Below are 41300 nucleotides of genomic sequence, written 5' to 3' on the forward strand. Positions count from 1 at the left end.
CTGATGCCCCATGGAAATTTTAAGAACACCGGATTCCGCCTTTGACAACCTTCCAGGTTACAAGTTTCAACCGAACTATATTCAAATTCAAAATCTGAGAATGCACTACGTCGACGAAGGAAAAAAGGACGCTAGCGAAACCGTGCTTTTACTCCACGGAGAACCGTCTTGGTCTTTTCTCTATCGCAAGATGATTCCACCTTTGGCGGCCGCAGGCTATCGAGTGATCGCACCCGATCTCATCGGTTTTGGAAAATCCGATAAACCGAACGATCCTGAATTCTTTTCCTATCAAAGCCACATGGATTGGTTAAAAGAATTTCTCATTGGACTCGATCTCAAAAACGTAACCCTCTTCTGTCAGGATTGGGGAGGACTTTTGGGACTTCGTTTGGCGGCGGAGAATCAGGAACGTTTTTCAAGAATCGTTGCCGGAAATACTTTTTTACCGACCGGAGACATTCCACCCAAAGAAGACTTTTTAAAGTGGAGACATTTTTCTCAAAACGTAAAACGACTTTCGATCGGAACGATCGTAAAAAACGGATGTGTTTCCGAACTCTCAAAAGAAATCGTCGCGGCGTATGACGCGCCCTATCCGGAAGAATCATTCAAAGCGGCGGCCCGCAAATTTCCTGCCTTGGTTCCGATCACACCGGACGACCCGGCTTCTGAACCGAATCGTAAAGCCTGGGAAATTTTGAAAACCTGGAAAAAACCGTTTCTTGTCGCGTTTAGCGACAGTGATCCGATCACAAAGGGCGGAGATATTTTCTTTCGAAGAATCGTACCGGGAACCAAAGGTCAAAAACACGTCACCATTGCAAATGCTGGACATTTTCTACAAGAGGACAAGGGAGAAGAATTGGCCGAAGTGATCAAAGGATTTATTACGAACAATCCTTGATCCTTAAATATCGTCTTCGGCGGAAGAATTTGGAATTTTACTACGCCGCGTCCGCAGGACGCGGCGAAACATTCTAGTTTTAGAATATTATGATTTTGGAAAGTTCTCTAAAAGTTCTTTGTTTTTTAGTTTTTGATCTTTGAGCATCTGATAATTCTCTGCCTTGATCGTTTTGAAGGTCTGAATGATTTTCATCTTCTCTTTCATAAATTCTTTCAGAGGTTCGATCAGCAATTCTTTGCCGTTCCAAGAAGCCTGTTCTCCGGCTTTCAAATCCAATTCGCTTCCGGAAGAAGAATTCACTGCAACCGCTCCTTCATTTACAAAAACGCCGTCAGGTATGGAAGAATCGTCATTTTTCGGAGCATTCTCCTTATCCTCGCTGATTACAAACTGAGTCCCGCGAACGCCCGCAGTATAAGAAACGGAACTTACTTCTAAGTCTTCTTTTTTATTCGATTTTTGAACGTTGGCGAAAAGTTTACCGGAAACCAAATTGACCTTGGTTTTGTTTTTGGTTCCATCCGAGTAGAGTTCCGAAATTTCAATTTTGGTAAAAGGTGCGAGACGAATCACGGCGCTCGATCCTAGTTGAAGATCCGCTTTCCCGTCTCCGGTTTCTACCTTCGCGGTTTTTGTTAATACGACATTCTTTTTGAGGGCTTCGGTTTTTCCACTTAAAGTATATTGAACCTTTCCGGAAACGAAGAGTGCAATTGCAACTTCTTCATCCGCGAAAAGAATCTGCGGAAAAAATAAAAAGAAAGAAGTTAGTAATAAAACATTTCGAATCATACCGAAAATGTTTGCATAGGTTCGGAAAAAAATCCACAATTAATTTCCTAAAGAACCGTGCATCCGATAAAGAGAAATCATATCGGAAGCATAAGTTCGTTAACCTCGCCGGGGAGAAAATCTAACTCTTAGAGTTGTTGATTCTTTTTTCGATGACCTGATTCAGAAGATCCGCAAGTTCCTGGAACTCATCCCCTTTCCGAATCTTGATCTTCTTAACGGTTTCCCCGTCGGCCAATCTTTTGAGATGATTTTTGATATTGTAAACGGGGCCGGCCATCTTATGAGAATAGATCACGGTAAAAATCGCGGTCAATCCTAAGAACAAACCGGACAAAAGAAGAATTCCATTTACCTGGATCGTAAACATATCCAGTCTGTGATCGTAGTCAGGAAGAAAGATTTCTCTCTCAACGAACTTTTCCTTTTCTACTCCGTTTTGTTCTTCAAAACCTTTTTGATACACTTTGACCGGATCGTTTCTCAAACGGAAAACGACACCTTTGTCAAACTTTGTAAAATTCAACCAATAAAGAAAACCGACCGTTAAAAGAAGTCCGAATAGAATGAGTAAGGAATAATTTAGTAAGAACTTGAGTTGGAAATCCCGGTCTATGAGGTAATTGCTAAAAATCCTTTTTTTACCGGGGTCGTCTTGTGTCATGCGGGGTCCTCGAGGACTAAATTTCCCGATTTACCAACACTCTGTCAAAGAGAATTTCGTTTAGTGGACTTGAATCACTTCGGATACGGACTCTCGAGGAATGGTAATTTCCTTTTCCAGAGTTTGAACATACATCGCTTTTTCGTCCATGTCCACGATGACGCCTTCGATCGTCTTTCCGTCCACGAGAACGACTCTTTCCATTCTCTGAAACTCCGTTAGGAGTTCTTGTTTGCTGGAATAGGCCTTGTTCTTGTCGCGAGGAACGCTCTCGATCGGCAGTTTCTCAAATTCGCTATTGAGTAGATCTTTTTCGGAATCTTTCAGACGGCTTCGAACAAAGCCCTTTTGGTTTGCAAAGATTGTTTGATTCGGCTCTAAAACCTGCTCGCCTTCCGGCGCGGTTTTTTGAGATTCCGCTCGGGCGCTGACGGCAACACGGCCTTCTAAAACTTGAATTTTGGTTCCTTCTCCTGGAAGGTTTTGAAAGCTAAAACTGGTTCCACGGACTTCCGCGCTGACGGTTTCCGAACGAACTGTAAATTCTTCTTTCTTTAAATTCTTATGAATATGGGCAAGAAGTTCGCCTTTTTCCAGGTCGATTCCAATTTTGTAATGAGTTGAAAGATCGATTTTTCGAAAGGACACTTGGGAATCTCCAAGAACACGAACCGCGATTCCGTCGGCGACTTTGAGATTTAAGAACGCGCTCGGGGCGGTGACTACCCTCTGTCCCTCTTGGATCCGAACTCCCGGTTTGAGAAGAATTTTGTCCTTCGGATCGGAGGAAGTCAGATACGCTTCCCCTTCGACTTGTGAGATTTCAACTCCGCCCTTTTCGACGGTCGGCGGGGAATTGTTTTTAAGGATAGAATAATATCCTAATGTGATCGCCATTAAAAATATGGCAGCGGCAGAAAGGGATATAACGATTTTGTTTTTTGTAAAATTGGAGAAAGAAACAACATTCGAGGTTTGAGCACGGGTATAGAGCGACTCAAAATCCGACTGTTTGGGCGAATATTCAACCCAAGAACTGCTCAAACCTTTGCCGAGCCATTCTACAGAAGGACTAAGTTCGTTCTGCTTGCCTTCCAGCAGAATTTCTTTTATCTTCTCTTCCCTTTCCATTCCCGATGCTTCCAACTTTTTTTCTTTTATAATCAATCAGGGCTTCAAATTCTTTTTTTCAGCGATCTCAGTCACTTTCGCGGTCGCTTTTACGATCAAGCGAGAAGCGGTTGAAACTGAAATGTCCATAATCTCAGCGATGGTAGACAAATTGTAGTCTTCCATAAAGCGAAGGATCAAAGCATACCTCTCGTCTTCTTCTAGTTCATCCAAACAAACCAGAAGACGTTCTTCCAGATCTTTGAGTTCGGCTTTTCTAACGAAGGAAAGTTTCTTTTCCTGAAAGTCCTGCATTTCGGAATTTCCACTTTCCTTTACGGTCGAGAATTTCCGCGAATGATTGATGGAACGGTTTCGCGCAATCGTGTAGAGCAAGCGAATCGCTTGTTCCTTATCCAGATCCGAATCCGAATACTTCCTGAAAAAATTCAGGAATGTATCCTGCATTAAGTCCATCGCTACTTCAGGATTCCCGGAGGAATATTTATAGAGGAAATCAAAAATCTTTCCACTGTACTCTCGATAGAGAGCATCCATAAAATCTTTCCGGGAGGTCATTGGAACTAAGTTGAAGATGGGAAACCCGATTTCAAGTAAATTCCTTTGCCGCTCCAGCCTTCTATCATGAGTTAACAGAGTGAATCCGGCTTTTTTTCAAATTTACAGTTTTTTTTCCGAACCGACCGGATTATTTCCTCTGATTCAGATTCCAATCGTAATCCAGATGTTGGATCTCCGCGGAGGCCGGAACCGACGAAAGTCCGGAATTTGCGTTGAAGAAGGAAACTAGGTTCCCACTTTTACGAGTGAAGTCCGTCTGAAACCATTGGAAGATTTTGGAAAGATAAAGAATTTTTGCGGAAGAATCGTATCGATTGTATTTAGAATCGGAGAGAAATTTTTTAGCAACGGAACTCAGTTGTTCTTCGATTCTCGCCGCTTGATAAGATTCGTTTAAAATCGGGGGACATCCTTTGGACGCGCAGTTGATCGCGAAGTGGATTCTCGGTTCCTGAAAATCTTTTCGGAGCTTCTCGTGTTCGATCCAATCCAGATTCTTCTTAGTTCCAAAAAGAGTAAAAAATTCAATTTTCCAGGGTCCGGAAAAAAGTCCGCCGATATCTTTGATACTTTTGAGAGGATAATGGTCGAGGATCAATCGAATCGTAAACGCGTTATACGCGTTGATAAGAAAACTCAACTTCTCCGAGTTGGAAAAGGAAGAATATTCTTTTTCTTCCACCGCGCTCAGGGTTTGAAGATAAGAATCCAAAGCGGAACGATTTGTCTTCCAGGATGCGTAATCGACCAGGCCGTTTTGAACGTATTTTTTGAGTTCGTTTGAAAACTTGGAATGAGTGTGATCAAAAGCCGATAAGGATCCCGCAAAGAAGAACGAGATGAGAAAGACAACGAAGAAAAAATAAATCGAATGATTTCGTCTGTGCATATTTGTTTTTCCTATTTTGTTCTTGGACTCAAATTTAGAATCCATCGGATCTTTTATTTGAGAAAAAGTCAATGGAGGTTTTTGGGAATCGTCGGTCCTTCTCTTTCGTCGTAGAAAGAGAAAAGTTGGAATGGAAATTGGGATTCCGAGAATTTTAGTAATACTGGATACGATCTTTTGCGTAGATCGGGTTCGGATCGAAGATAAATTCTCTCGAAATTCGATTCGATCTCAGATCGAGGGTCAGAATATTGCAGTAAAAGTCGTGAAATGAGGGAGTTCCCACATTTAAAGTTTTACTGATAGATTCTCCAACTCCAATGTCTTCTAACCAAAGCATATAGTTTACGAGAAAACACCGGGAAACTCCGTGAGCGTTCGCGTAAGAACTCAAGATCGCCCAGGTTCCAAAGTCCATTCTTACATTGATTCGGATCAAAGGCCCTTGATTTTTTTGATACATCGTTTTACCGACTTCCGGATTGATTCTTCGTATCGAAAGAAGATACTTTCCGTATTTCCTCATCAAAACCGGGATTTTCTTTCTCAGAAAAATTCTCTCGCCGGCGTTCAATCGATTCCAATATTCTTCCGGAATCAGAAAGGTTTCCACGTTTGTCTTTCCATCGACGGCGAGACGATCTTCAACTTTTTGAACCGGAGCAATCAATATGTTTCCCATACAGAAGACGGTTCCAGTGACTTCCATTACGGGGCGCTTCAAAAGACAAAATTCCATTTTTTTATAAGAAGAACACGCGCTCTTTACTCAAAGATCGGATCCATTCGAAAACAACGCTTTTGAATCAGCGCCATTTTTTACGAATAAAAAGGAAGACCGTTTGTTGATGAAACGAGGCGTTTCATGACAATCGTTTATAACGGAACCGGCGGAGTATTGGGAATTTTTGCCGTACTTGTTTCTATCATTTTAAGTTTTTACGACGTAACTTGGAATCCTTGGGGCTTATTGATTTTTTGTTCCATACTAAGTCTTGCGGGCGGAATCTTAGAACTCACTTTGGATCAAAGGATTCGTCCACGTTACTTTTATTTGATCCCAGCTTGGCTCGTCGGGGTCTGCGGAATCGGACTTATCATCCGAGAGATGCACACGTTTTGGGGAAATGTGATCTTTGCGGGAATCTTAATTCCCCTTTCGTTTTGGATTCGATCCGAATCTAAAAAACCAGGTGGGAAATGGGTGTTCAGCCTGATAGGAAGTTTAGTCTTGATATTGACCACGCAAATTCTGATGCAAGGAGAACACGGACCTGCCCCTTCGATTTGGAGTCATATCGCAAACGGAATTTCTATCCTCCTCTTCGGGTTTTCCCTATTCAAGATTTGGCATGCAAGAAAAAGAGAAGAAAAACTTTTTCCTTCTTAAAATCATTTTGAATCTAAAAATCGAATCGGAGAAAATTTCTCTCCTTGTAGGAATCGATTCTTTCGATACAAATCTTAGATGTCCTCACTTTTTCAAAACGATTTCGAACCGGAGAAAAGAATCCACGATTACGGAAATCCGATCCTGATTTCTAAACTTTGCATTGTCGGATTGTTTTGTTTTGGACTTTTGCTCGACTTCCCCTCTCCGATCTTTTCTCAAAACGAACCCAATCAGAAATCTCAAGAACAACCGGAATCCAAACCCCTTCTTCGGGTCTTTCCCTCTTTTCGAAAGGAAGAATGTGACTGGGCGATTCGCTGGGATATTTGTCTCAATTGTTTAAGAATCGGAAGGAGATACGCACAGAAGATTCATTTTTATCCTTCGGGGCCGTATCGAGAACACGGATGTTATTCGGAAGAGGAAGGTTTTTTTCTTTTAGAAGAATGAAGAGAGAACGAGGGTTGGACAAAAAACAAAAGCAGAGAAGAAGAATTCCTTCCCTGCTTTATCGATTGGAAAAATCTTATTTCTTACAAGCCTGAATTGCGGGAATGCTTTTCGCGGACTTGAGACAAGTCAGATCAAATTTTCCAGACATACATTCTTTTTGTAAAACAGGAACTAATGTCGCTTTCATAGTTGCGATGTTTGCGGTATCGTCTGCTTTTTGTCCGGCAGTCAGATTCGTTAACATTTCTTCAACGATAGGAGCACATTCTTCCGCAGAATGTTTTGGTCCACCGCACATAACAGTCAGAGATAGAACCGCTACTGCGCTTAGGGTAATCATGAGAACTTTTTTCATCTAATCTTCCTCTTTTGAGTATTCGGAACCACTTTAGTCCGATCTTGTTCCCTGAAAAGTGATTTTTTCGACGGTAAAATAGTTATTCCATAATGTAGAATTCCCTTTTCTCCCTTAAACTTGAGAGTTCTGGCACGGGCGTCGTACTGATACGAACCTGCATTCACCAAAACTTCAAAGCCATTCTTATAATGAATGTCCGGAATGAAGATTTCAGTTTCCGGAAATAAATCTCCTTCTTGTCGAAAAGAAAACTTAAATAGAGAACGTTCCATATCAAAAGACAAGGCCACGGGTAAACCCTTCGTTCGAACGGGATAAGGTCGGCTGAAGGCCTTCACGGCCCGTCCCCCGTCTTCGTCGTAAGCCGCGGGCGTATCCAATGAATAAATAGAAAGATCTTCTTCGTTCCAACGATCTCCTAAACTGTGAGTATGATCCGGAGTATAATTCCAGAGTGCAAGGTTTACGAAATTTTTTTCGATCGCCTTCATGATTCGATCCAAAGCTTTTTCTAAAACTCCGTAATCTTTTTTGAGATACGCGATTCTCTGATTCAAATCCATCGGAAGTCCCGTTTCTCCGATTACGGTCGGACAATTTCCCATATTTCTTTCGGACATATCTCGGATCATACGAATCGTTTCTTCGTAAGCCTTATCGATATTCTCGCTTCCAAAAACAGGCTTTGCTTTGAAGACGTGAACTCCGAACCAAGGAAAATAACGTTTGAGCATAAGCACCGAGACGTCATACCAATGTGTCGCGTTCACAACGGAACCGTGATTCTTTTTGGGAGTTTCTTTCCATTCCAATTCGAGTTTAGAAGGATCGCTTTCTATAAAAATATGAAATCTACTTTCTACTTTTTGAACTCTTTCCTTGAACTTCTTGATAAAGGGCTGCATAAAATCGGAATAGAATTCGTATTTTCTTCCATTCTTCTTGTAGAAGTATTCCGGTTTGAGAAGCATCGGAGCGCCGTTCGGATCGTAATCCCAAACTCCGTGATTTCTCCAGATACATTGATGTCCTCGTTTCCAAAGCGGAACTCCTCCCGCATTCAATCGAACCTTTCCCCAGGGAAGACTCCAGAATCCGAGCATATAAGCCTGTTCCGCAGAAACCGCACGTCCTTCGGATAAATACATTTCTTTGAATGGAGGAGTTTTGATCACCTTTCCAAAACCGAAGGCTTCGAATTCTCCCAGATTCTTTTTACCGATCCATCCGGGAGAAGGCTCGTTCATGGAATCAAAGCCGACTACGTGTTTGTACTTTTTTAATTTTCGTACGATCTTGAGTACGGAATCGATATAATGATCTTGTAAAAAATCCTGAACGTTCTTGCCTCCGATCTTTGTATCCGGCGCAAATTCTTTTCCTCCGAAGAATAAAGAAAACATCGTTCCACACGCATACTTCTGATAATTGAGAGGCCAGGACATTCTTCTATAATTTCTTCCCTGGTGATGATGTACGATTGCGGTTTCGGAATCTCGTATCTTTCCGATGTCCATTCCCAATTCTTCCAAGGTCCATCCGGGCGCCCCGTCTCCTCCCGTAAAACGAGACCAAACGTCTTGATGAGGATCGATAAAAAGATAAAGTCCTTTTTGTCCCGCGAGAGCGACCATTCTTTCTATGTAGTCAATGTATTCCGTATCGTATTTTCCGGGGCCCTTGTGTTCGATCGCTTCCCAAGTGATGATGAATCGTAGAAAATTGAATCCCCATTTTCGAAGACGATCAAAGTGTTCGGCGGCCTGGCTTTCTTCCAAAGGCCTTCCGACAAAGGAAACGTTTCTATGATTGTAGAATGTAAGAGTCTGATCGAAGTGTGTGGTTCCGTCCGGCTTCGAAGGGACTTTCGCCGATCCGGAAAGATTGACCCCTCTTAGCTGATAGATCGTCCCGTCCTTTCCCGCAAAATGTCCGTTCTTTACGAATAATTCTTCCATATATATTTCCTAAGTTGAATTCTTCTGATATTTTTTTCAACAACACAAGCGACGAGTCGGTGATCGTCGTTCTATTCATTAAATTGAATTCTTGCGTCTTCGTAACCTCTGCTGATCAAATAGTCCGCCTGTACTTGCGAAAAATTTAATATACTACTAAAGCCGAGCGAGGTTCTCGGGCCGATCGTTCTAATTTTTAATTCCGGGCGATCCGCGCTCGGAATGGATAAAAGAGAAGAGAGTTTTGATTTTTTGCCTTTTCTCTTTTTCTTTTCAAAATTCATATTGGACATCACGGTTTGAAACGAACCGATGAGAGAAAGTTCAAAAACCCTTTCCAATCCTTCTCTTCTTGTTCTCGGAAGTCCCATGTCGATCCCGCCGACCGGTGAAAGTAAAACGACTACGATGTCGGTCGCCCCTCTTTCCACTGCGGGAAGAATCGGAGTGTTGGCCATCACACCACCGTCCCAGTGCGGAGCTCCGTCCACATACTGCCAGGGAAAAAACATAGGAATCGCTGACGAGGCCATGACGTGTTCGATATCGATTTCCTTGTTTCGAAAGAATACGAGTTCGGCCGTGAGAATGTTTACGGCGGTGATAATCACTTCCGTAGGATTCTTTCTCAGGTTTCGAAAGTCCAAATAGGAATAGAGAAGATTTTTGAGAGGCGTCGTATCGGTCAAAGGAGAATAACTTTTTACAAAGATATCTACGAGATCGTTCCAAATCGAATAACGCATCACCTTCTTGGCTTCGATCGACTTCCAGAGTTTGGTGATTTCGGCGGCGTTCATTCCGCAGCCCATCGCAGTCGCCGTAATAGCTCCTACAGAAGTTCCACAGATGACATCCGGTTTGAATTGAATCTCTTCTAAATATCGGAGAACCCCGGCTTGATAAGCGCCTCGGGCTCCTCCTCCGGATAGTATCAGGGCACGTTTCATTCTACCTGAATCTCAAAGGGTTCTAAAAAAGAGAAGAATTTTCGGTTGATCGGGAAGAACACTGGAAGATTAGAAAGGGGATTTGAGGGAAACCTTCTGAGCGACTGCAACGTTTCTCCGGCATCAAACTGCCGGGATCGGAAGCTCGAGAATGACCAGTTCGCGAAACTCAGAAAGGTCAGTGGTCTGATTGTATTGCAATGCCCCGACTACGGCTGTATTGCAAGTGAAACCCGGGCTATTGCTCAGCCACCTCACAGGTCAATTGTTTACAACAACTTTCATTCACTAGACCACCTCCTTTTCGTGTGGCTGCAAAATATTCTGTCTCATTAAAATGTCAAGAATTTAGAGCAAATTTTTTCGGGAATTTTCTTTCCTAAGAAACTGCCTTCACTCTGGAAATTAGAATCAGAGCGATCACGTTAAACCCTATCGCGAGGTATCCGGCTATATCATAGTTTTCGTATGGAGCCGTCGGACTCGCCGCATAAAGAATACTTCCCCCTATCGTCGCACCCAAACCGGAAGCCAAGTTTTGAAACGAAGATATGACTGTCATAAAACGTCCACGGTCTCTCGGCTCCGTGCTCGAAGTAATCAGGGCCAGCGCAGGAATCCATCTTCCGGAAACAAGAACCATAAAGAACGTAGTCAAAATCACAACGTTGACCAAGGAGGTTTTTACCAAATGGGTCATGATAAAAATGGGAACAAAGGATAAGGGAACCAGAATATAGAATACTTTGTGTTTCCCGATCTTATCCGATAAAATTCCGATCAATCTCGAAGAGAAAAGAGTCACTAAGCCGCCGAAAAAATAAATCCAAGGAATTTCATCTTTCGGAATTCCTACGTTTCTTTCCATATAAGGAGCGATAAACGGAATTACGGTAAAACCTCCCAAAATCACAAACATCATCAGCATATAAGAGGCAGTATATTTTTTGTAAGTGAGAATGCGGAAGAAGTTTAGAACCGGGTTATCACCCGCGGATTGAAACGGAGGAATATGAGGAAGGTGATAATACATCAAAACCAAAATCGGAAGACTTACGATCGCGATTCCCGCAAAAGACATGTTCCATCCGTAGTAGGAAGCGATTTTCAATCCTAAAGGAATTCCGATTACAGACGCGACGGAGAAAGCCCCCATAATCGCCCCTGTTGCCCTTCCCCTTCTTTCCATCGCAATGGCGTCTCCTACGATCGCGAAGGTCACGGAACTGAGAACTCCCCCGAAAGCGCCTGACAAAATTCTCGCGGACAAAAGAAAAAGATAAGAATCCGCAACCGCACACAACGCAGTCCCGATTATAAAACCGAAATACAAAAAGATAGCTGCCGTCTTTCGGTTGAAGCGATCGATAAAAAGAGCTCCTACGATTCCCGCCGCAAAAGCGCTGTAGGTGTAAGCGGAAATTAAGAATGAGAATTCTCTCGGATTGATATGAAACGCCTCTTGAAAATAACTTCCCAAGGGCATCATGATCACGAAGTCGAGTATGTGGGTGAATTGAATCGACGCTAAAACGAAGATCAGCATTCCTTCGGATTTGACGTATATGTTACGTGTATGTTGTGAAGACATTATATGCATAGCTTGAGAAATATCATTTTCCTGTAGATAGAAAAATGAAAAAAATGGGTTGAAGACCTTCGATTCCGAACGAGAATTCCTTTTAAAAAGGCTTCGAAAAATTGAATGAAAGTTAAATTTATTTCCGCAAATTCGGCTCTTTCCTCCGTCCAGTCGGGTCAGAGAGTTTTCGTACACAGCGTCGCGGCCGCGCCCACACTTTTGATCGACGCGTTAACCGCGCGAGCGCCCGAGCTGACTAACGTGGAAATGATTCACCTTCATACCGAAGGGACGGCGCCTTATGCCGAACCCGGAATGGAAGGACATTTTTTTGTAAATTCACTTTTCGTCTGCGCCAACACAAGAAAGGCCGTGGAAGAAGGAAGAGCGGACTATATTCCAATGTTCTTAAGTGAATGCCCTCTCCTTTTTAGAAATAAAATTCTTCCGTTAGACGTCGCTCTCGTCCAAGTATCCCCTCCCGATAAACACGGCTTTTGTTCTCTGGGGGTTTCCATCGATATCAGCAAGGCCGCGGTAGAAACGGCGAGGATCGTGATCGCGCAGGTCAACGAGAACATGCCTCGGACCCACGGGGACGGAATCGTTCACATCGATCGTATCCATTCTTTTGTGGAAGGAAATCTTCCTTTGCACGAACACAAATCGGCGCCTCTTACGGCGGTCGAAATCGCGATCGGAAAAAACGTAGCCTCTCTCGTGGAAGACGGCGCGACTCTTCAGATGGGAATCGGCGCGATTCCGGACGCGGTCCTCACCTGTCTTACTTCTCACAAAGACTTGGGAATTCATACCGAAATGTTTTCGGACGGAGTGATGGATCTCGTTCAAAAAGGAATCATCACCGGAATTCATAAAAAGAAACATCCCGGAAAAATCGTTTCCGGTTTTGTGATGGGAACAAAAAAACTCTACGACTTCATAGACGACAATCCTCAAGTTGCGATGCTCGACATCGGATATATCAACGATCCTCATGTGATCCGAAAAAATCCAAAAGTCACCGCGATCAATTCCGCAGTCGAAGTAGATCTCACGGGACAGGTTTGCTCGGACACGATCGGAACTAGACAATTCTCCGGAGTGGGTGGACAGATGGATTTTATCCGAGGAGCTTCCTTATCGGAAGGCGGCAAACCGATCATCGCACTTCCTTCCGTAACCGCAAAGGGAGAATCCAGAATTGTTTCGATTCTCAAACCCGGCGCCGACGTGGTTACAACCCGCGCCCACGTTCATTACATCGTGACCGAATACGGAATCGCAAATTTGTATGGGAAGAATCTGAGACAAAGAGCGAAGGCCTTGATTGAAATCGCACATCCCGATCATAGAGAAAGACTGGAAAAAGAAGCGAAAGAAAGATTCAAAGTACTTTGAAAAGAAGAATCTTGTAATCTAATTTTATTCTTCTCGTTTGAGAATTTGAACGGAATCGTTTGACAGAGGCCTATCCTTTCGTCAGATTGAACTTGAAATCGGAATTCAATGAAATTTGAGCGGGATAAAGTCTATGAAGGAATTTTTCTTTCGGACGTTCACTACCTTCTCAACAAAAAGATAAAGTCCCACAAACACAAAGAACTCTTTCAATTCTTAGATCATCTGGAAAAAAAGAACGTTCGATTTCAGACGATCTATCTCGTGGGAGATATCATAGAGAACTGGTTTTTCAGCGCTTCTCGAAGATTGAAACGAAGCAAAAAAAGATTCAACAAACTCTTTGATCGATTGGACGCACTTTCCGCGCGCGGCGGTGATAAAATCTACATCGTAGGTAATCACGATTCTACATCGTATCTAATGAATCTTCCTCCGAAGATCGAAAAGTATCTCAAAGAAAGAAACTGGGAAATCTGTGAAAAGGCCGAAACGGAAACTCTGATCGCCGTACACGGACACCAAGGACAATACAATCGATTTACTTGGATCGGCTCCATCTTTTTATTACGCTTTTTGCATATGATTGCGCTCTTGTTGCCGAATCTGTTTCGTTTTTCGGAAGCGTTCTATCAAAAACATCTCAATAGACAAGACCCCACTACGACGGAAGAAATTTTAAGATACTACGAACGTCTTTCCAGAATTTCCCATCAAGGTCAAAAAGTTTTGATTTCGGGTCATACTCACGATTTTCTCTGCATTCCCAATCTAAAAATCATCAATACAGGAGATTGGGTGAAGAGCAATAGTTTTGTTCTTCAGGATGGAACGAATTTTATCGGCGCCCGCATGGACAAACGCGGAGAATTCTCGAAAGAATTTGTTTACAAGCACAGGGAAGAATCCTCGAGTTAGTAAAAATATTTCTTGCGGAACCCTATCAAAAGGTACAGAATTGCCGGATGCAAATTCCGGATTATCAAATTCTAATTCAGTTTGTTTTGGAAAACCCTTGGTCTTCCTTGTTCTCAACCATCGGGATTTATACTCTCTTCGCACTCCTTCACGACATCTTCCAGAGAAGACACGCTATCAAACATAACTTTCCGTTGGTGGGAAGAATCCGATATCTTTTTGAAATGATCGGACCCGAACTCAGACAATACTGGGTTGCAAACGACAAAGAAGAGATGCCGTTCAACAGAGCGGAGCGTTCCTGGGTTTACGCGACCGCAAAAAAACAAAACAACAACTTCGGCTTTGGAACCACGGAACTTTTGTATGAAGCCGGATATCCGATCATCAAACACAGCACGTTTCCATTTCCGGAATCCAAAGTAAAACATCTCAAGAACGATTCTTCTATGATCCCTTGTCTCAAAGTGATCGGAGAATTTCACAATCGTAAAAAACCGTTTCGTCCTCCGTCCGTCGTAAACATATCGGCGATGTCTTACGGTTCCTTGGGTAAGAATGCGGTTTCCGCTTTGAACAAAGGCGCGATGATGGCCCACTGTTATCAGAACACTGGCGAAGGCGGGATTAGCCCCTTTCACAAGTTAGGCGGAGATATCGTCTGGCAGATCGGAACCGGATATTTTGGAACCCGAGATACGAAGGGGAATTTTTCCTTGGATATGTTTGCACAAAAGATTCAAGAGAATCCGCAAATCCGAATGATCGAAATCAAACTTTCACAAGGTGCAAAACCGGGGAAAGGAGGGATTCTTCCCGGAAAAAAAGTTACCGAACAGATCGCAAAGATCCGTGGAGTTCCCGTGGGACAAGATTGTATTTCGCCTAACGCGCATTCCGAGTTTAGTACCGTAAGCGAACTCATCGACTTCATCGAAAGACTTCATTCCGCGAGCGGACTTCCGATCGGAATCAAAAGTGCGATCGGAGAAATCGAATTCTGGAACGAACTCGCTGAGAGAATGAAACAAACAAACAAAGGACCCGATTTTATCACGATCGACGGAGGAGAAGGTGGAACCGGAGCCGCTCCCCTTGCGTTTGCGGATCACGTCTCCCTTCCGTTTAAAGTGGGTTTTGCGAGAGTCTATCAGATCTTTCAGAACGAAAATCTTTCGGAAAGGATGGCCTGGATCGGAAGTGGTAAATTAGGTTTTCCTGATAGAGCCATCGTAGCGTTCGCGATGGGCTGCGATCTGATCAACGTCGCAAGAGAAGCCATGATCTCGATCGGATGCATTCAAGCCCAGAGATGTCATACCGACCACTGCCCCGCGGGAGTCGCGACGCAGAATCGTTGGCTACAGGCCGGCTTGGATATCGATCTCAAGGCGGAAAGAAACGCAAACTATATCAAGGGACTACGGAAAGAAGTTCTCTCGGTGACACACGCCGCGGGTTACGAACATCCTCTTCAGTTTCGAGGAACCGATATCGAAATCAGCGCCGGTCTCAATATTTTTAAAACCTTAGAATCTATTCTAGGATATCAGAGAGATCACGTTCACTTTACAAAGATGTTGGATTATACGGATCACACATATTTAGAAGAATATATGAATGGAGTCACCAAAGAAGAACCTTCTTCTCACGGACATAAAATCTAAATTCTTTTCCTCTTGCCATCCCGCTTTCACGGAAAATTCTGTTCGAAAGCGGAGATCTCATGTTTCAGTTTTCTTATTCATTTCAAACCATTGTCGCGGAAGTGCGCGACATTCTATTCAAACCGATTTCTTTTTTTAAAAAACTCCCGAAAACTCAGGAATCGATTCTTACCATCTACTTTCGTTTTTTGACCTTCCTCGGATTTCTGTATTTGGGCGCGATCTTGAGTATGACACTTTTCACTCCTCTTGATACTCCTACTCCTCCGGTTTCATTCTTATTTTTAGAAATGCCACTCGCATATTTTTTAGCGAGTTTTATCGCCTTCCCTATATTAGGATTACTTTATATGTTTGTCTCGTGGATCTGCGGGGGAGTCACAAATTGGAGTCGAAATTTCAGGGCGAGCACGGCGGTGTTCAGCACATTCTGGCTTGCGATCATTCTCCAGAGCTTCGCAGGATTGATTCACGTTTACGCCGGAATCGGGATCGGAGTCGCGTTTACGGCTTATATTCCTTTTTTATTTTACATTGCTCTGACTTCGTATCTGGAAGCTCCGATCAAAAGAACCGCAATTTTGCTTGCGTTATTCACTTCGATTCTATTTTACATTCAGTATTCGAGAATGGCTTCTTATATCAGCGATTATAGAATGATCGAAAATATGAACTCGCACAAACCTCTTTCGAGAGAAGAGGAAGAAGAAGGCGAACAAGAAGCTGCCGAAATCATTCGTAAAGCCATGGAAAAAGCGAAATCGGAAGGAAAACAATTCGGGGAATAATATGCCAAGAATTCAACTAGAACTCCCTAATAAATTTGTCTGGTCGGTCGATCTGGACGTTCGAATTTACGACATCAACTTTGCGGATCATCTCGCACACGACAGAGTGATTTCACTTCTTCACGAAGCAAGAGCTCGTTTCTTTTTAGAACACAATTACAACGAGCTCAACGTGGAAGGACTTGGTATCATCATTACGGACATCGCCGTAGTTTATAAAGCGGAAGCTTTTTTTCGAGACAAGATTCGAGTCGAGATCACAGCGGGAGATTTTAATCCAAGAGGATGCGACATCTTTTATAGAATGTCCCACGCGGACGGCCCCGCCAACGGAAAGGTGATTTGCGAAGCGAAGACTGGAGTCGTTTTTATGAATTATTCCACTCGAAAGTTAGGAAATCTTCCCGAAGGTTTTCGTAAGATTTTTCCTTAAGAAGGAAAGACACGGGCTGGCAAACGGATCCAAACGCCCGTGGATTCTTCTTAATTTCTCTTCCTTCCACATTTCTATAGGCCATAACGTTTGTTCGGTGCGTCTAAATCATAGAGAGAATGGATTTTATAACAAGCGTTTGCACAACCGGTCCTGGGGGCCTCCCGGGAATCTCCTATACACGAAAAGCCCCCGTAAAAAACTGGCTTATCAGCTAAATCGAGGGTTTTTCTATGAAACGCACTGAACTGGAAAGAAGAGAAAGGGACCTCCGCAAGGCAGAAAAAAAGACACAGCTTCAAGACAAGAGGCTCGCCTCCGGAAAAGGAAGTAGCGTAGGTGAATACATTGAGGAGTTATCCGCACTCTTTCGTTACGATGCAACGGAAATCTTCAACACGGGAGACGATATTGCAGTTTTGGAACTCTTAGAAGACATCCAAGCGAACCTACCCGAAAAGCAGTGGGAGAATGTTCTTCGAAAAGCGATCAAAAAAACCGGAGTTCAGGAAAAGGACAAAGCCTACAACGAACTCAAGGAATTGATGAGCGAAGGTGAAGAAGAATCCGAAACTGAGGAAGAAGAAGTCGGGGTTTAAACCCGGCTTTTTTCTTTTCCACTTAAAGCGACACTCCCCCGTAGAAATTCTACAAACAAAGAATTCTCCTTCCTCAAAAAAATCGTTCCTCTGTGGGAACTCTTACATCTAAAAACTTTTTCACAGAAAAATTCCAAATCCAAATATCTCTTTCGATCTTCGAGATTCGACATTTTACGTCCGTTCTTCCTTGAGTAATTTGTCCATTTTGATTTTTAAGAAGACAGAATCTTTCTCCTACGAACAATCTGTCCGGAAACTTTTTTCGGGAGAATCGACAAAGATGGACATCAAAGAAAAACACTACGATCTCATTCTGATCGGATCCGGAATCGGAGCCTTGACCGTGGCTTCTTTGATGGCACAGTATAGGAACAAAAAAGTTCTGATTCTCGAGCAACACTTTAAGGCCGGCGGTTTTACACACGTCTTCAAAAGAGAAGGTAAATTTCTTTGGGATGTGGGAATTCATTACATCGGAGATATGGATGAGAATTCGATGCTCCGAAAAATCTTCGATCTTATTACAAGAGGTGAAGTTCAATGGTTTAAAATGCCTCAAATCTTTGAAAAGTTCGTCTATCCCGGAATCACTTTTGGGGAAAACAGCGATCCGGAAGAATATAAGAAAGATCTAATATCTTTATTCCCGGAAGAAGCAAAGGCGATCGGACATTATTTCGAAGACGTTCAGAAAGTCGCAGGATGGCACGGAAGACACATGATGCTCAAAGCCCTTCCCCCATTCTTAGATAAATTCGGACACGCGATCGACCTCATCGGCGCAGACTCCGCTTTGATCACAACCAAAGAATATATGGATCGGAATTTCAAATCTCCAAAACTCAAAGCGATCTTGGTTTCACAGTGGGGAGACTACGGACTTCCACCTTCTATGAGCGCGTTTGCGATCCACGCGTTGATCGTCGCGCACTATCTCAAAGGCGGTTATTATCCGATCGGCGGTTCTGGAGTGATCTCCCAGTCGATCCAAAAAATCGTCCAAGAAAAAGGAGGAAGAATTCTTCTCTCCAGAGAAGTTCAGGAAATTCTAATCGAAGACGGAAAGGCAGTCGGCGTAAAAGTTAAAAATCGAAAAAAATCCGAAGAAGCCAAAGAGGACGTCATCGAAGAATATACCGCAGGCGCAATCGTTTCCAACGCGGGAGCTTACAACACTTATACGAAGCTGATTCCTTCCAAATATCAAATCCCGTTTTTAGACAAACTCAAATCGTTTACGGATCGCTTTCCTTTGACCACAAACGTCACCTTGTATCTCGGTCTAAAAGATGATCCTAAAAAGATGGGATTCTTAGGAGAAAATTATTGGATCTATAGTTCCTTTGATCACGATCAAAATTTTAAGGAAGGAATCAACTGGATCGAAGGAAACAACAAGGTTCCCGGAGCCTATTTGTCCTTTCCTTCTCTCAAAGATCCCCACGCACACGGACATACCGCCGAAGTCATCGCATTCAGCGACTACTCACCTTTTGCAAAGTGGAAGGATCAGCCTTGGAAAGAAAGGGACGAGGATTATAAAAAACTAAAAGATTCCATTCGAGATCGACTCTTGGATTATTTAGAAGAACGTTTTCCCGGCTTTAAAGCCAATATAGAATACAGTGAAGTCTCCACTCCCCTTACCACGGAGCACTTCACACAGCACAAACGAGGAACTATTTACGGCCTTCCCTGTGTTCCCGATCGTTTCCGCGAAAAAGAAGCCCCTTGGTTCTCTCCGGTCACCCCTATCAAAAATTTATTTCTTACCGGAGCCGACGCGGCCTCTCCCGGAATGAGCGGGGCGATGATGGGTGGAATCAGCGCCGTAGCCCATCTCACCGATGGTTTGAAAATGATTCAGATCTTTCGAGAAGCGGGTAAAAAAAGATAAGCGCGCTCGAAGACGTGAGTCATTACTCACGTCACGATCGAAAATTCTCTTTGAGATTCTGCTGTTTTGTAAATTAGCAAAATTTGCTTGATCTATCTGCCAGATAGTATCTAACAGATATAAGACTCTTTTTTAGGAATTTTGCTTTTATAAGACAGAGATGAAGTTTTTCAGCGGCTCTCCAATCCAATCTTTCCGTCCAATTCGTTTTTATCAGAACCATTTCTCTGCTTTTCGGATAATTCTTTAAATGGCGAGAGTAAACAAGACACGTTATGCGCTCTTAGGAATCCTCGGAGAAAACCCGATGAACGCCTATGAAATCAAGAAGACGATAGAACAGAGTATCGGTTTTTTTTGGCAGGAGAGTTTTGGACAGATTTACCCGATTCTCAAACAACTGGAAAAGGAAGCCTGCCTAAAGTCGTCCAAAGAAAAAAAAGGAAGCGGTTCCGAAACCACGATCTACAAGATAACTCCTAAGGGAAAAAAAGAACTCAGAGACTGGCTCGAAAAACCGGTGGAAAAATCCCCATATCGAAACGAACTCCTCTTAAAACTTTTTTTTGGGAATCACGTGAAGAAGGAAGTTCTGATCAAACATCTCCAAGACACAAAAGAAGAAGTCCTTCGCCTAATGGACATTTATGAAAATATTCGTAAATTCGTGAGCGAAATGGAAAATCCTGAAACAAACAAGACACTGAGTTTGATCACTCTCGATTTTGGAATCACAACTGCGAAAGGTTTTTTAGATTGGGCCGAAGAATCCCGCGATAAGATAAAAAAGTCAGATTTTTAATCCGAACTTGTTTTTCTACTTCCCAGTCGGATCTCTTTTCCTTACGCTACTACTAGTTCCGAGAGAAAAAACAACCTCTTGCAACTTTTCACGTAGAGTCCCTCATTATGAACTTCCCACCTCTGCAAGAAACAATGGACCTCACATGGTCTCCATTTGCGTTTTACTCAGGGCTTTCTTTTTCCATCTTCACGATCAATTTTTATATCACTTATAGGAATCTAAGAGTTCGGGGAAGTAAGGAATTTTTATTTGTTCTTTTGGGTTTTGCTATCTATGCCTTCGGAAGTTTTTTCGAACTTCTTTCCCGAAATGAAAGATGGATTTTATTCTGGGACGACTTTCAATTCATCGGAAACGATATCATCGTAATCGCCATTTCTTTTTTTATTCCCAGAATCACTTCTCTTACGTTCGTTTATAAATTTCCTCTTGTGATTTTTTTAGTCTTGGTTCCGCTTTGTAACGAAATTCTAATCTGGTCCGGTTGGCATCCGGAATGGATCCGAACTCATATTCTTTATCTTACGGATTCTCCTTGGAAGGCCCTGACTTACGACTACGGCCCTTGGATGAAACTTTTCGTCGTCTATTATCTTTCGGCTCAATTGTTAATCGTCGCCATCTTGATTTGGAAGTTCGTAACGCTCAAGGGCTTTCGTAAGGCACAGATGTTCCTTCTTCTGATCGGAATTCTTTTTCCTTTTTTGGGGGCTTTGATGACCGTCGCGGGTCTCTTTCCCTTTCTCAATCCACATTTGGACGTTTTCCCAATCACGGGTTCCATCACGGCTTTGGTTTGGGCGTACGGACTCTTTTACTTTCGGATGATGGATCTGATTCCGGTGGCAAGAGACAAAGTTTTCAACTTGATTCAGGACGGAATTCTTATATTAGATAAAAATAATATAATCCTCGATTATAACGAGGAAGCCTTAAAACTTTTTCTGAATCGGCTCGATACAGCCGGAATCACCCTCAAGGAAATTTATCCCGACTTGGACCAACTCATTCAAAGATTTAAGAATGAAAAAATCGATTCGATTCCGGATTTGCGTCTTTTTGTAAATGGAGAATTGAGATACTACGAAGTCGCTCTGAGAAATTTTTCAAGCCAGTCGGACCAAAGCGATTTTTGGATTCTTACGTTGAGAAATATTACCGAAAGAAAACTGGGAGAAGAAAGAGCGATCGAAGAAAAGAACTTCTTAAATATGATTTTGGATTCGACCAGGGTCCTTTTCGTCGCACTGGATAAGGAAGGAAAGATTCTTCGATTCAACAAAGCCTGCGAAAACGCTTTCGGTTATTTATCCGAAGAGGTCCGCGGTTATCCGTTCTGGGATATTTTCGCGGAAGCTCACAAGAAGGATCAAATCAAAAAGATCTATCTAAGAATGATTCGAGGAAAGTTTCTTCCCAAGACCCAGGAACAATGGATCGGAAAACACAAGGAAAGAAAACTCATCCAATGGGAAAACAGAGAGATCAAGGACAGAAACGGAAAAACGGATTATATCATTTCCGCCGGAGCCGATCTCACGGATGTGTATAACGCGGAAAATGAAATTGCAAATTTAAGATCCGCGTATGCTGAGATCACGAGAAAAAATCAATTGATCGAAGATCAAAAAAAAGAACTCGAAGAGATCATCGACACTCTTACAAAAACCCAAGCTCAACTCGTTCAAACCGCCAAACTCGCCGATCTGGGACAATTGGTTTCCGGGATCGCACACGAAATCAACAATCCGTTAGGCGCCATTCAAGCTTCGAATCAGAACATTCAGCACTATACAAGATCCTTCAGGGAAAAATCAAAAGACTACTTTCTACTCTTAAACAAACTTCCGGAGAGAATTCGAGACCAGATCTCTTCACTGATCGAATTCGCGGGAAATCATACGGACTTGGTGCTCGGCTTGGAGAGAAGAAAAAGAGCCAAAGAAGTCAGAATCAATCTTGAGAAAATCGGAATCGAAAATCCTTCAAACGATCTCTGCGAGATCGCGATCGAATGCGGACTCTACGGAAGAGAAGGAGAATATTCTGAAATTCTAAAACATTCCGAAGTGATCGGTATTTTGGAATTGATTACCGATCTTTTGGGACCGGAAAGAAATTCCCAGACGATACAAACCGCGGTAGAACGTTCTTCAAAAATTCTTTACGCTCTCAAAAGCCTCGCCCATTTCGAAAGCAATAGTATTTTAGAAGAAGCGAATATTCGAGAAAACATAGATATCGTCCTGGCGCTCTATCAAAATCTGTTTCGACACGGGGTGGATCTTTCCGTTGAATTCGAAGAACTTCCTCCGGTTCCGATCTATCGGGACGACCTTCTTCATCTCTGGACCAATCTCATCATGAACGCGGTCCAAGCGATGAACTATTCAGGAAAATTGAATATTGTCGGTCTTCGAGAAAACGGTTATGCGGTCATCAAAGTGGAAGATTCGGGTCCGGGAATTCCGGATTCTTTAAGGGATAAAATTTTCGATCCTTTCTTTACTACCAAACCCCCGGGAGAAGGAAGCGGCCTGGGGCTGGATATCTGTCTGAAAATTGTAGAAAAACACAATGGAAAGATCGTCTTCGAATCCGAACCGGGAAAGACGGTGTTCACCGTTCGACTTCCCTATCGACATTCTTAGATTTTTTTGTTAAGCGACATCGAACTATAAAATCCCCTTTCTAGGAAGAAGCCGGATCTCATCCGGATATACAGCGTCGGGAAGCGTGGAAAGAGTGGCTAACCACTTTCCAAAGTCGTCCACAGGGATCATATCATCCTGATCAAAACCTTCTCTTCCCTTCCAAATATCCGTGTAAACCGCGCCGGGATAAACCGTAATCACACGAATCCCTTTCGGTTTTAATTCTTCTCTAAGAGCTTTGGCAAAACCCGCGATCGCGTGTCGACTCGCACAGTACGCGGTCGATTCCGGAAATCCTTGATAACCCGCGGTGGAGGAAAGATAACAAAGAAAAGCTCCGGGTTTTAATAAAGGAAGAATTTCCTTCGTTAAAACAAAGAGAGAATTCAAGTTGAGAACGAAATGAGCATTCCATTCTTCTAATGTGATTTGTTCCACCGGTTTGAAGAGGCCGTTTCCAAAGGTAAAATAGACCCCCGATAAAATAGGGAATTGTTTCTGCAAGGAAGACACAAATTCGGGAACTTCCGAAATTCGGGAAAGGTTACAGTGATAATTCTTTCCAAATTCAAACGGGGATTTGGACTCACGTTCGATTCCGGTTCTGGAGATCCCGATCGCATTCTGACCGATCGCATTCAGATTTTCTAATACGGATTTTCCGATGCCTGAACCGGCTCCAGCTACAAGAATGGGCAAAATTTCCTTAGAGGAAGGCAAAACGTTTTCCCTTACGAAAAAGTTGCCGGATATACCGGAAACTCCGTAGAAAAAACTTCGGCCCGATCACGATCGGCGGAGGATTGTTCTTGGCGAACCGCTTTTGTTTCTCTTGGATAAGATAAACTTTTCCAAGAAACCATATATTTTAGAATAAAATCGGTAGCTTCCAGATTTCGATTGGCGACGATCAGATCCTTTCCCCAAACCGTAATCCCATGTTTTTCGATGATACAAAACGGAACGACGGGCTTGTATTCTTTCAGATATCTTTCCAAACAATCGGAAATGTCCTGAACATTCGGAAAATTGTATATTACAGGAACATAAACTTTCGGATTCTCATCCCAGATCCCGTAAGCTTTTAAGATTTCGATGGAGGGAAGTTCCAGAAGAGCGATCGGTTCCGCTTTGGAAGTATTGGCTCCGATCAGATTGGATTCCAAGGTATGAACGTGAAGCCCGCATCCGGCGCCTTCTACGGCTCTATAAACCGCGCGGTGAATCGAAGTTTCCGCACTGGGCTTGAGTCCCTTTTCGGGTTTTGCTCCCTTAGAAGACGCGGGCTTTCCCGATTCTAAATCGACAAAAAGAAAATTACGTTTGTTTAATAGGTTTTTGTCGAGTCCGCTTCCGCTGACCCAGAATCCGGATTCTCCCGCAAAACGAACGGAGAGATTGCCGGCGGTTCCGGGCATCCATCCGTTTTTGTGATAAGCGGCTCCCAACAAAGAGAGCCGTTCCAGTTGTTTTTTGACGGACATATCAGTCCAGTGAATTGGTTTCTTCCACGTAGTTCGGAACCCAACCACTCATGTCTTGGAAGTAACGTACTGCCTTGATTCTTTTTTGATCGTCGAGATAGAACCAGTGATTGGTGTTTCTCGGAACGGAAATAAAATCGTCTTTCACAACGTGAACTAAGAATTTTTCGCCCTTGAGAGCAAAACCGAAAACTCCGGATCCATCCACGATATAACGAACTTCTTCGTCGGTGTGATAGTGAACTCTATCAAACTTTGCGAGCATCTCGCTCAAACCGGAGACGTTCGGATGAAGTACGATCAGATCTCGGGATTGGTATCCTTCTTTTTCTTTTAAGGTTTGAAAACGATCGTCGAGTTTACCTAAGAGACTTTCCTTTTCAGCGTCCGCCAAAACTTCTTTGTTCGTAAGTTCGGTCGCGCCTTCGGGAACTTTCCAATGATCGTAATCGATTCCTCTTTCTTTGAGAAAGGATTTTACTTCGTTTGTCTCCTTGATTTCAGGAAGACCGTTTTGTCTTACTATCGTTGCCATAGTAGTACCTCCGCAGATGTTATTTGTTGACCCTTTCTACGTAAGTGAGATCTCGCAGGTCTATTTTTACGACGTCGCCCTGCTTAACGAAAATAGGAACGTTGATTTCTCCGCCGGTTTCGACGGTGACGCGTTTTTGCGCGGTTCCGGAAGTGTCGCCTTTCAGACCTTCTTCCGCATAGGTAACTTCTAAGATGGCAAAGTTCGGAGGAATCACTCCGATCGGTTTTCCTTCATAGAACGTAACTTCCATCGCGGTTTCTTCTTTTAAGAATGGAAGAATGTCTTCCACATATTCTTTAGACACCGGCATTTGTTCGAAGTCGTTTGAGTCCATGAAGATGATATCATCTCCTTCGGTGTAGCAGATGGTCATATTTCTTTTTTCTAACTCGACACTTTCTAATTTTTCTGCCGCTTTGAAGGTGCGTTCGATGGAACTGTTTCTGGTAAGGTTTTTCAGTTTTGTTCTGATAAAAGCCGAGCCCTTACCCGGGTTTACGAATTCGGTTTTTACAACCGAGTAAAGATCCCCTTCCACTTTGAGAACCATACCTTTTTTTACTTCTGTGATACCAAGAGTCATGGATTTTCCTACGAATAGATTGCGCACCTTCTATTGGTTTTGAAACAGGCCCCCTGTCAAGAAAAAGAAGCCACACAAGGCGACCCTTAGAGAGCGTTGTGGCCAAAGGACGCGATAGCGGTTGGCTCTTAGCGAAGCTAAGAAATAGCGATCCGTAGCCCTCCAGAAGTTGTCTGGAGGATCTTTAAGAAAAACCGTCGGAACTACGACAGTTCCACCGTAAAAGTCGCGCGCCCCACCCGAATTTTGGGCGGAGGGGCGGGTGGTGGAAAAATTCCAGAGACTTTCCTCTATCACAAAATCAAACTTTTCGCAAGCAAAAAGTCCCGTGTAGGAACTCAAACAAAGAGCTTTTCTAGGTCCGTTCTACCGAGTTGATGGAAAGGCACAATCAAGCGCCGTCCGTCAAAGGAGCAAAATCGAGTTTTGGAGCCATTCTACGGAGTTCTTTGAACGATCCGAAGCGCCGAAAGCGATGTGGTAATTTGTAATAATTCAAGCTCGAATTGTAATAGACTTTTTTGAGATCAAAAACACGCTCCCGGGGAACTCAAGTAGGAACGTAAAGCAGACGTATGAAATTGAAATCTCTAATCTTATTCGCAATCATTCTATCGGTAGCGCTTACCGGAAATTGTAAGCCGAAAGAAACGATCACAGTTACCGGATCCGAAACCATGCACATGATGCTTCAGATGATCGGATTGGAATATTCCAGAAAAAAATCCGGAACACAAGTGATCGTAAACGGTGGCGGCTCCATCGAAGGAATCGAAAAATTATTCCAGGGAAAGACGGACATCGCCGCTGCGAGCCGACCCCTTACTGAGAAAGAACTCAAAGAATTCGATTCGAGAGGAAAATTTGAATCTCTCGCGGTCGCTTACGACGGAATCGCGATCATCGTAAATCCGTCCAACGCGGTTCGTAAGATCAGTTTGGAAACCGCTTCGAAAGTATTCTCCGGAGAAATCAGCGACTGGTCCAAACTCGGAGGCAAGGCCGGAAAAATCCAAGTAGTCATTCGAAACGATAAGTCGGGAACAGCGGCTTACTTTGAAACTCACGTATTAAAACAAAAAGATCTCGGACAAAAAAATTACGAGGCTCGTAAGAATGTGGAATATTCGGCGACTTCGAAAATTGTTTCCGATAACGACGGAATGGCCGCAATCATCGATTCCAATCCGAACGCAATCGGGTTTATGGGAATGGGAAGCGCCCTCTTTGAAAACAAAGGAAGAGTCCGCGCCTTAGAATATTCTTTATCCGGAAAGGAACCATACGTAGTTCCGAGCATCGAGAACGTTTACAACAGAACGTATGAGTTATCGAGAGGATTGTATCTATTCTATCTTTCCGATCACGGACAAAAGATCGATGATTTTATAACCTACGTTACGAGTGAAGAAGGTCAGAAGACCATTCTAAAAAGCGGATATCTTCGCGGTTCGCTTCCGACCGTGGAAGTCGAAGTAAAAAAATAGAATAAAACTTTAGAATCCCGAGATTTTTTGAAAGGAAAAGGATTGATTTTCAACATTCTCGGGATCTAATCAAACTATGAGTCGCCGTACTTTACTCGGAATCGTTGCGCTGATCGTAGCAGGATGTTTTCTTGCAGACGGTTTTGCGGAGAGTAAATTAGAATCTTATAAACCCTTTGTAAGAGCGAAGGCCCAGTCCAGAACCATCACTCAGGTTTCCAATCCTTTCGCAAAGGGAATTTCATTCGGCGACGACGATAAAGGCCGAGTCGACTTTCTCAGACTGGATTGTTTCTCCGGTAAATTCTTACCAAACCATACCGTCCCCAAAATCGAAATCATATCCGGTAGAGTTTCTCTCTCTTTTCGTTACCTCTCTCTACCCCCACCGACGGCTGTTTAAGGAACCATTCAATTCTGTATTAGGGAGTAAGTCTCCCCGTTTTGAGGCAGTCGTTTCTTTGGGCAAAGAGAACCTTCTTCCTCGGACGCACACAGAATCTCCTTTTTGGAATCATTCTCATTCTTGTTCTGAATCTCCTAAAACTTGAGAATGTCCCCGACCGGAGATGCAATATAAAACGATGGCCGGAAGCAGGTTTCGAAAGTCCTCCTTCCGGCTTTTTTTAGAAAGGAAGAATTTCAGTTCTTAGTTGACGGAAGACACGAAGATCCGAGGATTTCAGAAGAGCAACGGAGTGATTCCACTGTCCACTTTTCCTTTTACCCAAACCTCACCCGTCCAAAACCAAACCACAAACCAGCCCGAGTGGTTGAATTGGAAATGGCAGATTCAAAATCGAATCAAAACACAAGAAGAACTGGGTGAAAAAATCGAACTCACTCCAAAAGAAAAACTCTCCTTTGACGCGTGTTCGACATTCTTCGCATTCTCCGTAACGCCTTATTATCTCGATCTCGCCGATCCCGAGGACCCGAACTGCCCGATTCGACTTCAGATCGTTCCTCAGGAAGAAGAGTTGATCCGAAACGGTTTTGAAAAACAGGATCCTCTCGCGGAAGAATCTCATATGCCGGTCAAAGGAGTTACACACCGTTATCCGGATCGGGCGCTCTGGTATCTTTCGCACGTCTGCGCCGTCTACTGCAGATTCTGCACTCGCAAAAGAAAGGTGAGTAAGTCCTTTCACACTCCGGGAAAGGAAGAATGGGATCAGGCTCTCGCGTATTTTCGAGCGCATACCGAAATCAAAGAAGTGATTCTTTCCGGTGGAGATCCTCTCAATCTTTCCGACGATCGATTGGATTATCTTCTTGGGGAACTCAAATCCATTTCGCATATCAATCAGGTGAGAATTCATACTCGATATCCGGTGACACTTCCGATGAGGATCGATTCTTCTCTTTGTAGAGTTTTAAAAAAACACTTCCCGATTTATCTCGTCACTCATTTCAATCATCCGAAAGAAATCACTCCTCTTGTGAAAGAAAGGATCGCACTTCTCATCCAAGAAGGAAACGTGATGGTTCTCAACCAAGGCGTTCTTCTAAAAGGGATCAATGATTCTCCCGAAATCCTAAAGGAACTGTTTTACGGGCTGACCGCGATCGGAATCAAACCCTACTATCTGCATCAGTGCGACGAGGTCTGGGGAAGCAGCGGATTCCGAGTGGAAATCGCAAAAGGCGTCGAGATCATGAAACAGATTCGGGGAAGAATCTCCGGACTTTCCGTTCCTCTTTACGTCGTGGATCTTACCGGAGGCGGAGGAAAGGTTCCTTTACCCGCGGAATATCTGGCTGAAAAGAAGGAACATTCTTATCTCTTTCGTAATTATCAGGACGACCTCTATGAAATCAGTTACTAATATTCGAAATTCTTTTTATAGCCCCGGCCGGAAATCGTCAGTTCGGATCCGGATTACTCAAAGGATTCTTCTTTGTCTATTTATCGTCGGTTTTTGTTTTGCGGCATGCAAAACGCCGGAAAGCAAGGGAATCTCGACGAAAATCGAAACACCTCGCTATCTAAGACTCAATTACGACGTGGTTTACGAAACCTCGGAAGGGGTTACGCTTCTAAACTCGGGAAAACTCTTTGCGAGGGGTTTATTTTATGAATTTCAGATCAATTCTTCCTTAAGCAAATACGATCGAGTGCGCGCCTCTTCTTATACGGAAGACAATCAGATTGATTTTAAGCATCTTTTGACTTCGGAAGAAATGAGTTCTCTTGAAAATAAACAATATCAATATTTCTCGATGCCGAACGATTCCAGGGCCAGCGTTCTGACAGGGATTCACAACGGGAAGTGTTACATTCGTTGGGAATGGCAGAAGGAATCCTTCGTTTTTGTCTTTGAAACGGACCTAAAAAACGAAACCGGCGATTCTCCTGCTGGCCTTGGAAAAGAATTTCATGAAAATATCCGTAAAGGTCTCAGAATTTTTTAGTCTTCTTGACCAATTCTGTACAGGTCCATATTCTATCCCTTACAAGGATCTGACATGTGGCTGAAGCTGGGAGATTCGGAAATTATCAACCTGGATTATATATCCACGATCAAAAAAAACCCCTCTTCGAACGCAATTGAGATCATTTACAACGATCTCAATCATATCAAATCCCTACCGTTTCGCAATCCGGAAGAAAGAGACAGAGCGTATGACGCAATTCTGGAGAATCTTTCGAGAATGAAATTATTTTTTAAGTAGAGAGGGAAGATGGAGTCGATCAAACAAAATCTGCAAACCGTTTTTTCCCTAAAGCCGTTTGAGATCCTTTATTACGGATCCAGACAAAGGGGAGATTTTCGGGATTCGTCCGATTTTAATTTTTTTCTTTTGGCTGACCCGAGCGATCAGCTAAAAAGCACATTCTTACGAGAGATCAACGCAATCTTAAGTCCTCTCGAAGAAATCGCGCCCGTACATTTAGTCACGGCGGACACAGATTCTTTCTTAGCGAGACTTCGTGTCTTCGAACCTTCCGCAACTCATATCTGTGAAATGGGAGAACCATTTTTCGGGAAAGAATACTTTCCTCTTCTCGTGGAAGAATGGAACAAACTCAAATCCAATCCGATCGATTCAGTCGCGACCGGAAAACATCTCAGAAAGAGATATCGTTTTTATAAGAGCATCTCTCCAAGAAGTACCAAAGAAGAAATTATGAGAATGGAGAGATTGGTCGCTCTTTATCTCCAAAACTGGATCTTTAGAGAAATCGAGGACCTGAGTTGGATCGAGGTCGTACACGCCGACATTCCTTCCAGACTGATCGGGATGATTCGCGAACTCTACAAGAAGGAAGCTACGGAAAACACTTTAGAAATTTTGAATCTTTATGAAGACATTCTAAAGTTAAAAACCGAAATCAGAAATCATCAGAATCCTTTTTCTGCGGAGAAGTTTCAGACTCTCAAAGAAACGATTCGTTTCGAAGAAAAAGAAATCAAAATTCTCAAATTAAATTACTGATAAGAGTCCTGGAAGGAATCACCTTTCTTTCCAGGACTCTTTTTGTCTTTTCCACAAATAACGAAATCTCAAGAGAACTTTGTCGGAACTACGACGATTTTCTGTAAGAGCCGGGGCGCCCCTCCCTGATTTTGGGTGGAGGGGTGAGGTGGCGGGAAAATTCGGGAGACTTTGCTTTATCACGAAAATCTACTTTTTGCAAGAAAAAAGTCCCGTGTAGGAACTCTTACAAAAATACACTCTGGCTGCGTTTTAATTCAAAACAGCACCGAAAATCCGCTTCCGGTTTTTTGAGGACGGACACTTCGTAACGAGTTCTCACGACGTCGGAAGATTGGCGATTCATTGGAAAATCCGTTTTGAGCGGTTCGGTCTTTCAGAGGCGCACTTCGCGTTCGATGCGGAAACTCTTCAACTCCGTTTCGTCTAACGTTTTGAAAATAGGTAGTGAGAAACGATCCATTCTTCTCCGTTTCGAAACTTCCAGAGTTCAGCGCAGGCCATAAAAAACACCTTCCAATAGACGAACCATTTTATGGCTTGATCAGCTCCATAGGTTTCGGAAAGAATTTTCCTTACTTGATCCTTATTTTGAACCATTCCATTCAACCAAGCTTCGGAAGTTTTTGCATAGTGGCTTCCATTGACCACCCATTGATTCTGAATTTGAAAGTCTTTCTGGAAATACAAAAATAAATCGTGAGAAGGCATTTGCCCGCCGGTAAAGAAATATTTGGACATCCAATCCGTATCGTCTATAACGTCAAACGCATAAGCAAATTTATGATGCGTAAAGATATGCACGAAGAAAAGCCCCTTCGGTTTTAAGAATCCGGAAAATTTTTCGAAAAGCCTTTCATAGTTCTTCATGTGCTCCAGCATCTCCACCGAGACAAGACGATCGAATTTTTTTGCGATCTTAAACTCGTTCATATCCGCAGTAAGAATCGTAAGATTTTTGAGTCCCCTTTTTTTGGCTTCTCCATCGATAAACTTTTTCTGACTCTTAGAATTGGAAACACCCGTAATCGAAGACTTAGGAAACTTCTCCGCCATATAAAGAGATAAGGATCCCCAGCCGCATCCGAGATCCAGGACGCTCATCCCATTTTCAATTTGAGCTCTTTCGCAAGTGATTTCGAGCATTTTCCTTTCGGATTCGTCAAATGAAGTATTCTCTGTTTCCCAAAAGCCCGAACTGTATTTCATGTGTTTTCCCATCACGAGTTTGAAAAACTCGGAAGGAACTTCGTAGTGTTGTTCGTTCGCCGCACCCGTATGAATCGCGATCGGAGATTTTTTCAACGAGTTCACGTATTCCATCAGATGTTTCTGATTTTTTTCAAGAGAACCCTTGTCTTCATCTTTCAAACGTTGTTTCAACAATTGACGGATTCGAAACCGAATCAGCCAATGCGGAAAAATATCTTTTTCCATTAGATCGTAAATCCATTTCATGAAAGAATTTCCTTTTATTTTAATAGATTCAATATTTAGAATGTGTTTTAAACTCAAAGATCCGGTTTCCAAAAGAAGGAAATAATTTTTATTCCGAAATTCTCGATATCTAAGCCTTTGGAAACCAAGGAAAGAATGCGTTCGTCTTTCTGCTATATTCTTTATACAAATCACCCTTGGACTTCAGTTGACCCACTTCATTCAAAGGAACCCCTGTCACTTTTGTGAGAAGAATAAACATTACGATCGGTGAAATCAAACCAATCCACCCGAATGGAGAACCCAGAGAGAATAACCCAAAGCCCACCCAGATCAACCATTCAAAGAAATAATTCGGGTGTCTCGAATATCTCCACAATCCTACATCGCAAACCTTACCCTTATTCTCAGCATTCTTCTTAAATTCGTTTAGCTGGAAGTCGGCCCAAGCCTCGCCTAACACCGAAAAGATAAAGAGGGCTATTCCGAAAATTTCGAAATAATTCGTATTTGGGTTTTCGTTGATATTCGGAAATACAAAAGGAAGACTCAAAAGCACGGCGAGAATACCCTGAAACTGAAATATGTTTGTAAAAAACTTTCTATCAACTTGATCTCCGTATTCAGTTCGAAAGGCCGTATAACGCGGGTCCTCGTGCCCGGAAAATACTCGAGTCACTAAAATAAACAAAGAAAGTCTCCAACCCCAAAACGCAACGATCACTGTGATCTGAGCGGTTCTCAGAGGGAACCCGTCGCCTAACCAGAAATAAACGATCGCGGCTGTGGATATACAAAGTCCCCATCCGACGTCTACAACGGCGTAATTATTCGCCCTCTTTCCAAACCACCATAAAACCGTCATCAAGACAAACACTACCACCCAAGCGGACAACATAAGAGTAAGGATTTGCAAGAGCATAACTACGAACTTCCTGATTTTATTTTTCTTTCTTCTTCGAATCGAATAAACGTCCCGCTCTTCTCACAAAGGGTAAAAGAAGAAAATAGAGAAGAATCGAAATCGCCGGCGCCCAAATCAACCAACCGAGAACCGCAAATCCGGCAACGTCAAAAATTCCTTTCGCGATTTCCGGAACATTATCTACGGAAATATTTTCAGCCCATTTAAGATTCAGAGGTATTCCCAAAACATCGGAACCGGTTTTTAAAAACGGGAAGATCAAGAGAATCTGCAAAGGATAAACGAGGTAATTCGCCAATTGAATCGTTACCGGATTCAATCGAAGAAGAACTCCTAAAATTCCGCAGATCGTCATCGTCGTTCCAATCAAAGGGAAAACTCCGAATCCCGCGCCGACTACGATACTCAAGGTTATCTTCTCCGGTGTGATTCCGGATTTGAGTTCCCTCTTGATAATTTCCAAAACATTCTTCGGCGCAAAGTGTCTTAGAAAATGAAAAACCGATTTTTTGGGTTGGTGAGAATGTGTTTCTTTCACGATATTCTCACCATTCCATTTTAATTCTCTCGTTAAAATCTATTTTTCAAAGAGTGAGATTATTCGGTCTTGTATAAACGACTTGAACCACACTGATGTTTTTCATAGAGAACGCGGCCGCACAGTATGAAAAATAATATCTCCATTTCCGAATAAAGGATTCGTTAAATCCCATATCTCGAATCAGAGCGATATTGGAATCAAATCCTTTCAGCCAAGTCATCAGCGTATGATCATATTTGGCTCCGATATCTTCCAAAGAATAAAGATGGAAATCGCCGGTTTTATTGATCGCACGATTGATTCTCGCGACGGAAGGCAGAAGTGATCCGGGAAAGATATGCTTCTGAATAAAGTCGACTCCCTTACGAAAGGATTCGTATCTTGCGTCGGGACTCGTAATGATCTGATGCACCATGATCCCGTCTTTTTTTAGAACACGATTGCACATCGCAAAGAATTCTTCGAAGTATTCGTGCCCTACCGCTTCCAACATCTCGACCGTTACCATTTTATCGTAAGAACCTTGAACCTTTCGATAGTCGTCCTTTCTCACTTTGATTTGATCGGATAAACCTTCCGCCTTGATTTTCTCAGTCGCATAACGATATTGTTCTTCGGAAATCGTATACGTCGTCACCTTACATCCGTAGTTCTTCGCGGCATATGTGGACAAGCCGGCCCATCCCGTTCCGATCTCCAAAAGATGATCGTTGGGTTTTAGTTGAAGTTTTTTGCAGAGAATCTCCAGTTTTGCGAGTTGAGCCTTTTCCAGAGTTTCATCCATTGTCCGGAAGTAAGCACAAGAATAGGTCATCGTCGAGTCTAAGAATTTATTGTAGAAGTCGTTGCCGAGATCATAGTGTTCTACGATGTTCTTTTTACTTCCTCGAATCGAATTCTTTCTAAAAAGATGTAAGAGCCTGCTTCCGAGATTCATCAAGCTCAAGTGTGCAAACCGATTTTTACTTCCGCTCACGGAAGGAGAATTTTCTACGTTATAGATAAACCACGAGATAACGGCCCTGATATCATCCGTATCCCAATCTCCGTCCATATAGGATTCGGAAAAACCGAGATCTCCGTTCAAAACCGTCTTTTTATAAAAGATCGGATTGTGAATGTGAATGATTCCCTTATGAAATTCCGGAGGATCTTCGCTTTCCGGATTTCCGAGATACGCCTTTTCTCCGTTGGGTAACACCAAACGAATCGAACCTTTTTGCATCGGCGACAGGGCCTTAAAAAAAAGATTCTTATAAAATCCGAACGACTTGGATTCGGCCGCGGTGATGGTTATTTCCGAATCCTGAAATTTTAAATTGGACTCAGTGGTTCTTTCCAAGATGAACTCCTTTTTGCAGATCTATATTTTCTTCTTTTTTAATAAAAGGCAGGCCCTTAAGACACAATCTCAATGCTTGCCAGTGAATCAGAACAATTACTTTGACTGTTACCAATGGATAACGGAAAAACATTCTTAATAAATTCATATCAGAAAGTTCTAATTTGGTTCCTGTGTATGTAGTGACCATGACGGTCTGGTCTTCTTCCAGTGCGTCTATGCGAATATTAATATTTTCGCTCGAAGGTTTCAAAGTAAATTCAAACTCGGATTTTAATCCTACAAAGGGAGAAACATAAAATAATTTGCCGGTCTTTAATCGGAAGGCTCCGTCTTTCCAAGTTTCTTTTCCTAAGAAGAAGGGTTTTTGTTCTCCAAAGGTGTTTCCCACTTCCGCGACCGCACAGAGAGGTTCGTCATTCTCGCCGTAAAAATAATAAAACGAAACAGGATTGAAAACATAACCCAAAACTCGAACGTTCGTAATCAAGATAGCTTTCTTAATTTTTTCAGAAACTCCGTTTTGTTTCAAATATTCTAATATGTTTTCCTTTGTGTTTTCTTTACCGAAGTTAAGATGATCTCCGGTGGAAAATCGAAAGAGCGACCTGCGATCCACTCCGAAAAATCGTAGTTTGTGATCCAGCTCGGGCAACTCGTCCAGGTCCAATGCAAACGTAAAAATCCCGTAACGAAAACGATTCTTCCGTGGAAATCTTCGATCGTGCATGACCTTCGCCTGAAAGATACAGGAATTCAATTCCAAACCCTTTTACCAAGCAAGGTTTCACTCAGTTCTCTTGCGGACCAGAATGCGTCCTCGTGAAATCCATTTCTAAAGTAGCTCCCGCAGAAAAAAACGTTTCCTTCGCGATTCAGTTCGGATAAACGAGCTTGCGCGTTCAAAGATCCTACGCTAAATAGAGGATGTTCATATTCAATTTCCTGAATGATTTTCCTTCGATCTACGGTTCCCGGATCGTTGATCGAAACGTAATAGTTTTTCTTTTTCGACACTCCCTGCAAGGAATTCATCCAATAAACCGTATAAGGCCTCATCTTTCCGTTCACCTTCTCAATGCGATAATTCCATGAAGACCAGGAAAGTTTTGTTTTCGGCATCGATCTATCGTCCGTATGCAAGGTCGCGATATTCTTCTGATATTTGAACTCTTTGAGCAGTTCTTTTTGCAATGGAGTCGGGCTTTTCAAAAGTTTGAGGGATATATTCCCATGGGTCGCGAGAATCACCTTGTCGAAAAGATTCGACTTTCCGTTTTTTAAAGTAACTCGGACCTTCTTACCGACGTTTTCGACGGAACTGACTTCCGCATTCAATTGAAAGCGATCTTGGATCGGCGCCGTTAAACGTTTTACGTATTCTCTCGATCCCCCGTGAACCGTGTACCATTGGTGTTGTGTATCCAACCCCATAAAACCGTGATTTAGAAAAAAACGAACTAACCCATAAATCGGAAATTGAAGCATCAGATCATCCGGAGTGGACCAGACAGCAGAGCTCATAGGAACAAGATAATAATCCAAAAGGTCTCGGTGATATCCTTCTTTGACAATATACTCATCCAACGTATAATCCATATACTTTGAGTTTTCTAAAATCTTCGGAGCATCTTTGTTGAAACGATTGATGTTGTACAAAAGTCTCAGAAATTTTAAGTTAAAAAAATTCTTTCTCTGCGCAAAGAGTCCGTTGATGCCGGAACCGCAAAACTCCAATCCTTCAGGAACGTGTTGTACGCTAAAGGACATGGAAGATTTTTTTGTTGGAACGTTTAATTCTTCAAAGAGTCGCTTGAGATTCGGATACGTAACATGATTGAATACGATAAACCCTGTATCGATCGGGATCTGCGTCCCGTCCTCATCCACGTCGACCGTATTCGTATGGCCGCCGATATAGGATCCTTTTTCAAAGATTGTAAGGTCGTATTCTTTTTGTAAAAAATGAGCACAACCCATTCCCGCAATTCCGGTTCCGATAATTGCTAGGGATTCTTTCTTCTTTTTCGTTTTGGTCTGGGCAGAAATTTTTTTCCCAGAAATTTTCTTTTTAGAAACCGAGCTGCCGGTTTTCTTTTTCAAATTCTTTTTCAAGAACTACCCGTCCTTTCTTTGTGTATAATAGACAGAAGGGAAGCGATTGGATGTGAAAAAAAAATTCCAGAGGTAATTTCAATTTCGTTTCACTTGTAAGCCTTCAAGATACAAGCGTCACGTCTTTGAAGCACTTGATCAAATGTTCACAAAGCCATAGGCAAGAACGATGTAACGAACGATACGAAGCATAAACACAATTGGAATAAAGAAAGACAGGCGTTGTCTAAAAAAGCCGGAAAGAATTGTAATCGGGTCTCCAACAACTGGAAGAAAAGAAAGCGCTAAAATAAAATATCCCCAGGTCTGCATCTTAAGAGCAATGTAAGAATAGAGTTTTGATTCTTCTATCTTGGTTTCCACTCCGGACCGAAACCAGGTTCCTAAAAAGTAGTTCATAGCGCAGGCGGAACAATTTCCGAGCGAGGCCCATACAATCGCTTCTTTCAACGGAAGCCCCGAAGCGATCGCAATCACAAGAGCAGCTTCCGAACTGAAAGGAAGAATCGTCGCCGCTGCGAAAGAAACAATGGCAAGACCTGGTCCTCCATAGAGAGGAATTAGATTCTTTAGCATTTCCCAAAATTCAGATTCCATTTAAGTTCCTTTCATTGGATCAAAATTATTAAACGACTTCACGCTCCGCTTTCCATCCTCCAAGAAGAATCCGAGAAAAGCATTCATAAAAAGAAAATATATCGATGAAACCTTTTGTTTCCTTCTTTGGGTCAAAGAATAACGAGAGAATCTGAACTCGTTACGTCAAATCAAAATCCAAAAGAATTCATAATCGAAATGAAATTTTCCACTGAGAAAATACGATTCAGAGGATAGAGTCGAATTTTATTACGATATTTTGATACTTAATTTTACAATAATTTTCTTATACCTAAATCAAGGCCTTGTCAATTCAAAAGAAAATAACGTTATGCGTTACATTTATATCCTTTGTGTAAAAATATTAGAATTACCTTGTTGGAATATTCAATTTTATTTATCTTTTTATAAATAGCTTGTGGATATTCGGAACAAAACTGAAAAGTCGGAACCATTTCTGGAAAATAATTTGGTCCTAGGGTTCAAAACAAAAGGTGGTTTTTAATGAAAAAGAAATATTCCATTTTCTTAATAGGAATTACGTGCGCCGTTACCCCGGGATTTGGGGTTTTTGCCCAGAACGATACGAAGCCTGACGCACAATATGCGCCCTGGTCTTTAAAGATTGGAGGCGGCATCGGTCATGCAGAAGACGTTAAATACAAAGAAGACAAGGGAAAGACAAACAACTATCGTATTTCCGCAGAATACAACCCTCGTTACTTTGGTTTCGAATTCGGACTTACGCATCAACTATTTTATCTCAGCGTTCCGTCTCATGCGGATCACCTCCTACCCTACCTGACGTATGCGGCAATCGGTAGAAACGGGAATGTATCCAACGGAGTTCTCTACAATACGGTTGCTTCCAACGATCCCCTGAGAGAAAGGAACAATTTTTCTCTGACGTTCCTTGACATCGGGCCTACGTTTCACCTGCGGCCGGGAAAGAAGTTTGATCCGTATATTTCGATCGGAGCCGGCGCAACGGGTTTTGATAGATACGCGTCCTATCGAGGCTTTGGTCGTTTGGGATTTAAGATCAACTTCGATCGTTTTTTTGTTTTTACGGAAGCAGAAGGTTCTGCGATTAACAGAGCTTATACGAGAGACGTAAGAATACACTATAACGAATATTCGGGCCTGGTCGGTCTGGGATTTCATTTTGGAGGAGAGGAAACTTCCAAAAAGGAAGAACAACCGGTTACAAGTTTATCCTCTTTCTGAAGTAGGACTGGATCAAGGTGATATAACAATCTCATAATGTTTCCAGGAGGAGAAATTACAAATTCTCCTCCTGGAATGTCAATGGAGAATGAAGATCAATTCGATTGAGGATCGGGGAGTCGTATTTCTCTAACCAAACTTTGATAACGAGAAGGAATTCTAAAATTCTTAATATACGACTGGCAATAAGAGCCGGAATGAGAGCTATAAGCGACGACCTTATATTCAAGTCTACCCGAAAAGATCCTTTCAAAGTCTGCGACTTTCATTCGCACGAAAAGCGTCATTATTCGCCCCTCGGAACTCGGCTCTTCTCCCTTAATTTGAATTCTATCTTTTCTAAGTTTGGAAATGAGAAGTTCGACACTTTCTGAACGAACCAAAAATTCTAAACTTATAGCTCTTTTAGATTTAGCGAGGTTTGGACAAACGATTTTTTCGGCATTTCCAACTTGTATAAAAACGAGAAATAGAAAGCAAGATTGGAATATCAAAAATGGGAATCGCATTTTATTCATCGGTCGCTTGGATGAGAGTATTTCGCATTGTCTATTAGAATAGAGTCGAAATTTTCGCTTTATACAGATTGAATCGTAGAAGAAGACTAAAGAATTAAGAATGAGAAAAGTAAGCCTGCATCGACTTGTGAATTTTCTCCGCTTCTAATCCGGCTCGGGTCGCAAAATCCAAACCGCTGGAAGCGAAGTGAATTCCGCGCGAAGAATTGATAAGCGAATTGGCCCCGCAGACCGGAAGTAAGTCCTCGAGCTTCGCTCCTTGTGCTCCAAAACCGGGGATCAAAAAGATACGGTCCGGATTTTGTTTTCGAAGTGTTGCAAGTTCGTGAGGATTGGTAGCGCCGACTACAAAACCGAGATTGATCGGAGAGATCGAATTGCCAATGTAAGCCACTTCTTCGTAAAGAGTTCGACCGGTTTCGGAAAAACGTTTCTTTTGAAATTGAGCCGAGTCCGGATTCGAAGTCAAACAAAGCCAGAAAACAAGATGATCCTGATATTCTAAAAAAGGACGAAGGGAATCAAGTCCCATATATGGAGAAAGCGTAAGGCTGTCGACTTGCAGATCCCCGAAGTAGTAACGAGCGTATTGTCGCGCCGTATTGTCCAAGTCACCACGTTTGATATCGGCTACGATAGGAATTTCAGGATAATTGCTCTTGAGATGACCGATCACCTTTTCGAACTGCCGGATTCCCGAAGAACCAAAAACTTCGAAGAATGCGATGTTCGGTTTGTATGCGACCGCGTAGGGCGCCGTAGCATCGATGATCTCGCGACAAAAATGAACCAGAGGTTCCGGACCTCGTTTGATCGTTTCGGGAAGTTTGCAATAGTCGGGATCGAGTCCGACACAAAGAAGAGATTGGAGAGATTGGCTCCGGGTTAGGAATTTACTTTGAAAATTCATCGCCCCTCCCCGGATAAAATGATCTTACTTACGAACGATATATTTCTGCGCAAACTGAGGAAGCACAAAAGCAGCCTTATGCATTTCAGCAGAATAATATTTCAGTCCTTGTGGAACTCTTTTTGGATCCGGAACAACAGTGTAAGGATCCGGACCTTTGGAGCAATAGGTGAAGCCGATGATCCCGGATGGATAAGTCGGTACCACGGTAAAATAATAACCACAGTGATTGAAAATTTCAGGAATGAAATTGAACAGCTCACGAATGATCGGACCGTGATAGTAAAAACTTTCCCCTTGAGTCGTGCAGATGCCGCCTTCTTTCAAGCAGTTCGACATCGTTTCGTAGAAAGGTCTTTTGAAAAGAACTTCGGCAGGACCGACCGGATCGGAAGAATCTACCATGATACAATCAAAGTAATTCTGATAGTCCTTCACGTATTTCGCACCGTCTTCATAGGCGTGTTTTACGCGAGGATCCTTCATCGCATTTGCGATTTCAGGAAAGTATTCGTAACAAACATCGATCACACCTTTGTCGATTTCACAAAGATGAACTTCTTTTACGGAAGGGTGTTTGAGAACCTCACGAACGGTCCCTCCGTCTCCTCCTCCGATCACCAGAACCTTTTCCGGATTCGGGTGGCTCATCATAGGAACGTGAACGATCATCTCGTGATAAGCGAATTCGTCGGCTTCGGTCATCATGACAACTCCGTCCAGAGTGAACATTCTTCCGAATCCTTCCGATTCAAATACATCGATCTTTTGAAAAGGAGTCGTCCTGGAATGGAGGAACTCCTTTACTTTGATCTTAAGTGCGCGTCCGTTTTTAAGTTCTAATGCTTCGTCTAACCAAAGTTCCATCAATTTTCCTTAGAAGCGGTTGGTCACGGTGAGTCTCATCGCGCCGCCCTGGAAAAATTTACGGGTAAACTCGGAAGCTACCTTCGGATCGTAACACTTGCAAGAGAAGATATCAATGTAAGAAGTATTGGTATCATTTGCAAAGTGCGCCGAAATACAAGAGGTCTCGATCAACTGAAGCATGGAATATCCGGCGACTCTTTCGTCTTCACCGAAGTGAACAACGATGGTTTCACCGAAACGTTTCATTTCGATCAGGTCACAGAGTTCTTCCACGTAACGTTTGATAGCGTCCGCGTCACGGATCAGAGCTGGATCACAAGATTCTAAATCGATAGAAGTTAAAAGTCCCCAAGCTCCGTCTACGAAGGCCGGGTGCACTTTCAATTCTTCGTTTGCGTCGATCTGAGATTGAATGTAAGTCGGAAAATGATTATGAAATCTAGTTCTAAAACCATCCGCATTCTTTCCGGAAGAAAGAG

The 41300-nt window shown here is 42.7% G+C and carries 43 protein-coding genes (1 of these 43 only partly in view); 19 read left to right on the forward strand and 24 right to left on the reverse strand.

Features of this window, described 5'->3' with window-relative positions:
• Window positions 1-10: 10 nt before the first annotated feature.
• A complete protein-coding gene (locus A0128_RS21265; RefSeq protein ID WP_069609762.1) occupies window positions 11-907 on the forward strand; it encodes a haloalkane dehalogenase in 897 nt (298 codons plus the stop codon).
• 87 nt (window positions 908-994) lie between these two features.
• On the opposite strand, the gene A0128_RS21270 is transcribed toward A0128_RS21265, so the two are convergent.
• The 6 genes from A0128_RS21270 to A0128_RS21295 all read right to left on the reverse strand — a co-directional run bounded on the left by A0128_RS21270 (window position 995) and on the right by A0128_RS21295 (window position 5671).
• Entirely contained in the window at window positions 995-1702 is a 708-nt protein-coding gene (locus tag A0128_RS21270) for a FecR family protein (RefSeq protein WP_069609867.1), read from the reverse strand.
• A 121-nt stretch (window positions 1703-1823) separates the two neighbouring features.
• On the reverse strand, window positions 1824-2366 hold the full coding sequence (locus A0128_RS21275; RefSeq protein WP_069609763.1) for a HAMP domain-containing protein: 543 nt from the start codon (window positions 2364-2366) through the stop codon (window positions 1824-1826).
• A gap of 60 nt (window positions 2367-2426) precedes the next feature.
• Window positions 2427-3512 (reverse strand): FecR family protein, encoded by a 1086-nt coding sequence (locus A0128_RS21280; RefSeq protein WP_069609868.1) that lies wholly within the window; start codon window positions 3510-3512, stop codon window positions 2427-2429.
• A gap of 21 nt (window positions 3513-3533) precedes the next feature.
• Window positions 3534-4034 (reverse strand): RNA polymerase sigma factor, encoded by a 501-nt coding sequence (locus tag A0128_RS21285; RefSeq protein WP_069609764.1) that lies wholly within the window; start codon window positions 4032-4034, stop codon window positions 3534-3536.
• A 151-nt stretch (window positions 4035-4185) separates the two neighbouring features.
• Window positions 4186-4947 (reverse strand): DUF547 domain-containing protein, encoded by a 762-nt coding sequence (locus A0128_RS21290; protein WP_069609869.1) that lies wholly within the window; start codon window positions 4945-4947, stop codon window positions 4186-4188.
• 154 nt (window positions 4948-5101) lie between these two features.
• The gene (locus A0128_RS21295; protein ID WP_245667266.1) at window positions 5102-5671 is read right to left on the reverse strand and encodes a DUF1564 domain-containing protein; all 570 of its coding nucleotides are present in this window, start codon (window positions 5669-5671) and stop codon (window positions 5102-5104) included.
• Between the two features lie 141 nt (window positions 5672-5812).
• On the opposite strand from A0128_RS21295, the gene A0128_RS21300 reads away from it, so the two are divergent.
• Both A0128_RS21300 and A0128_RS21305 read left to right on the forward strand, forming a co-directional pair.
• Window positions 5813-6337, forward strand: coding sequence for a hypothetical protein (locus A0128_RS21300; RefSeq protein WP_069609765.1), 525 nt, complete (start codon window positions 5813-5815; stop codon window positions 6335-6337).
• A 78-nt stretch (window positions 6338-6415) separates the two neighbouring features.
• Entirely contained in the window at window positions 6416-6790 is a 375-nt protein-coding gene (locus A0128_RS21305; RefSeq protein ID WP_069609766.1) for a hypothetical protein, read from the forward strand.
• A 76-nt stretch (window positions 6791-6866) separates the two neighbouring features.
• Here the strand turns inward: A0128_RS21305 and A0128_RS21310 are convergent, their stop codons facing one another.
• From A0128_RS21310 to A0128_RS21325, 4 genes are all read right to left on the reverse strand, one after another.
• The gene (locus A0128_RS21310; protein WP_069609767.1) at window positions 6867-7148 is read right to left on the reverse strand and encodes a TIGR04454 family lipoprotein; all 282 of its coding nucleotides are present in this window, start codon (window positions 7146-7148) and stop codon (window positions 6867-6869) included.
• Window positions 7145-9109, reverse strand: coding sequence for a glycoside hydrolase family 5 protein (locus A0128_RS21315; protein WP_069609768.1), 1965 nt, complete (start codon window positions 9107-9109; stop codon window positions 7145-7147). The genes A0128_RS21310 and A0128_RS21315 overlap by 4 nt, the downstream gene beginning before the upstream one ends.
• A gap of 71 nt (window positions 9110-9180) precedes the next feature.
• A complete protein-coding gene (locus A0128_RS21320) occupies window positions 9181-10059 on the reverse strand; it encodes a patatin-like phospholipase family protein (protein WP_069609769.1) in 879 nt (292 codons plus the stop codon).
• A gap of 379 nt (window positions 10060-10438) precedes the next feature.
• A complete protein-coding gene (locus tag A0128_RS21325) occupies window positions 10439-11650 on the reverse strand; it encodes an MFS transporter (protein WP_069609770.1) in 1212 nt (403 codons plus the stop codon).
• Between the two features lie 114 nt (window positions 11651-11764).
• Here A0128_RS21325 and A0128_RS21330 point away from each other — a divergent pair, with 114 nt between their 5' ends.
• The 9 genes from A0128_RS21330 (at window position 11765) to A0128_RS21370 (ending at window position 22803) form a co-directional block, all read left to right on the forward strand.
• Window positions 11765-13042 carry an acetyl-CoA hydrolase/transferase family protein gene (locus A0128_RS21330; protein WP_069609771.1) on the forward strand — a complete coding sequence of 426 codons (1278 nt, stop codon included), beginning with the start codon at window positions 11765-11767 and terminating at the stop codon, window positions 13040-13042.
• 108 nt (window positions 13043-13150) lie between these two features.
• The gene (locus A0128_RS21335) at window positions 13151-13960 is read left to right on the forward strand and encodes a UDP-2,3-diacylglucosamine diphosphatase (RefSeq protein ID WP_069609772.1); all 810 of its coding nucleotides are present in this window, start codon (window positions 13151-13153) and stop codon (window positions 13958-13960) included.
• Between the two features lie 47 nt (window positions 13961-14007).
• Window positions 14008-15627: an FMN-binding glutamate synthase family protein gene (locus A0128_RS21340; protein WP_069609773.1), complete on the forward strand. Its 1620-nt coding sequence runs from the start codon at window positions 14008-14010 to the stop codon at window positions 15625-15627.
• Window positions 15628-15686: 59 nt separating this feature from the next.
• The gene (locus tag A0128_RS21345) at window positions 15687-16415 is read left to right on the forward strand and encodes a Yip1 family protein (RefSeq protein WP_069609774.1); all 729 of its coding nucleotides are present in this window, start codon (window positions 15687-15689) and stop codon (window positions 16413-16415) included.
• 1 nt (window position 16416) lies between these two features.
• Complete coding sequence (locus A0128_RS21350; RefSeq protein ID WP_069609775.1) at window positions 16417-16848, forward strand: acyl-CoA thioesterase; 432 nt, start codon at window positions 16417-16419, stop codon at window positions 16846-16848.
• Window positions 16849-17081: 233 nt separating this feature from the next.
• On the forward strand, window positions 17082-17447 hold the full coding sequence (locus A0128_RS21355) for an LB_289 family protein (protein WP_069609776.1): 366 nt from the start codon (window positions 17082-17084) through the stop codon (window positions 17445-17447).
• A 283-nt stretch (window positions 17448-17730) separates the two neighbouring features.
• Complete coding sequence (locus A0128_RS21360) at window positions 17731-19347, forward strand: phytoene desaturase family protein (protein WP_069609871.1); 1617 nt, start codon at window positions 17731-17733, stop codon at window positions 19345-19347.
• Window positions 19348-19597: 250 nt separating this feature from the next.
• Window positions 19598-20149: a PadR family transcriptional regulator gene (locus tag A0128_RS21365; RefSeq protein WP_069609777.1), complete on the forward strand. Its 552-nt coding sequence runs from the start codon at window positions 19598-19600 to the stop codon at window positions 20147-20149.
• A gap of 134 nt (window positions 20150-20283) precedes the next feature.
• The gene (locus A0128_RS21370) at window positions 20284-22803 is read left to right on the forward strand and encodes a histidine kinase N-terminal 7TM domain-containing protein (protein WP_069609778.1); all 2520 of its coding nucleotides are present in this window, start codon (window positions 20284-20286) and stop codon (window positions 22801-22803) included.
• Between the two features lie 24 nt (window positions 22804-22827).
• Here A0128_RS21370 and A0128_RS21375 read toward each other — a convergent pair whose 3' ends face one another.
• Genes A0128_RS21375 through efp form a run of 4 tightly spaced genes read right to left on the reverse strand, consistent with a single transcriptional unit; the run spans window position 22828 to window position 25411 of the window.
• Entirely contained in the window at window positions 22828-23526 is a 699-nt protein-coding gene (locus A0128_RS21375; protein ID WP_069609779.1) for an SDR family oxidoreductase, read from the reverse strand.
• Between the two features lie 11 nt (window positions 23527-23537).
• Complete coding sequence (gene mtnB / locus A0128_RS21380) at window positions 23538-24290, reverse strand: methylthioribulose 1-phosphate dehydratase (RefSeq protein WP_069609780.1); 753 nt, start codon at window positions 24288-24290, stop codon at window positions 23538-23540.
• 1 nt (window position 24291) lies between these two features.
• Window positions 24292-24825: a 1,2-dihydroxy-3-keto-5-methylthiopentene dioxygenase gene (locus tag A0128_RS21385; protein WP_069609781.1), complete on the reverse strand. Its 534-nt coding sequence runs from the start codon at window positions 24823-24825 to the stop codon at window positions 24292-24294.
• Window positions 24826-24844: 19 nt separating this feature from the next.
• Window positions 24845-25411, reverse strand: coding sequence for an elongation factor P (gene efp / locus A0128_RS21390; RefSeq protein ID WP_069609782.1), 567 nt, complete (start codon window positions 25409-25411; stop codon window positions 24845-24847).
• 575 nt (window positions 25412-25986) lie between these two features.
• Here efp and A0128_RS21395 point away from each other — a divergent pair.
• The 6 genes from A0128_RS21395 to A0128_RS21420 all read left to right on the forward strand — a co-directional run bounded on the left by A0128_RS21395 (window position 25987) and on the right by A0128_RS21420 (window position 30339).
• Window positions 25987-26898 carry a phosphate ABC transporter substrate-binding protein gene (locus A0128_RS21395; protein WP_069609783.1) on the forward strand — a complete coding sequence of 304 codons (912 nt, stop codon included), beginning with the start codon at window positions 25987-25989 and terminating at the stop codon, window positions 26896-26898.
• 76 nt (window positions 26899-26974) lie between these two features.
• Window positions 26975-27301 carry a hypothetical protein gene (locus tag A0128_RS21400; protein ID WP_069609784.1) on the forward strand — a complete coding sequence of 109 codons (327 nt, stop codon included), beginning with the start codon at window positions 26975-26977 and terminating at the stop codon, window positions 27299-27301.
• A 304-nt stretch (window positions 27302-27605) separates the two neighbouring features.
• On the forward strand, window positions 27606-28727 hold the full coding sequence (locus A0128_RS21405) for a KamA family radical SAM protein (protein ID WP_069609872.1): 1122 nt from the start codon (window positions 27606-27608) through the stop codon (window positions 28725-28727).
• Window positions 28711-29313 (forward strand): hypothetical protein, encoded by a 603-nt coding sequence (locus A0128_RS21410; RefSeq protein WP_069609785.1) that lies wholly within the window; start codon window positions 28711-28713, stop codon window positions 29311-29313. Before A0128_RS21405 ends, A0128_RS21410 begins: the two co-directional genes overlap by 17 nt.
• A gap of 54 nt (window positions 29314-29367) precedes the next feature.
• A complete protein-coding gene (locus A0128_RS21415) occupies window positions 29368-29574 on the forward strand; it encodes a hypothetical protein (RefSeq protein ID WP_069609786.1) in 207 nt (68 codons plus the stop codon).
• A 9-nt stretch (window positions 29575-29583) separates the two neighbouring features.
• Window positions 29584-30339 (forward strand): hypothetical protein, encoded by a 756-nt coding sequence (locus A0128_RS21420; protein ID WP_069609787.1) that lies wholly within the window; start codon window positions 29584-29586, stop codon window positions 30337-30339.
• A 426-nt stretch (window positions 30340-30765) separates the two neighbouring features.
• Here A0128_RS21420 and A0128_RS21425 read toward each other — a convergent pair whose 3' ends face one another.
• From A0128_RS21425 to A0128_RS21455, 7 genes are all read right to left on the reverse strand, one after another.
• Window positions 30766-31797, reverse strand: coding sequence for an SAM-dependent methyltransferase (locus A0128_RS21425; RefSeq protein ID WP_069609873.1), 1032 nt, complete (start codon window positions 31795-31797; stop codon window positions 30766-30768).
• Between the two features lie 109 nt (window positions 31798-31906).
• The gene (locus tag A0128_RS21430) at window positions 31907-32698 is read right to left on the reverse strand and encodes a DUF1295 domain-containing protein (protein ID WP_069609788.1); all 792 of its coding nucleotides are present in this window, start codon (window positions 32696-32698) and stop codon (window positions 31907-31909) included.
• Window positions 32699-32717: 19 nt separating this feature from the next.
• Window positions 32718-33239 (reverse strand): DUF2062 domain-containing protein, encoded by a 522-nt coding sequence (locus A0128_RS21435; RefSeq protein WP_069609789.1) that lies wholly within the window; start codon window positions 33237-33239, stop codon window positions 32718-32720.
• A 46-nt stretch (window positions 33240-33285) separates the two neighbouring features.
• Window positions 33286-34584 (reverse strand): SAM-dependent methyltransferase, encoded by a 1299-nt coding sequence (locus A0128_RS21440; protein ID WP_083244253.1) that lies wholly within the window; start codon window positions 34582-34584, stop codon window positions 33286-33288.
• Window positions 34568-35344: a DUF1365 domain-containing protein gene (locus A0128_RS21445; RefSeq protein WP_083244265.1), complete on the reverse strand. Its 777-nt coding sequence runs from the start codon at window positions 35342-35344 to the stop codon at window positions 34568-34570. Before A0128_RS21445 ends, A0128_RS21440 begins: the two co-directional genes overlap by 17 nt.
• Complete coding sequence (locus A0128_RS21450) at window positions 35341-36699, reverse strand: NAD(P)/FAD-dependent oxidoreductase (RefSeq protein WP_069609790.1); 1359 nt, start codon at window positions 36697-36699, stop codon at window positions 35341-35343. The genes A0128_RS21445 and A0128_RS21450 overlap by 4 nt, the downstream gene beginning before the upstream one ends.
• A 138-nt stretch (window positions 36700-36837) precedes the next feature.
• The gene (locus A0128_RS21455; RefSeq protein ID WP_069609791.1) at window positions 36838-37296 is read right to left on the reverse strand and encodes a YqaA family protein; all 459 of its coding nucleotides are present in this window, start codon (window positions 37294-37296) and stop codon (window positions 36838-36840) included.
• A 504-nt stretch (window positions 37297-37800) separates the two neighbouring features.
• Here A0128_RS21455 and A0128_RS21460 point away from each other — a divergent pair.
• Window positions 37801-38523 (forward strand): hypothetical protein, encoded by a 723-nt coding sequence (locus tag A0128_RS21460; protein ID WP_069609792.1) that lies wholly within the window; start codon window positions 37801-37803, stop codon window positions 38521-38523.
• Between the two features lie 612 nt (window positions 38524-39135).
• Here A0128_RS21460 and pyrF read toward each other — a convergent pair.
• The 3 genes in view from pyrF to A0128_RS21480 are tightly spaced (at most 24 nt apart) and all read right to left on the reverse strand, a layout consistent with a single transcriptional unit that may run on beyond the window.
• Complete coding sequence (gene pyrF, locus A0128_RS21470) at window positions 39136-39951, reverse strand: orotidine-5'-phosphate decarboxylase (RefSeq protein WP_069609794.1); 816 nt, start codon at window positions 39949-39951, stop codon at window positions 39136-39138.
• Window positions 39952-39975: 24 nt separating this feature from the next.
• Window positions 39976-40818, reverse strand: a complete 843-nt coding sequence (gene speE / locus A0128_RS21475; RefSeq protein WP_069609795.1) for a polyamine aminopropyltransferase — start codon at window positions 40816-40818, stop codon at window positions 39976-39978.
• 9 nt (window positions 40819-40827) lie between these two features.
• Window positions 40828-41300, reverse strand: the 3' portion of a protein-coding gene (locus tag A0128_RS21480; protein WP_069609796.1) for an S-adenosylmethionine decarboxylase. The gene runs 394 nt beyond the window's last position; the window shows 473 of its 867 coding nt (coding positions 395-867); the start codon falls outside the window, past its right edge; the stop codon is at window positions 40828-40830.

The organism is Leptospira tipperaryensis, from assembly GCF_001729245.1.
Classification (GTDB): Bacteria; Spirochaetota; Leptospiria; order Leptospirales; family Leptospiraceae; genus Leptospira; species Leptospira tipperaryensis.

Excerpts from the sequence above, each read along its gene's own strand:
- A0128_RS21265 (WP_069609762.1), top strand. The coding sequence starts at position 11 with ATGGAAATTTTAAGAACACCGGATTCCGCCTTTGACAACCTTCCAGGT.
- A0128_RS21270 (WP_069609867.1), bottom strand. The coding sequence starts at position 1,702 with ATGATTCGAAATGTTTTATTACTAACTTCTTTCTTTTTATTTTTTCCG.
- A0128_RS21275 (WP_069609763.1), bottom strand. The coding sequence starts at position 2,366 with ATGACACAAGACGACCCCGGTAAAAAAAGGATTTTTAGCAATTACCTC.
- A0128_RS21285 (WP_069609764.1), bottom strand. The coding sequence starts at position 4,034 with ATGGATGCTCTCTATCGAGAGTACAGTGGAAAGATTTTTGATTTCCTC.
- A0128_RS21290 (WP_069609869.1), bottom strand. The coding sequence starts at position 4,947 with ATGCACAGACGAAATCATTCGATTTATTTTTTCTTCGTTGTCTTTCTC.
- A0128_RS21300 (WP_069609765.1), top strand. The coding sequence starts at position 5,813 with ATGACAATCGTTTATAACGGAACCGGCGGAGTATTGGGAATTTTTGCC.
- A0128_RS21305 (WP_069609766.1), top strand. The coding sequence starts at position 6,416 with ATGTCCTCACTTTTTCAAAACGATTTCGAACCGGAGAAAAGAATCCAC.
- A0128_RS21310 (WP_069609767.1), bottom strand. The coding sequence starts at position 7,148 with ATGAAAAAAGTTCTCATGATTACCCTAAGCGCAGTAGCGGTTCTATCT.
- A0128_RS21315 (WP_069609768.1), bottom strand. The coding sequence starts at position 9,109 with ATGGAAGAATTATTCGTAAAGAACGGACATTTTGCGGGAAAGGACGGG.
- A0128_RS21320 (WP_069609769.1), bottom strand. The coding sequence starts at position 10,059 with ATGAAACGTGCCCTGATACTATCCGGAGGAGGAGCCCGAGGCGCTTAT.
- A0128_RS21325 (WP_069609770.1), bottom strand. The coding sequence starts at position 11,650 with ATGTCTTCACAACATACACGTAACATATACGTCAAATCCGAAGGAATG.
- A0128_RS21330 (WP_069609771.1), top strand. The coding sequence starts at position 11,765 with ATGAAAGTTAAATTTATTTCCGCAAATTCGGCTCTTTCCTCCGTCCAG.
- A0128_RS21335 (WP_069609772.1), top strand. The coding sequence starts at position 13,151 with ATGAAATTTGAGCGGGATAAAGTCTATGAAGGAATTTTTCTTTCGGAC.
- A0128_RS21340 (WP_069609773.1), top strand. The coding sequence starts at position 14,008 with ATGCAAATTCCGGATTATCAAATTCTAATTCAGTTTGTTTTGGAAAAC.
- A0128_RS21345 (WP_069609774.1), top strand. The coding sequence starts at position 15,687 with ATGTTTCAGTTTTCTTATTCATTTCAAACCATTGTCGCGGAAGTGCGC.
- A0128_RS21350 (WP_069609775.1), top strand. The coding sequence starts at position 16,417 with ATGCCAAGAATTCAACTAGAACTCCCTAATAAATTTGTCTGGTCGGTC.
- A0128_RS21355 (WP_069609776.1), top strand. The coding sequence starts at position 17,082 with ATGAAACGCACTGAACTGGAAAGAAGAGAAAGGGACCTCCGCAAGGCA.
- A0128_RS21360 (WP_069609871.1), top strand. The coding sequence starts at position 17,731 with ATGGACATCAAAGAAAAACACTACGATCTCATTCTGATCGGATCCGGA.
- A0128_RS21365 (WP_069609777.1), top strand. The coding sequence starts at position 19,598 with ATGGCGAGAGTAAACAAGACACGTTATGCGCTCTTAGGAATCCTCGGA.
- A0128_RS21370 (WP_069609778.1), top strand. The coding sequence starts at position 20,284 with ATGGACCTCACATGGTCTCCATTTGCGTTTTACTCAGGGCTTTCTTTT.
- mtnB (WP_069609780.1), bottom strand. The coding sequence starts at position 24,290 with ATGTCCGTCAAAAAACAACTGGAACGGCTCTCTTTGTTGGGAGCCGCT.
- A0128_RS21385 (WP_069609781.1), bottom strand. The coding sequence starts at position 24,825 with ATGGCAACGATAGTAAGACAAAACGGTCTTCCTGAAATCAAGGAGACA.
- efp (WP_069609782.1), bottom strand. The coding sequence starts at position 25,411 with ATGACTCTTGGTATCACAGAAGTAAAAAAAGGTATGGTTCTCAAAGTG.
- A0128_RS21395 (WP_069609783.1), top strand. The coding sequence starts at position 25,987 with ATGAAATTGAAATCTCTAATCTTATTCGCAATCATTCTATCGGTAGCG.
- A0128_RS21400 (WP_069609784.1), top strand. The coding sequence starts at position 26,975 with ATGAGTCGCCGTACTTTACTCGGAATCGTTGCGCTGATCGTAGCAGGA.
- A0128_RS21410 (WP_069609785.1), top strand. The coding sequence starts at position 28,711 with ATGAAATCAGTTACTAATATTCGAAATTCTTTTTATAGCCCCGGCCGG.
- A0128_RS21415 (WP_069609786.1), top strand. The coding sequence starts at position 29,368 with ATGTGGCTGAAGCTGGGAGATTCGGAAATTATCAACCTGGATTATATA.
- A0128_RS21420 (WP_069609787.1), top strand. The coding sequence starts at position 29,584 with ATGGAGTCGATCAAACAAAATCTGCAAACCGTTTTTTCCCTAAAGCCG.
- A0128_RS21425 (WP_069609873.1), bottom strand. The coding sequence starts at position 31,797 with ATGAAATGGATTTACGATCTAATGGAAAAAGATATTTTTCCGCATTGG.
- A0128_RS21430 (WP_069609788.1), bottom strand. The coding sequence starts at position 32,698 with ATGCTCTTGCAAATCCTTACTCTTATGTTGTCCGCTTGGGTGGTAGTG.
- A0128_RS21455 (WP_069609791.1), bottom strand. The coding sequence starts at position 37,296 with ATGGAATCTGAATTTTGGGAAATGCTAAAGAATCTAATTCCTCTCTAT.
- A0128_RS21460 (WP_069609792.1), top strand. The coding sequence starts at position 37,801 with ATGAAAAAGAAATATTCCATTTTCTTAATAGGAATTACGTGCGCCGTT.
- pyrF (WP_069609794.1), bottom strand. The coding sequence starts at position 39,951 with ATGAATTTTCAAAGTAAATTCCTAACCCGGAGCCAATCTCTCCAATCT.
- speE (WP_069609795.1), bottom strand. The coding sequence starts at position 40,818 with ATGGAACTTTGGTTAGACGAAGCATTAGAACTTAAAAACGGACGCGCA.